Here is a 54,272-nt window from a genome sequence, read left to right as displayed (position 1 = left end):
AGCAGGGTGACCTCGAAGCCGGCCCGGCGGGCGTCGAGCACGGTGGCTCGCACGCAGTAGTCGGTGGCGATGCCGGTGACGTCGAGCTCGCTCACGCCGAGGTCCTTGAGCAGGCTCTCGAGGGTGGCGCCGTCGTCGGTGACGCCCTCGAACGCGCTGTAGGCGGCGACGCCCATGCCCTTGCGCACGTGGTGGGTGACGGCCGAGGTGTCGAGCTCGGGGGCGTAGTCGCTGCCCTCGGTGGTCGAGACGCAGTGCACGGGCCAGGTGGAGACGAAGTCGGGGTCGGCGCCCGGCTCGGCGAAGTGCCCGTCGTTGGTGCCGTGGGCGTCGTGCCAGTCGCGTGAGGCGACGACGGCGGTGTAGTCGCCGGCGTGCGCGGCCAGGTGGGCGGTGATGCGGGTGGCGACGTCGCGCCCGCCGGTGACGGCGAGCGAGCCGCCCTCCACGAAGTCGTTCTGGACGTCGACGATGACGAGGGCCTTGCTCATCGGGCTGCTCCTTCGGTTGCGGGAACGGGTTCGACCTTGAGGTGGGCGGCACCGCCGGTGATCGCCTGGGCCGACTGCGGGAGGGTGGCGAGGGCCGCGGCGCAGTGGTCGCGCACCTGGTCGAGGGTGGGGGAGTGCACGACCTCGCCGGCTCGGACGACGGCGACCTGCATCGGTGTGCCGGAGACCGTGGCGTCGTCGTCGGTGGTGAACCACTCCCGGACGACGAGGCCGTCGGCGTCGTGCTCGCGGAAGGCCCGTTTGCGACCTCCGACGGACACCTTGTCGTGTGATTTCTTGGCGACCGGACGCAGGGGGCCGTCGACGGAGTCGGCGACCGCGACCAGCTTGTAGACCATCTGGGCCGTGGGGTGGCCCGAGCCGGTGGCGACGCGGGTGCCGACGCCGTAGCCGTCGATGGGGGCGTCGGCCAGGGCGGCGATGACGTACTCGTCGAGGTCGCTGGTGACGATGATCCGGGTCGACGTCGCGCCGAGCTCGTCGAGCAGCGCCCGGGCGGCGGCCGACTCGTCGGCGAGGTCGCCGGAGTCGATGCGGATCGCGCCGAGCCCGGGGCCGGCGACCTCGACCGCCGTCCGGATGCCCTGCGCGGTGTCGTAGGTGTCGACCAGCAGCGTCGTGCCGACGCCCTGCGCCTCGACCTGGCTGCGGAACGCCTCGGCCTCGCTGGTGTGCGCGAGCGTGAAGGCGTGCGCCGCCGTGCCGACGGTGGGGACGCCGTGCACCAGGCCGGAGGCGAGGTTGCTGCTCGATGCGAAGCCGGCGACGTAGGCCGCCCGGGCCACGGCGACCGCGGCCTGCTCGTGGGTACGACGGCTGCCCATCTCGACCAGCGGGCGGCCCCGGGCGGCGAGCGTCATCCGGGCGGCGGCCGAGGCGATCGCGCTGTCGTGGTTGAGGACGCTGAGGATCAGCGTCTCGAGCATCACGCACTCGCCGAGCGTGCCGCGCACGGTGAGCACCGGGCTGCCGGGGAAGTAGAGCTCGCCCTCGGGGTAGGCGTCGACGTCGCCGGTGAACCGGAAGTCGCGCAGGTAGTCGGCGGTGGCCTCGTTGACGACGCCCTCGGCGAGCAGCCAGTCGACCTCGTCGGCGTCGAAGCGGAACGCCTCGATCATCGGCAGCAGACGGCCGAGCCCGGCGAGGACGCCGTAGCGACGGCCCTCGGGCAGACGGCGGGCGAACGCCTCGAACACGGCGGGGTGGTGGACGCTGCCGTCGGTGACGAACGAGGTGAGCATGGTCAGCTCGTAGCGGTCGGTCAGCAGGCTGGGTGACACGGTGTGCGTGGCCATCGGGCCCTCCTGATTTGTAGTCAGTCTGACTATAACCAGGTCGGCACCAGGATCAAACCCCTCGGGCGAGGCTTTCGGCGACGAGTCGCGGTGAGCAAGCGCCCACGGTGCCGGCACGGCCTAGGCTCGACGTCGTGGAGGAGCTCCGCGAGGCCGTGCGCACCGCCGGGTGGGACGCCGTCCTGGCCGAGGTCTCCGCGGCCCACGGCTGGGGCGTCCCGGGCGACGACCCCGTCCTCGAGCCGTGGCGCGACCCGGCGGCCGCGTCCCGTCTCGGCGACGTGCACGAGTCGCTGCTCGCCGACCGGGTCGGCAGCGGCTCGTTCTACACGCCCGCGCCGCTCGTCGAGTGGGTGCTCGACCGGGTGCTGGCCGACGCCGGCACCGGAACGACGGTGCTGGACCCGGCCTGCGGCACGGGCAACTTCCTGCTGGCCGTCGTCCGGCGTCTGGGGCCCGACGCCGCCGCGCGCGTGCACGGCACCGATCTCGACCCGGTCGCCGTGGCTATCTCGCGCCTCCTGCTGCGCATCGAGGCACCCGGCGTCGACCCCGCCGTGCTGAGGGCGAACGTCCGGGTCGCCGACGGGCTGGGCGACCACCCCGGCGCGCCGTACGACGCCGTCGTCGGCAACCCGCCCTTCGGTGGTCGCCTGCGGCCCCGCGGCCCGGTCGCCGCCCGGGCTCCTGGCGCCTACACCGACACCAGCGCGGTCTTCTTCCAGCGCGCGCTCGACCTCGTGCGACCCGGCGGGAGCGTCGCCATGGTGCAGCCCCTGTCACTGCTGGCCGCCCGCGACGCCGGACCCGTGCGCGACGCCGTGCGCGCGAGCGGTGCCGTCGTCGACTTCTGGTCGTCGCGGACGCCGGTGTTCACCGGCACGGCCGTGCTCACCTGCGTGCCCGTCGTGAGGATCGGCGTGCCGTCCGACGAGGGGCTCCCGCTGCCGCACGACGAGTGGGGCACGCTGCACGCGCCGGCGCTGGGTGTGCCGTCGGTCGCGCCTCGTGCCGACGGCGTGCTCGGTGACCTCGGGCCGTGCACGGCCGACTTCCGCGACCAGTACTACGGACTCGTACCACACGTAAGAGAGGGCGGACCGGGTGCGCCGCTCGTGACCTCCGGGTTGATCGACCCTGCCCGGTGCCGGTGGGGCGAGACGCCGACCCGGTTCGTCAAGCAGGCCTGGCGTTCGCCGACCGTCGACCTCCAGTCGTTGCGTGCCGAGGGCACGCTTGCGGCGTGGGCCGACGCCCGACTCGTGCCGAAGGTGCTCGTCGCGCCACAGGGCCGCGTGCTCGAGGCCGTCGTCGACGTCGACGGCCGCTGGTTGCCGTCGGTGCCGGTCGTCACCGTCGTCCCGCCGCCCGAGCTGCTGTGGCACGTCCTCGCCGTCCTGCTGGCGCCACCCGTCGTCGCCCTCGCGGCTGCCCGCTACGCCGGCACGGCGCTCGCGGCGACCGCGATCAAGCTGAGCGCCCGGCAGGTCGCCGCCCTGCCGCTGCCCGCCGACCACGGTGCCTGGGACGACGCCGCCCACCTCGCGCGGGTCGCGCAGGCCGTCCCCGACGACGAGCAGCCCGAGGCGCTCCGGGCCGTCGCCGAGCGGATGTGCGAGGCCTACGACGACCGCGCCGCGCTCGGCTGGTGGGAAACCCAGGTGCGGTCGCGCCGCCCTTCGCCGAGAGTTCTCACCGGCGACATCTCGTCGTCATCCGCGTCGACATCGCGGCGGAGAGATTAGGATCTGTCCAGGAAGGAGCAGTCCATGACCACACTGACGGGTTCTGTGCTGCTCTTCAACGCGTCCTTCGAACCGCTCGGCCGGGTCAGCTTCAAGCACGCGGTCAAGATGCTGGTGCGCGAGGTCGCCGTCGTCCACGAAGCCCACGGCGAGCGGATGATCGGCCCGTACCAGTGGCCGCGGGCCCTGCGGCTGGTGCGCTACGTGGCCACCAAGTGGCTCTACCGTCCGGCCGGCTACACGCGGCAGGGCGTGCTGGCGCGCGATCGCCACCGGTGTGCGTTCTGCGGCGGCTGGGCCAACACCATCGACCACCTCCTGCCGCGCTCGCGCGGCGGCGCGTGGACATGGGTCAACACCGTCGCCGCCTGCGGGCCGTGCAACGAGCGCAAGGGCAACCGCACGCCGTCCGAGGCCGGCATGCGCCTGCGGGTCGAGCCGTGGCACCCCACGCGGGCGCAGGTCGCGGCCTGGGGCTGAGGCGCTCCGGTCACCGCGGTGCCAGCACCTCGCGCAGGGGTGCCGGCACCGCGTCGGGGGCGACGGCGGCGGCGAGCAGCCCGGCGTAGGTCCGCTTGTGACCGCTGCGGGCGCCGAGCCAGCGGTGCAGGCGCTGGTGGTCGGAGCGGTCTCGTTGCGCGGGCTGCTGCGCCATGCGCTCGTACGACGTCCGCTCATCCTGCGCATCGACGACGGCGAGCATGCCTGCGACGCCGACGGCGCGGATCATCTCGTCCTCGAGGTCGGCGCGGCACACCGACGTCGTCACCGAAACGGCGGTCTGCTCGAGCACCCGGGCGACGTAGGCCGACTCGCCGGCGTCGTGCAGCAGCCGGACGTCGGCACCGGGCGGCACCCGGCGCAGGTGCGCACGCAGGTTGGTGATGCCGTGCATGACGACGATCGTCGGCTCGGGGACGGCGAGGCGCGGGGCGAGCGTCGCGAGGGCGCGCTGGTCGCTCTCGCCCTCGACGAGCACCACGGGCACCACGGGGTCGGCCACGAGCCGGACCGTAACCCGGTCGAGACTGTCGGCGCCTCCGACTACCGTGGGTGCCCGTGCCCGACCTCTCGACCGAGCCCATGATCCACGCGCGCGGCCTGCGCAAGTCGTTCGGCTCCGGCGACACCGCGTTCGAGGCCGTGAAAGGCATCGACCTCGACGTCCGGCGCGGCGAGGCGTTCGGCTTCCTCGGGCCCAACGGGGCCGGCAAGTCGTCGACCATGCGGATGATCGCCGCCGTCTCGCCGGTCACCGGCGGCGAGCTGCGCATCCTCGGCCGCGACCCGGCGTCCGAGGGCCCGGCCATCCGGGCCCGGCTCGGGGTGTGCCCGCAGGAGGACACCCTCGACTCCGAGCTCAACGTGCGCGACAACCTGGTCATCTACGCCCGCTACTTCGGCATCGGGCGGGCCGATGCCCGGGCCCGCGCCGACGAGCTGCTCGAGCTGGTCAACCTCACCGAGAAGGCCAAGGCGAAGGTCGACGACCTCTCCGGCGGCATGAAGCGCCGGCTCACCATCGCGCGCAGCCTGGTCAACCGGCCCGAGCTGCTGCTGCTCGACGAGCCGACCACCGGCCTCGACCCCCAGGCTCGCCACGTGCTGTGGGACCAGCTGTTCCGGCTCAAGCAGTCCGGGGTCACGCTCGTGATCACCACGCACTACATGGACGAGGCCGAGCAGCTGTGCGACCGGCTCGTCGTCATGGACAAGGGCCTCGTCGCCGCGCTCGGCTCGCCGTCCGAGCTGATCCGTGAGCATTCCTCGCGCGAGGTGGCCGAGCTGCGGTTCTCGCTCGCCGACGTCGCCGACGATTCCTCGGCCAACCCCCACCAGACCCACGCCGAGGCGGTCGCCGACCTCGCCGACCGGGTCGAGGTGCTGCCCGACCGGCTGCTGGTCTACAGCGCCGACGGCGACGCCGTCCTCGAGCAGGTGCATGAGCGTGGTCTGCGCCCGGTCGCGACCCTGGTGCGGCGCAGCACGCTGGAGGACGTCTTCCTCCGCCTGACCGGCCGGACGCTGGTCGACTGATGGCGGTCCTGGTCCCTACCCCGCCCGACGGCGCGCTGAGCCTGCCGACGGCGATCCGTCGCATGGCGCCCTACTGGCTCACGGTCTCGCTGCGCACCTGGCGCGGCTCGGTGGTCTCCGCCTTCCTCTCGCCGGTGTTCTACGTGCTCGCCATGGGCGTGCTGCTCGGCGGGTTCATCGACGGCGGCCCCGCGCAGCTCGAGGGCGCCCCCGACTACCTGGCCTTCATCGTGCCGGGCCTCGTGGCCGGCCACGCCATGCAGACCGCCGTCGGCGACACCTCGTGGCCGGTGTTCAGCAACTTCAAGTGGAACCGCGTCTACGACTCGATGATCGCCACCCCGATCACCGTGCGGCAGGTCGCCGCCGCCCACCTGTTCTTCGTGTGGGTGCGGGTCACCGTGATCTGCGCGATCTTCGACCTCGTCGTCGCACCCTTCGGCGTGTTCGCCACCTGGTGGTCGCCGTTCGCGGCGCTGGGCGCACAGAGCCTGACCGGGCTGGTGTTCGCGACGCTGATGTACGGCTACGCGTGCCGCATCTCCTCCGACGCCGCCTTCGGCGTCGTCTTCCGGGTCGGGGTCTTTCCGCTCTTCCTGTTCAGCGGTGCGTTCTTCCCGATCGCCAACCTCGGCGCGGTCGGCGAGCGCGTCGCGCAGGTGACGCCGCTGTGGCACGGGGTCAACCTGTCGCGCATGGCGAGCCTCGACACGGTCGACGTGAGCACCGCCGTGGTCAACCTGGTCGTGCTGCTCGCGCTCGCGGGCCTCGGGTCCTGGTGGGCGGTCAGCGGGCTCGAGCGGAGGTTGTCGTCGTGAGCGACCCGTCGTCCCGACCCGACCGGTTCGTGGTGCCGCTCACCTCGGTCCAGGCCACGCTGCTGCTCGTCGAGCGCAACGCGATCACCTACCGCGCCGAGTGGAAGCTGTTCCTCACCGGCTTCCTCGAGCCGGTCTTCTACCTGCTCTCCATCGGCATCGGCGTCGGTCAGCTCATCGACACCTTCGAGTTCAACGGTCGTCAGGTGCCCTACGCCGAGTTCGTCGCACCGGGCATGCTCGCGGCCTCGGCGTTCAACGGCGCCCTCATGGACTCCTGCTACAACTTCTTCTTCAAGCTCAAGCACGGCCGGCTCTACGACGCCGTGCTCGCCACGCCCATCGGCACCGGCGACGTCGCCCGCGGCGAGGCGCTGTGGGGCCAGCTGCGCGGCGGCTCCTACTCCGCGGCCTTCCTCGTGGTCATGCTGGTGCTCGGTTACATCGACACCTGGTGGGCGCTGCTCGCGCTGCCGGCGGCACTGCTGATCGGCTTCGCGTTCAGCGCCGTCGCCATGGCGTGCACGACCTGGTTCACCTCGTGGCAGGACTTCGAGAAGGTCACCCTGGTCCAGGTCCCGCTGTTCCTGTTCTCGGCCACCTTCTTCCCGGTCACCGCCTTCGACGGCTGGCTGCGCTGGGTCGTCGAGTGCACCCCGCTCTACCGCGGCGTCGTGCTGTGCCGCGAGCTCACCACCGGTGCCGTCTCGACCGCCTCCCTGGTCTCGGTCGTCTACCTCGTGGTGATGGGCGCGGTCGGCCTGCTCGTCGTCCGACGCCGGCTCGACGCGCTGCTCATCACGTAGCCGTGCGCACGCGGGCCCAGAACGCGGTGTCGATCCACCGGCCGTGCTTGAACCCCACCTCGGGCAGCAGCCCGACCGGCGTGAACCCACAGGCCCGGTGCAGCGCCTCGCTCGCCTCGTTCGGCATCGCGATGACCGCCAGAAGGGTGTGCACGCCCTCGTCGTCGAGGCGGGGGAGCAGCACGTCGTAGAGCGCCCGGCCCACACCGCGGCCCCGGGCTCGAGGGTCGCGGTAGACCGAGACCTCACGGGTCGCGTCGTAGGCCGGGCGTGGTCGGTACGCCGACGACGAGGCGTAGCCGACCACCTCGTCGTCCGCGTCGACCGCGACGAGCAGGTGGTGCGGGGAGCCGAGCCGCTCGCGCCAGACCGACAGAGGTGGGGCAACCGTGTCGAAGGTCGCGATGCCGTGGACGACCTGCTCGTCGTAGATCGCCTTCACGGCCGGCAGGTCGGCGTCCACGGCGTCCCGCACGGTCCAGCTGCTCGACGACATGTCCGCATCCTGACGCACGGTGGCAGGAACCCCGGCGACGTGTTCCCGCCAGGCCGTCAGGATCGTGCCCGTGATCACGCCCGACACCAAGGACTGGACCTGGGTCCTCGACGCGCCCTGCCCCGAGTGCGGCCTCGTCGCCGCCGACGTCGCGGTGGCCGAGGTGGGTCGCCTCGTCCGCGAGAACGCCGCGCGGTGGCCCGGTCTGCTGGCGGCGCCCGGCGCGGCCCGCCGTCCGGACCCGGGGACGTGGTCGCCCACCGAGTACGGCGCCCACGTGCGCGACGTCCACCGGGTCTTCGCCGAGCGGGTGCGGCTGATGCTCGACGAGCACGCTCCGACCTTCGACGACTGGGACCAGGACGCCGCCGCGGTCGCGGGCCGCTACGACGAGGCCGACCCGACCGAGGTCGCCGCGGACCTCGTCGCGGCCGCCGAGGCGGTGGCCGACCTCTACGACGACGTGCCTCCGTCGGCCCACGACCGGCCGGGGTCCCGGTCCAACGGCAGCGTCTTCACCGTCGCCTCGATCGCGCGCTACCACCTGCACGACGTCGTGCACCACCTCCACGACCTGCGCCGCTGAGGGCTCGCCGCCTCGTCTACCGTGGACGGCGTGAGGCACACCGAGTTCTGGCAGCGCATGGAGCACGCCCTCGGCAGCGCCTACGCTCGCAGCTGGGCCTCCTCGGTGGTGATGGCCGACCTCGGACGCCGCACCGCCCAGCAGGCGATCGACGACGGCGTCCCGCCGAAGCAGGTCTGGGCCGCCGTCTGGCGCCAGCTCGAGCTGCCCGACCGCGAGCGCTGAGGGCGGCGGCCGCGATGGTCGCGCCGGCGGCTGGCACGATGACCGGGTGAGCGAGACACCCCGGGCCGACGTCGCCGTCATCGGCGGCACCGGCTTCTACTCCTTCCTCGACGACTACACCGAGCACGCCGTCACGACGCCCTACGGTGACCCGTCGGCCGCGATCGCGATCGGTGAGGTCGGGGGACGCCGGGTGGCGTTCCTGCCCCGGCACGGACCTCACCACGAGTTCCCCCCGCACGCGATCCCGTACCGCGCCAACGCCTGGGCGCTGCGCTCGCTCGGCGTGCGGCAGGTGCTCGCACCGTGCGCCGTCGGCGGGCTGGCCGGCGTGGCGCCCGGCGACGTCGTCGTCCCCGACCAGCTGGTCGACCGCACCCGCCGCCGCATCGACTCCTTCGTCGAGACCGGCGCCTGCCACCTGCCGTTCGCCGACCCCTACTGCGCCGGGGTCGGGGCGGCCCTGGCCGGTGCCGACGCCGACGTCCGGTCGGGCGGCACCATGGTGGTGGTCGAGGGGCCGCGGTTCTCCACCCGCGCCGAGTCGCGCTCCTACGTCGACCAGGGCTTCCACCTCATCAACATGACCGGCGCCCCCGAGGCCGCGCTCGCACGCGAGATGCGCCAGTGCTACGCCTCGGTCGCGCTCGTCACCGACATGGACGCCGGCGCCGAGGCCGGTGAGGGCGTCGGCCAGGAGGAGGTCTTCGCCCTCTTCCGGGCGAACCTCGAGCGTCTGACGACGCTGCTGACGCGGGCCATCGAGGCCTTGCCCGACCCCACGGGGTGCTCCTGCTCGACCTGGGCCGACGACGTCGAGCTCACCTACGACGTCCCGGGCTGAGACGTCGCCACGACGCCGTGCCCGACGGCGGCGTCACCGGGTCGTAATGACTTCGGGCGACACGGGCGGCCCGGCGAGCCTAGGTTGGCAGGACCATGCGCCACCGTGACCTCCTCCCGCCCCGTGCCGCTCGGCGCGACCGCGTCGACCACCCGGTCGTCGAGCGACCCTTCTCGACCGTGTTCTCCTACGCCCTCCAGGGGCGCCCCTGCACCGTCCTCGGCCTCGGCGACACGGTCGAGCCCCTGCCGGTCGAGGCGTGGCGGCGGGCCGCGGACGAGCACGACGACGCCATCCTCGACCACTGCCAGGGCCCGACCCTCGACATCGGCTGCGGCCCGGGTCGCATGACGGCGGCGCTAGCCGGCCGCGGCACCGTCGCCCTCGGCATCGACGTCGTCGACGAGGCCGTCGGGCAGGCGATCGGCCGCGGCGCCACCGCCCTGCGGCGCGACGTCTTCGACGTCCTGCCGGGGGAGGGCCGCTGGGCCACGGCCCTGCTCGCCGACGGCAACGTCGGCATCGGCGGCGACCCCGTCGCGCTGCTGCGCCGGGTGGGCGAGATCGTCGACCCGCGGGGCAGGGCCGTCGTCGAGGTGCGGGGCCCGGGCGTCGCGGCGCGCACGTCGTGGGTCCGCATCGAGTCCGCCGGTCTCCGCTCGCGGCCGTTCCGCTGGGCCGTCGTCGGCATCGACCACGTCGCGGGGGTCGCCTCGCGCGCCGGGTGGCGGGTCGTCGAACGGGCCTGCCACGGCGGCCGCTGGTGCGTCGTCCTGGAGGCGGCGCTGTGAGGATCGTCGACCGCCTGCCCGCTCCCAGCGACCTCCCCGGGCCGACGCCCGAGTCGTTCACCTCGCGGCTGCGCAGCCCGGCCGTCGCGGCCCGGATCGGGCTCTGGCTCGGCATCAGCTTCGCCGTCTGCTTCGTCACCGGCCTGCTGAGCCACTACGCCCAGAACCCCACCCAGCCGATCCCGTTCCCGTCGAGCCCGTCGTGGGGCTACCGCGTCACCCAGGGCCTGCACGTCGTCACCGGGACGGCGTCGGTGCCCCTGCTGATCGTCAAGCTCTGGACGGTGTACCCGAAGCTGTTCGAGCGGCCGCCCTCGCTCCGGCTCCGGGTGCTCGTGCTCACCACGCTCGAGCGGGTCTCGATCGCGGTCCTGGTGGCGGCGTCGATCTTCATGCTCGTGAGCGGCCTGACGAACACGGCGTCCTGGTACGTCTGGAAGTTCGGCTTCCGGCCGGCCCACTACGGGGTCGCGTTCGTGACCATCGGCGCGCTCGTCGTGCACGTCGCGGTCAAGCTCCCCGTCATCCGTGAGGCGCTCGGCGCCCCGGTCGACGCGCGGCACTCCCACGACCGCGACACCGCGGTCGAGCAGGGCGTCATGTCGCGTCGAGCGCTGCTGCGCACCACCTGGCTGGCGGCCGGCACCGCCGTCGTGCTCACCGCCGGGCAGACCGTGCCGTGGCTCCGCCAGGTCTCGGTGTTCGGCATCCGTTCCGGCAACGGCCCTCAGGGCATCCCGGTCAACCGCAGCGCCGAGGCGGCCGGGGTGCTCGAGAGCGCACGCAGCGAGGCGTGGCGCCTGACGGTCACCCACGGCGACCGCACGGTCGAGCTCAGCCGGCCCGACCTGCTCGCGATGCCGCAGCGCACCGAGACCCTGCCGATCGCCTGCGTCGAGGGCTGGAGCGCCAACGGCACCTGGACCGGCGTGCGGCTCAGCGACGTGCTCGCCCTCGTCGGCGCCTCTCCCGACAGCGACGTCACCGTGTCGTCGTTCCAGGAGAACGGCCCGTACTACACGGTCAACACGCTGCAGAAGACCTTCGTCGCCGACGACCGCACCCTGCTGGCGCTCGACCTGGGCGGTGAGCCGCTCGACCTCGACCACGGCTACCCGTGCCGGCTCATCGCGCCCAACCGTCCCGGCGTGCTGCAGACGAAGTGGCTCGGCAGCGTGGAGGTGCAGGCATGAGCGCCGAGACACCGCAGCCGGGGCGTGGCGGCCTGGTCACGCGCCTGCTGCTCGGCGCCGTCGGCGTGGTCGTCGGGGTCTACGGCGCCTGGCTCGTGCTCTCGCGCCAGGACTCGCGCCAGCTGGGCAGCCTGGCGCGCTACCTGGTCGGCGGCATCGTGCTCAACGACGTCGTGATCGCCACGGTCGCGCTCCTCGCCGGCGTGGCGGTGGTGCGCCTGCTGCCGCGGGCCGCCCGAGCCCCCGTGGTCGTCGGCGGGGTCGTCCTCGCGTCCACGACCCTGCTGGCCGTGCCGGTGCTGCTCTCCTACGGACGCAAGCCCGACAACCCGACCCTGCTCGACCGCGACTTCGTCGGGGGCTGGTGGGTCTTCGCCGGCGTCGTCGTGGTCGCCACGGCGGTGGCGGTCGTCGTCCGGCTGCGGCGGGCGCGCGCCGCAGCGGCCGGGAGCGAGACCTGATGGCGCGGGTGCTGGTCGTCGACGACGACGTCACCGTGCGCGAGGTGGTCGTGTCCTACCTGCGCGCCGCCGGGCACGACGTCGACGAGGCCGGCGACGGAGCGGCCGGGCTCGACGCGATGCGCCGCGCACCGGCCGACCTCGTCGTCCTCGACCTGATGATGCCGCGGCTCGACGGCCGCGAGACGTGCCGACGCCTGCGGGCCTCGGGCGACGTGCCGGTGATCATGCTCTCCGCGCTCGCCGGGGAGGAGGCCCGGGTCGACGGGCTCGAGCTCGGTGCCGACGACTACGTCACCAAGCCCTTCAGCCCGCGCGAGCTCGTCCTGCGCGTCGAGGCGCTCCTGCGTCGCTCCCGCCGCGGCGACGTGCTGCCCGACGTCGTCGGCGACGGCGACCTCGTCGTCGACGGCGGCCGCCGCGAGGCGACGCGCGACGGCGTCCGGCTCGCCCTGACCGGGCGTGAGTTCGACCTGCTCCGCCACTTCCTGGCCCATCCCGGCGTCGCCTTCACGCGCGACGACCTGCTCCAGCAGGTCTGGGGTTGGACCGTCGGCGACCACTCGACGGTCACCGTGCACGTGCGCCGGCTGCGCGAGAAGGTCGAGCCCGACCCCGCGTTGCCTCGCCGCCTGGTGACCGTGTGGGGCGTCGGCTACCGGTGGGACGCCGTGACGGGGCAGCGGTGAACGACGTCACCGAGATCCTCCTGGTGGCCGCCGCCGCGGCGACCGTCGTCGGCGCCGCCGGTCTCGGCGCCGGCTACCTCCTGCGCCGCCGGTCGATGCGCTGGCAGCTCGGCCTCGTCGCCGTCGTCGCGGTCGGCTCCGTGCTGGCCGGGGTGCTCGCCGTGTCGGAGCGGATGCTGATCTCCGAGCACGACCTCGGCGTCGTCACGCTCGTCACCGTCGGCGCCGCCGTGATCGCCCTGGTGGTGGCGATGGCGCTGGCCGCGGCCCTCGGGCGCTTCTCCGCCGCGCTGCGGGCCGACGTCCGGCGGGTGGCGGCGGGTGACCCCTCGGCCCCGGACGAGCCCGTGCCGGCATCGTCGCGGGGCCCCGCGGAGTTCCGGGCGCTGGCCGCCGAGCTCGACGACATGCAGGCCAGGCTCGCCGAGTCGCGGGCCCGCGAGGCCCGTGTCGAGAGCGCGCGGCGCGAGCTGGTGGCCTGGGTCTCCCACGACCTCCGCACCCCCCTCGCCGGCCTGCGCGCCATGGTCGAGGCCCTCGAGGACGGCGTCGCGCCCGAGCCCGAGCGCTACCACCACGAGGTCCGCCTGCAGGTCGAGCGCATGTCGCGCATGGTCGACGACCTCTTCGAGCTCTCCCGCATCCACGCCGGCGTCCTGCCGCTGGCCCCCGAGCCGCTGCCGCTCGACGACCTGGTCAGCGGTGCGATCGCCGAGTCGATCTCCGTCGCCCGCTCCCGCGGGGTGACCCTCGGTGGCCGGGTCGAGCCCGGACTCGTCGTGCGGGCCGACCCGGCCGGGCTGACCCGCGTGCTCGGCAACCTCGTCTCGAACGCCGTGCGCCACACGCCCGAGGGCGGCGCCGTGGAGGTCGTCGGCAGTGCGACGCACAGTGCGGTCGAGCTGAGCGTGACCGACGCCTGCGGCGGCATCGCCCAGGACGACCTCGCACGCGTCTTCGACGTCGCCTGGACCGGCTCGGCGGCCCGGACGCCCGAGCCCGGGGGCGACGTCCGGGCGGGCCTCGGCCTGGCGATCGTGAAGGGCATCGTCGAGGCCCACCAGGGCCAGGTGTCGGTGCAAAACCTGGACTCGGCACCCCGCCCGGGCTGCCGGTTCCTGGTGCGCCTGCCGGTGTGAGGGCGCGGCTCGACGCGACGACCGGCGTGTCGGGTGGCTTCGAACACGTGTTCGGCCTAGCGTGGGTGTCGTTGCTCGGCCCGCCTCCGCGGCGGGTCGTCCACAGGGCTCGGGTCGGTCCGGGCGGTTGTGTCGGTGGTCGCCCCTAGCGTCTCCGGCAGACGACGACCTCACATCCCGATCACACGACGTAAGGACACACATCATGGCTGGTGGAGACCGCGACAAGTCCCTCGACGCGGCACTGCTCAACATCGAGAAGCAGTTCGGCAAGGGCTCGGTGATGCGCCTCGGCGACGAGACGCGCGCCCCTCTCGAGATCATCCCGACCGGGTCGATCGCGCTCGACGTGGCGCTCGGCCTCGGCGGCCTGCCCCGCGGGCGCGTCGTCGAGATCTACGGCCCGGAGTCCTCCGGAAAGACGACGGTCGCCCTGCACGCGGTGGCCAACGCCCAGGCCCGTGGCGGCATCGTCGCCTTCATCGACGCCGAGCACGCGCTCGACCCCGACTACGCCAAGGCCCTCGGCGTCGACACCGACGCCCTGCTGGTCTCCCAGCCCGACTCCGGTGAGCAGGCGCTCGAGATCGCCGACATGCTCATCCGCTCCGGTGCGCTCGACCTCATCGTCATCGACTCCGTCGCCGCGCTCGTGCCCCGCGCCGAGATCGAGGGCGAGATGGGCGACAGCCACGTCGGCCTGCAGGCCCGCCTGATGAGCCAGGCGCTGCGCAAGATGACCGGTGCCCTCAACAACTCCGGCACCACGGCCATCTTCATCAACCAGCTGCGCGAGAAGATCGGCGTCATGTTCGGCTCGCCCGAGACCACCACCGGTGGTCGCGCGCTGAAGTTCTACTCCTCGGTCCGCCTCGACGTGCGGCGCATCGAGACCCTCAAGGACGGCACCGACATGGTCGGCAACCGCACCCGGGTCAAGGTCGTCAAGAACAAGGTCGCGCCGCCGTTCAAGCAGGCCGAGTTCGACATCATGTACGGCAAGGGCATCAGTCGCGAGGGTGGCCTGATCGACGTCGGCGTCGAGGCGGGCCTCGTCCGCAAGGCCGGTGCCTGGTACACCTACGAGGGCGACCAGCTCGGTCAGGGCAAGGAGAACGCCCGCACGTTCCTCAAGGACAACCCCGACCTGGCCAACGAGCTGGAGAAGAAGATCCTCGAGAAGCTCGGCGTCGGCCCGAGCGTCGCCGAGCCGGCCGACGAGCTGTCCGACGCCCCGATCGGTGTCGACGACTTCTGAGCCCGGTTCGGGGTCCGGTCCCGGTTGGCGCGGCGACGTCGGTGACGGCGTCGCCGCGTGGACCCGTGGTCGCGAGGGTGGTCGAGGCGCCCGGAGCGCCGGCGGCCAGCAGCGAGAGCGACGCGGGCGCCGTCCCGCAGCCGACAGCCCGCCGGACCCCCGCGACGTCGACGCCGACCCCGAGGCGGTCGCCCGCAAGATCCTGCTCGACCAGCTGACCGGGCGCGCCCGGTCTCGTCAGGAGCTCGCCGACAAGCTGGCCGCCAAGAACGTGCCCGACGACGTCGCGACAGACCTGCTCGACCGGTTCACCGACGTGGGTCTCGTCGACGACGAGGCGTTCGCCCGGATGTGGATCGCCGGGCGTCAGTCCGCCAAGGGCCTGGCGCGGCGCGCGTTGGCGCAGGAGCTGCGACGCAAGGGCATCGACGACGCGGTGGCGCGCGAGGCGCTCGACGAGGTCGACCCCGCCGACGAGGAGGAGGCCGCCCGCTCCCTCGTGCGAAGGAAGCTGCGCACGCTGTCGCGGGTCGACGACACCACCGCCACCCGGCGCCTGGTCGGCATGCTCGCCCGCAAGGGCTACGGCTCGGGCCTGGCCTACGCGGTCGTGCGCGATGAGCTGGCGTCGTCCGGGCGCGAGGCACCCGAGCCCGACTGAGGGCACCCCGCCACGTCAGGCACGGTTCGGGCTTCCCCACGGTCCCTGCGGAGCGGCACACTGCCAGGCGTGGCTACGGAGCGTGAGGTCCTCACCTGGCAGATGTTCGGCTCCGCGGTCGACCACCTGGCCCATCGGGTCGTCGACGACGGGTTCGAGCCCGACATCGTGCTCTCGGTCGCTCGTGGCGGCCTGGCGCTCGGCATGGGGCTCGGCTACGCGCTCGACGTGAAGAACGTCTTCACGGTCAACGTCGAGTTCTACACCGGCATCGACGAGCGCCTCGAGGTGCCGATCATGCTCCCGCCGGTGCCGCACGCCGTCGACCTCGCCGGGCTCAACGTGCTGATCGCCGACGACATCGCCGACACCGGTCTCACGCTGCGCCACGTCCAGCAGTTCTGCGAGGGCCACGTCGCCGACGTCCGCACGGCGGTGGTCTTCGAGAAGTCGCGCTCGGCGGTCAAGCCCGACTACGTCTGGAAGGCCACCGAGGCGTGGGTCGACTTCCCGTGGTCCGACCGCGAGCCGCTGCGCAAGCGCGCTTCGACCGGCTGAGGCTCCGCCGGTGTCGGAGGTCAGGGTCGCGGTGGGCGACGACGTCCGCACGACGACGACGGCGCCGGGGGAGTCGTGGTACGCCGCGGCGTGCCGGCTGGCACCCGGGGGACCCGACCCGGTGGCTGTCGACCTGTCGGGCGAGGCCAAGCAGTTCTGCGTCGACGGCGACACCGTCGCGACGGTGCGCGCCATGACCCGTGGCGACCTGCCCGACGTCGTCGCGTGGCGATCGGCCGCCCACGTCGCGCGCTGGTGGTTCGGCGACGGCCCACCCGGCCTGGCGGCCTACGAGGCGACCTACGGCCCGCGCATCGACGGCCGCGATCCGGTCCGGATGGGCGTGTGGGAGGTCAACGGTCGTTCGATCGGGCTGGTGCAGGACTACCGGGTCGGCGACAAGCCCGACTACGCGCTGCTCGCCCCCGACCCGGAGGCGGTCGGCGTCGACTACCTCGTGGGTCGCGTCGAGTGGGTCGGGCGGGGCGTCGGCACGAGGTGCCTGTGGGCGTGGCTCCTCGACGTCCGGCGGCGTCGTCCGGACGCCGAGCACTGCTTCGCCGCGCCCGACCACCGCAACCGGGCCTCGCTGCGGGTGTTGGCCAAGGTCGGGTTCGTCGAGGGCCTGTGGTTCGACCAGACCCAGTCCGACGGCAGCGTCGAGACGCTGGTCGGCTGCACGCTCGACCTCGCAACCGTGGTCGGCTGACCGGCAAGGAACTACCTGCATAGGGTGGGCTCCATGAGCAGCATCGCCGACGCCCTGCGCCTGACCGGCGGCACCGTCGACCTCGCCTCGATCGACACCGACGCCGCGCCCGGCTACGACGGCGACAAGGCCTCGGGGACGGCGGCCCTCGCCGCCATGGAGCCTGAGCTCGCCGAGCTGCAGGAGCGGCTGTTCGCCGAGGGCCGTTCCGGCGGCGAGCGCTCGGTCCTGCTGGTGCTCCAGGGCATGGACACCTCGGGCAAGGGCGGCACGCTGCGGCACACGGTCGGCCTGGTCGATCCGCAGGGCGTGCGGATCTCCTCCTTCAAGGCCCCGACGGAGGAGGAGCGCAGCCACGACTTCCTGTGGCGCATCGAGAGGGCGCTGCCCGAGCCGGGCTACCTCGGCGTCTTCGACCGCTCGCACTACGAGGACGTCCTCATCGCCCGGGTGCGCGAGCTCGCCCCGCCCGAGGAGATCGAGCGTCGCTACGACGCCATCAACGACTTCGAGCAGCGGCTCGTCGACGGCGGGACGACGATCGTCAAGTGCATGCTGCACGTCTCGGCCGCGGAGCAGCGGGAGCGCCTCCTCGCCCGGCTCGACGACCCGACGAAGTTCTGGAAGTACAACCCCGGTGACCTCGACGAGCGCGCGCTGTGGCCGGCCTACCGCGAGGCCTACCAGGTGGCGCTCGAGCGCACGCACACCGAGGCCGCGCCCTGGCACGTCGTCCCAGCCGACAAGAAGTGGTACCGCAACCTGGCCGTCGGCACCCTGCTGCTCGATGCGCTCCGCGGGCTCGACCCGCAGTGGCCCGCGGCCGACTTCGACGTCGCCGCCGAGCGCCGCCGTCTCGAGCAGGAGGAGCCGGTCGCTTGAGCGAGCAGCTCGCGACGGTCCGGGTCACCCGCTACGTCACCCCGCTCCGTGAGGGCGGCAGCATGCCCGGCGTGGTCGAGGGCGACGACCTCGGCACCTACGTGTGCAAGTTCCGCGGCGCGGGACAGGGCCTGCGGGTCCTGGTCGCCGAGGTCGTCGTCGGTGAGCTGGCCCGACGCATCGGGTTGCGGACGCCGCGGCAGGTCGTGCTCGACCTCGACGCCGACATCGCCCGCTACGAGGCCGACGAGGAGGTGCAGGACCTGCTGACCGCCAGCACCGGCCGCAACCTCGGCATCGACTTCCTGCCCGGCTCGTTCGGCTACGACGGCCAGACCGGCGTCAGCCCCGACGTCGCCGGCCGCGTCGTGTGGCTCGACGCCTTCTGCGCCAACGTCGACCGCTCGTGGCGCAACCCCAACCTCCTGCTGTGGGGTGACGAGCTCTGGGTGATCGACCACGGCGCCGCGCTCTACTTCCACCACGCCTGGCCGGGCGGTGTCGGCGACCCCGCCCGGTTCGCGGCGCAGCGGTGGGACCCCAGCGACCACGTGCTCCTCGGCCGCGCCACCACGCTCGCCGCGATCGACGACGAGCTGACCCAGCGAGTGACGCCCGACCTGCTGTCCGAGGTCGTCGGGCTGGTGCCCGACGCGTTCCTCGACCCCGTGCCCGGCGCCGAGACCCCCGCAGCGCTCCGCGACGCCTACGTCGCGTTCCTGACCGAGCGGCTCACCACACGTCAGTGGCTGCCGGAGCCGCCGTCGTGAGCGCGACCCGGCAGCCCTACCAGTACGTCGCGCTGCGGTACGTGCCGCGCGTCGACCGCGAGGAGTTCGTCAACGTCGGCGTCGTGCTCTACTGCCACGCCACCGACTACCTCGCCGCGGCCTGGCGGATCGACCGGGACCGGCTCGGCGCGCTCGACCCGCTCGTCGACGCCGACCAGCTGCGCAGTGCCCTCGGGTTCGTCGACGCCGTGTGTGCCGGCGACGCCCGGGCCGGCAGCGCGGCGTCGGTGCCGGTGAGCCAGCGCTTCGGCTTCCTCAAGGCGCCGCGCAGCACCGTCCTGCAGCCGGGGCCGGTGCACGGCGGGGTCACCGACGACGCACCGCGCCAGCTCGACCACCTGCTTCACCACCTGGTGGGCTAGTCGGGCCGGGCGGCGAACAGGGGAGCGCCGGTCAGACGGGGACGAGCTCGACGGCGCCGACCGCGTAGCGCGCCAGGACGACGCGCGCGACCTCGGGGTGGGCACCGAGCGGTGCCGAGACGGCGACCGCCCCGGCCTCGACCGCGAGCTCGGCGGCCCGGTCGGTGAGCTCGCCCGGCGTCAGGAACAACGACGCGACGGCGATGTGACGACGTCCCTCGGCGCGGAAGGCGCGCACGGCCTCGCCGGTGGCGGGCGGGGTGCTGGCCGCGTAGGCGGCGCTGACCGGCAGGCGGTGGTGGGTGCCCCAGGTGCGGGCGAGGCGGGCCACCGACTGGTTGGCGATGGGGTCGGCGGAGCCGGCGGCGGCGAGCACGAGCGCGTCGAGCTCGCGGCAGCGCGCCTCGCGCAGGGCCTCGCGCAGGCGCTCGTCGAGCACCTCGAGGAAGCAGGTCTCGAGCCCGAGCGACTCGGTGACGCGCACCTGGACGTCGGCATGGCGCGCGGTCGCCGCGGCGACGGCGTCGGGCAGGCGCTCGAGCGCGCGGTCGACCTCGGAGAGCACCAGCGGGACGACGACGATCTCGTCGTGGCCGGCCTTCACGAGCCGGTCGACGACGGACTGGAGCTCGGGCCGCGTCCAGCGGGCCTGCGGGCCCGAGTCGAAGGTCGGGTCGAGGAAGGCGCGCTCGACGCGGAGGTCGGGGCGCTGGGCCTTCACCTCGTCGACGAGGGCCGTGATGGTCTTGGTGGTGCGGGAGTCGCGGCTCGCGGGAGCCAGGGCCACCAGGGCGGGAGCAGTCATCGGACTGCCTCCTCTCTCAGCGTCGAGCGGCGGGTCACTGGTGGATGCCGCACTCGGTCTTGTTGGTGCCGGCCCAGCGCCCGCTGCGCGGGTCGTCGCCAGGCGCGACGCGGCGGGTGCAGGGGGCGCACCCGATCGAGGGGTACCCGTCGTAGGCGAGCGGGTTGACCAGGACGCCGTTGTCCTGGATGTAGCGCTCCACCTGCTCGTCGCTCCAGCGGGCGAGCGGGGAGACCTTGACCTTGCCCTTCTTGGCGTCCCAGCCGATGACCGGCGCGATGACGCGGTTGTGGGTCTCGGCGCGGCGCAGGCCGGTGGCCCAGGCGTCGTACTCGGCCAGGGAGTCCTTGAGCGGGGCGAGCTTGCGCAGGGCGCAGCAGCGGTCGGGGTCGGTACGGAAGAGGTCCTTGCCCTCGGTCGCGTCCTGCTCGGCCACGGTCTGCTTCGGCGTGATGGTGATGAGATTGACGTTCATCGTGTGCTTGACCGCGTCGGCGGTGCCGAGCGTCTCGACGAAGTGGTAGCCGGTGTCGAGGAACACCACGTCGACGCCGGGCACCACCGTCGAGGCGAGGTGGGCCAGCACGGCGTCGCCCATCGACGACGTCACGCAGAACCGCTCGCCGAACGTCGCGGCGGCCCACTCGACGATGGTCTCGGCCGGGGCGAGCTCGAGCTCGGCTCCCCAGTGGGAGACGAGGTCGCGCAACTCCTCCGGCGAGCGGCCCTCGGTGGCGATGCCGCGGTTGTCGCGAGCGGTCTGGGTGAGGGTGGTGGTCATCGGACCACGCCCTCGGGGCGCAGCTGGCCGATCATCTTCACCGAGAAGATCCGCTGGCAGTCGCGGCACTCCCAGGCACCGTGCTGGGCCTCGTGCGGCCACAGGTTGGTGTCGCCGCAGTAGGCGCAGTGGAAGGGGACGGCGCGTTCGCTCATAGTGAGGTCAACACCTTCTCGCCCCTGAGTAGTTCCTCCTCGGCCCGGGCCACCCACGCCGCGAAGTTCTCCTCGATCGAGGTCCGGTCGGCGAGGTAGTTGGTCACGACCGCGGTGATGTAGTCGTCGAGGCCGGCGCTGGTGACCTTGTGGGCGCGCAGCTTGCGGCCGAAGTTGGCCTGCAGCCCGGTGGCGCCGCCGAGGTGCACCTGGAAGCCCTCGACCTGCGCGCCGTCCTGCATCACCAGCTGGCCCTTGAGGCCGATGTCGGCGACCTGGGTGCGGGCGCAGGCGTTCGGGCAGCCGTTGACGTTGACCGTGATCGGCACGTCGAGCTCGGGGAAGCGCTGCTCAAGCTCGCCGACCAGCCGGCGGGCGCGCTCCTTGGTGTCGACGATCGCCAGCTTGCAGAACTCGATGCCGGTGCAGGCCATCGTGTTGCGGCGCCAGTTCGACGGACGTGCCGACAGCCCGATCGCGTCGAGCTCGTCGACGAGCTCGTCGACGGCGTCCGGCGGCACGCCGATGAGCACGATCTTCTGGTACGGCGTCAGCCGGGCCCCGGCGACTCCGTGCTTCTCGATCAGGTCGGCGAGCTGGACCAGGATGGTGCCGGAGACCCGGCCCGCGGTGGGCGCGACGCCGACGTACCTCAGTCCGTCCTTCTGCTCGTGGACGCCGATGTGGTCGCGGTGGCCGAGGGGCGAGGCGGGGGAGTCGCAGCTGACGAGCTCGTGGCCGAGGTACTCCTTCTCGAGCACCTCGCGGAACTTCTCGATGCCCCAGTCGGCGACGAGGAACTTGAGACGGGCGCGCGAGCGGAGGCGCCGGTAGCCGTAGTCGCGGAAGATGCCGGCGACGCCGGCCCAGACTTCGGCGACCTGGTCGAGCGGGATCCAGACGCCCATCTTGGCGGCGAGCATCGGGTTGGTCGACAGGCCGCCGCCCACCCAGACGTCGAAGCCGGGGCCGTGCTCGGGGTGCACGGTGCCGACGAAGGAGATGTCGTTGGTCTCGGGCGAGACGTCGTGCGAGGGGTGGCCGGTGAGGGCGGTCTTGAACTTGCGCGGGAAGTTCGAGAAGTCCTTGTCGCCGATGAACCGGTCGAAGATCTCCTCCAGCGCCGAGGTGCCGTCGATGATCTCGTCGGCGGCGACGCCGGCGACCGGCGAGCCCAGGAACGGTCGCGGCGAGTCGCCGCACGCCTCGAGGCTGCTCAGCCCGGCGGCGTCGAGGCGCTCCCAGATCTCGGGGACGTCCTCGATCTGGATCCAGTGGTACTGGATGTTCTCGCGGTCGGTGACGTCGGCGGTGTCACGCGCGAAGTCGACGCCGATCTGCCCGAGCGCACGGACGGCCTCGTGCGACAGCAGGCGGCCGTCGGAGCGCACCCGCAGCATGAAGTAGCGGTCGTCGAGCTCCTCTTCCTCGAGCTGGGCGGTCTTGCCGCCGTCGAAGCCCGGGGCGCGCTGGGTGTAGAGGCCCATCCAGCGGAAGCGACCGCGCAGGTCGGCGGGGTCGATCGAGTCGAAGCCGCGCTTGGAGTAGATGTGGAGGATGCGGTCGCGGACGTTGAGCGGGTCGTCGTCCTTCTTGGACTGCTCGTTCTTGTTGAGCGGCTCGGTGAAGCCGAGCGACCACTGACCCTCGGCGCGCTTGGGGCGCGGGATCTCGGTGAACTGGGCCTTCTTGCTCTGGAAGCGCAGGTCGGGCATGCCTCGGAGGTTCCTTACTTCGGCTGAGAGAGGAGCGCCGCTGGGGACGGGGCGCCGGGGAGGTGGGTCTCGGTCAGCAGAAGCGACACATCATGCTGCGCGTGCGCCCGAGGTCCACGTGGCGGCGTACCACGAGGAAGGCGCTCGTCTCAGCAGTGACCATGGGATGGAGTCTCACGGTCCGGACGCGCCTCCCACAAACGTTCATCTCGTGATGTGAGATGCGCGTCCACGATGTGGATACGTGGCCGGGGGCCAGCACGGGCGCGCCGTCGCCCGTGCGAGGTAGGTCACACCCCGGTGGCCGCCGCGGCGGGCTCCGGCGATGCCGCACCGCGACGCCGACGTCATTAGTCTGCACGTCATGGCCGACATCGACGCCCTCACCAGCTCCGCCTACTCGCAGGCCCTCGAGGTCATCGCCTCGGTCGAGCCGCGCATCGCCGAGGCCACCCGGCAGGAGCTCGCCGACCAGCGAGGCTCGCTCAAGCTCATCGCGAGCGAGAACTACGCCTCGCCCGCCGTGCTGCTCACCATGGGCACCTGGTTCAGTGACAAGTACGCCGAGGGCACCGTCGGCCACCGGTTCTACGCCGGCTGCCAGAACGTCGACACCGTCGAGGCGCTCGCGGCCGAGCACGCCCGCGAGCTGTTCGGGGCCGAGTACGCCTACGTGCAGCCGCACTCGGGCATCGACGCCAACCTGGTCGCCTTCTGGTCGATCCTGGCCCACCGCGTCGAGGGACCCTGGCTGGAGAAGGCCGGGAAGAAGAACGTCAACGACCTCACCGACGACGACTGGGAGGCCTTGCGCCGCGAGCTCGGCAACCAGCGCCTGCTCGGCATGAGCCTCGACACCGGCGGGCACCTGACGCACGGGTTCCGCCCCAACATCAGCGGCAAGATGTTCCACCAGCAGCAGTACGGCACCGACCCCGAGACGGGTCTGCTCGACTACGACGCCCTGGCCGCCAAGGCTCGCGAGTTCAAGCCCCTCGTGCTGGTCGCCGGCTACTCGGCCTACCCGCGCCGGGTGAACTTCGCGAAGATGCGCGAGATCGCCGACGAGGTCGGGGCCACGCTGATGGTCGACATGGCCCACTTCGCCGGGCTCGTGGCGGGCAAGGTGTTCACCGGCGACGAGGACCCGATCCCGCACGCGCACGTCGTCACCACGACCACGCACAAGAGCCTGCGCGGCCCGCGCGGCGGCATGGTGCTGGCCACGGAGGAGTACGCGCCGTCCGTCGACCGCGGTTGCCCGATGGTGCTCGGCGGTCCCCTGTCGCACGTCATGGCCGCGAAGGCCGTCGCCTTCGCCGAGGCGCGCCAGCCCGCGTTCCGCACCTACGCCCAGCAGGTCGCCGACAACGCCCAGTCGCTCGCCGCCGGGCTGCAGTCGCGCGGCACGAACTTGGTCACCGACGGCACCGACAACCACATCGTGCTCCTCGACGTCTCGTCGTACGGGCTCACCGGCCGCCAGGCCGAGTCGGCCCTGCTCGAGGCGGGCATCGTGACCAACCGCAACTCCGTGCCGGCCGACGCCAACGGCGCCTGGTACACCTCCGGCATCCGGGTCGGCACCCCCGCGCTCACCACCCGCGGCTTCGGGCACGACGAGTTCGACAACGTCGCCGAGCTGATCGTCCAGGTGCTGCAGAACACCGAGGCCGGCACGACCAAGGCCGGCACGCCGTCCAAGGCCTCGTTCGTGCTCGCCGAGGGCGTGGCCGACAAGGTCAAGGACGCCTCGGCCGAGATGCTCGACAAGCACCCGCTCTACCCGGGTCTCGACCTCGCCTGAGGGCGGGGGCGGCCTCAGGCCCGCCGGTACTCCACCTCGGGCCGGCCGCCGCCGCCGTAGCGCTGGCCGCGCTCGAGCACGCCGGTGTCGGCGAGGTGCTCGAGGTAGCGCCGCACGGTGACCCGCGAGGCACCGACGAGCCCGGCGACCTCCGAGGCCGACAGCGCCTCGTCGGTGCCCCGGACGGCGGCCACGACCGAGCGCAGCGTCTCGGCGCTCATGCCCTTCGGCAGCTCGGGCGCCGCCGGGCGCAGCGTGCCGAGCATCCGGTCGACCTCGTCCTGGGCCACGTCGCCGGCGGCCGACGACAGGCGCGCACGGTAGTCGGCGTACTGCTCGAGCCGGGAGCGGAAGGTCGCGTAGGTGAACGGCTTGATCAGGTAGAGCACGACACCGTGCGCGACCGCGTGCCGCACGACGTCGGCGTCGCGCGCCGCGGTGACGGCGATGACGTCGACCAGGTCGCCGGCCGCCCGCAGGCGCTGCAACAGGCCCAGGCCGTGGCCGTCGGGCAGGTGCATGTCGAGCAGCACGAGGTCGACGTCGCGGTCGCGCTCGAGGAAGCGCGCGGCGTCACCGGCCGAACGGGCGACGCCGGCGAGCCCGAAGCCCGGCGTGCGCTCGACGTAGGTGGCGTGCGCCTCGGCGGCGAGCTCCTCGTCCTCGACGACGAGCACCCGGACGACGTCGGGCCCGGTCATGGCGTGCCTCCCAGGGTGACGGTGAACGCGGCTCCGCCGAGGTCGGAGCGCTCGATGACGACGTCGCCGCCGTGGCGACGCGCCGTCTGCCCGACGAGGGCCAGTCCGACGCCGCGGCCCTCGGCCTTCGTCGTCCAGCCGCGCTCGAGCACGTGGGCGGCCTCGTCGTCGCCGAGGCCGGGCCCGCTGTCGTCGACGCGGACGACGGCCCGCCCGGCGGCGTCGTCGCCGAGCCGCACCCGCACCCGCCGCACCGCGGCGTCGGCGACGGCGTCGAAGGCGTTGTCGACGAGGTTGCCGAGCACGGTGACGAGGTCGCGCCCGGAGGCGGTGGTCTCGGGCAGCTCGCCGTCGACGTCGAGCTCGACGCCGCGCTCGCGCGCCTCGGCGCTCTTGCCGAGCAGGAGCGCGGCGACGACGGGGTCGCCGACCGCCTCGACGACGTCGTCGGCGAGGCGCTGGGTGACCTCGAGCTCCTCGGTCGCGAACGCCACCGCCTGCTCGGGGCGACCCATCTCCACGAGCGAGACGACCGTGTGCAGCCGGTTGGCCGCCTCGTGGGTCTGCGCGCGCAACGAGTCGGTGAGCCCGCGGACGACGTCGAGCTCACCGGTCACCGAGCGCAGCTCGGTGTGGTCGCGCAGGCTGACGACGGCGCCGACGTCGCGACCGTCCCAGGCCGCCGGGGACGAGCTGACCACGAGGACGCGGTCGCCCATCACGTAGAGGTCATCGGACTCCGCCGTCCGGCCGAGGGCGGCCTCGACGAGCCCGGGCGGCAGGCCGAGGTCGTCGAGGCGTCGTCCGTCGACGTCGTCGGGCAGGTCGAGCAGGCGGCGGGCCTCGTCGTTGACCAGCTGCACGCAGCCGTCGGGGTCGACGAGCAGCAGCCCCTCGCGGACGGCGTGCAGGACGGCGTTGTAGTACTCGTACATCCGGGTCATCTCCAGCTCGCCCATGCCGTGGGTCTGGCGCCGCAGGCGCCGGCTGACGAGCCAGGCGCCGGCCAGGCCGACGACGAGCACCACCGTGGCGGCGATGCCGATCACCACGAGGTCGCTGCGCAGCCGCTGCTCGATCGAGCTGACCCTGATGCCGACCGCGACGTAGGCGACCGGGTCGCCGCCGCCGACGGGCACCGCCGGGACGACGGCGCGCACCGACGGGCCCAGCGTGCCGGCGTACTCCTGGGTGAACGTGCGACCCTGCGGCGCGTCGCCGAGGTCGCCGATGAACGGCTTGCCGATGTTGGCCGGGTCGGGGTGCGTGAACCGCGTGCGGTCGGGCGCCATGATGGTCACGAAGTCGACGTCGGTGTCGACGCGCACGCGCTCGGCGTAGGGCTGCAGCGACGACGACGGGTCGATCGACCCGACGGCCGCCGCGACGGCGGGGGAGTCGGCGACCGACCGCGCCACCGCCACGGCCTTGTCGGTCGCCTCCGTGCGGGTGTCGCGTCGTGCGTCGTAGGCCGCGAGCGCGATCGAGGCCACGACCAGCACCACGACGACCAGGACCTGGAGCAGCAGCACCTGGCGGGCGACGGGCAGAGGACGGGGCACGCCGCCATCATCCCCCAGCCACGTCGGGTGGTCCGGCCCCTCGACGACGCACCTGTGATCGCGACCACTACGACCACAAGGGTGACCCGCCTCACAGGGCACGCCATGGTTCAGGACGTCGGGACAGGCCCGACCGCACCGACACCCGGGAGGCTCCCCGATGAGCAGCAGCACCCAGGTCCGCAACCGGACCCACTACCTCTACATCGCGGTGATCATCGCGGTGGCCGCGGGCATCGCCGTCGGCATCATCTGGCCGTCCTTCGGCATCGAGCTCAAGCCGCTCGGCACCGGCTTCGTCGAGCTGATCAAGATGATGATCCAGCCCGTCATCTTCTGCACGATCGTGCTCGGCGTCGGCTCCGTGGCCAACGCGGCCCGGGTCGGCAAGGTCGGCGGGCTCGCGCTGCTGTACTTCATCACGATGTCGACGTTCGCGCTGGGCATCGGCATGGTCGTCGGCAATCTGCTGCACCCGGGCGACGGCCTCACCCTCACCGAGGCGGTCGCGAGCTCGGGCCAGGAGCAGGCCTCCGAGGGCCACGGCAGCACCACCGACTTCCTGCTGGGCATCATCCCCGACTCGATGCTGTCGTCGCTCACCTCGGGCGAGGTCCTCCAGACGCTCCTCGTCGCGCTGCTCGTCGGCTTCGCCCTGCAGCAGATGGGCCGTGCCGGCGAGCCGATCCTCAAGGGCATCGGACACATCCAGAAGGTCGTCTTCCGGGTCCTGTCGATGATCATGTGGGCCGCGCCGGTCGGCGCCTTCGGTGCCATCGCCGCCGTCGTCGGCGCGACCGGCGCCGACGCGCTCAAGAGCCTCGCGGTGCTGATGATCGGCTTCTACATCACCTGCGCACTGTTCGTCTTCCTGGTCCTCGGCACGCTGCTCAAGGTCGCCACCGGCGTCAACGTCTTCGCGCTGCTGAAGTACCTGGGCCGTGAGTTCCTGCTGATCGTGTCGACGTCGTCGTCCGAGTCGGCCCTGCCGCGCCTGATCGCCAAGATGGAGCACGCCGGCGTCGACAAGCCGACCGTGGGCGTCGTCGTCCCGACCGGCTACTCGTTCAACCTCGACGGCACCGCGATCTACCTGACCATGGCCTCGATCTTCATCGCCGAGGCGATGGGCAGCCCCCTCGCCATCAGCGAGCAGATCTCGCTGTTGCTGTTCATGATGATCGCCTCGAAGGGCGCCGCGGGCGTCACCGGCGCTGGCATGGCCACCCTGGCCGGCGGCCTGTCGTCGCACCGCCCGGAGCTCGTCGACGGCGTCGGCCTCATCGTCGGCATCGACCGGTTCATGTCGGAGGCCCGCGCGGTGACCAACTTCGCCGGCAACGCCATCGCGACCGTGCTCATCGGTCACTGGACCGGCGGCCTCGACCGCGAGAAGCTCGACACCGTGCTCGCCGGCAACGACCCGTTCGACGAGACCACCATGCTCGACGACCACGGCTCGTCGGCCGAGGCGACCTACGACAACGAGAAGCCGGGCCAGCCGACCCAGCCGGCGGCGTACCCGCCGCTCGACAAGCAGACCACCTCGGTCTGAGCCGTCTGCTCCACGCTCCACTCCGGCGGGTGGGCCCGGGATCCGCGATCCCGGGCCCACCCGCCGTTAGCGTGAAGGCATGACCTCGGAGCCCACCGACGCACCGGCCGACCCGCCGGCCGCCGGGCTCACCGACCGGCGGGCAGAACGACTCGCCGATCGTGGACGACGGGCCGCGGAGACCCTGTGGCGGCTGGTCGTCACGACGGTGTCGTCGTGCCTGCGCTACCGCGTCACGGGTCTCGCCGCCGAGGGCGCGTTCTTCGCCGTCGTCTCGGTGCCGCCGCTGATCTTCGCCCTCGCCGGGGCCATCGGCTACGTCTCCGAGCGGTTCAGCGCCGACCAGGTCGACGACGTCCGCGCGGCCATCATCGACCTGTGCAGCCAGTTCCTCACCGACCGCGCCGTCGAGCAGGTGATCACCCCGACGATGGACGAGGTGCTCGACGGCGGTCGCCTCGACGTCATCTCGCTCGGCTTCGTGCTCTCGCTGTGGTCGGGCTCGCGGGCGCTCAACGTGTTCGTCGACACCATCACGATCATGCACGGGCTCGGCGGCCACCGCGGGATCGTCAAGACCCGCGCGCTGGCCTTCGTGCTCTACATCCTCGCCATGGTCACCGGCGCGATCTCGCTGCCGCTGGTGGTCGCCGGCCCGCGTCTCGTGGGCGACGCGCTGCCCGACCGGGCTGCGTTCCTGATGTCGTTCTACTGGCCGACCGTGATCGTGGTCTGCATCTGCTTCCTGGCCACGCTCTACCACGTGGCCGTGCCCGTGCGGACCAACTGGAGCTTCAACCTGCCCGGAGCGGTGTTCTCCCTCGTGGCGTGGATCCTCGGGTCCTACGCACTCCGCTGGGTCCTCACGGTCACCGCCGCCGACTCCAAGTCGATCTACGGCCCGCTCGCAGCCCCGATCGCCGTCCTGCTGTGGCTCTACCTCGTGGCGCTCGCCGTCCTCATCGGCGCCGCGGTCAACGCCGCCTTCGACGAGGTGTTCCCGCAGAAGAACACCACCCGAGCACGCCGCGAGCTCCTCGCGCGGCTGCGTGCCCTAGGTTCTCAGCGTGGATGAGCACCTGGCCGAGACCTCGGCCACGCGAGGACGCGGCACGGTCGAGCTGCCCGAGCGGGTGCGTTCTCCCTGGTTCGTGCTCGGACGTCGGCTGTTGCTCGCGCTCGCCATCCTGGCCGGCACCGTGCTGCTGGTCTACCTCGACGGCGAGGGCTACCGCGACGGCAACGACCCGGACAACGAGATCAGTCTCATCGACGCGATCTACTACACGACCGTCACGCTCAGCACGACCGGCTACGGCGACATCGCCCCGGTCACCGACACGGCGCGGCTCGTCAACGCGCTCGTCATCACCCCCGCTCGCATCGCCTTCCTGGTGCTGTTGATCGGCACCACCTTGGAGGTGCTCGCCTCGCAGGGGCGCGAGCTGCTCCGCATCGCCCGCTGGAGGAAGAACATGGGCCACCACGTCGTCGTCATCGGCTACGGGACCAAGGGCCGCAGCGCCGTCGAGACCCTCGTCGGCAACGGCCTCGACCGCGAGCACGTCGTCGTCGTCGACCCGTCGTCGACCGCGCTCGCCGACGCCCACGCCGACGGTCTCGCCGTCGTCACGGGCGATGCCACCCGGCGCGACGTGCTGCGCCGCGCCGGCGTCGGTGACGCCGACCAGGTGATCATCGCGACGGGTCGCGACGACTCCAACGTGCTCGCTGCGCTGACCGTGCGTCAGCTCAACCCCGAGACCTGGATCGTCGCCTCGGTCTCGGAGCAGGAGAACGCGCCGCTCATGCGCCAGTCGGGCGCCGACTCCGTGATCACCTCCTCCGACGCCGTCGGGCGCCTCATCGGCCTGTCGACGCTCTCGCCGACGCTCGGCGTGGTGATGGAGGACCTGCTCACCTACGGCGAGGGCCTCGAGGTCGCCGAGCGCGAGCTTCTCGTCGCCGAGGTCGGCAAGCAGCCGCAGACGCTGCCCGACCAGGTGATCGCCGTCGTCCGCGACGAGAAGGTCTACCGCTACTTCGACCCCGTGGTCGCGCTGCTCGCACGCGGCGACCGGCTGATCGTCGTCCGGCCCGCCAAGGAGCTGCCGTGGGCGCCGCGGCCCGGCACCCACAACGAGGACTTCGCCTCCGACGAGGACTGATCCGGCGCGGCGGAAAAATGGAACCGAGCCGCTGGAGTCTCGGGTCAACAGCGGCTCGGTGAGAAGGACGCTACGCACCCGCGCGCGCTCGCGCAGCAGAACCGGGAAACCTCGCTGGGCCAGCCGGAAAAAAGAACCGAGCCGCTGACGTCTCGGGTCATCAGCGGCTCGGTAGGAAGAACAGTACCCGGTCGAGCACTGCTTGGCGAGGGAAAACCCTCACTTCCTCGAAAAAGTTCTGAGGGGATCCCTCAGGGGCGCTCGACGTCGTCCGCGACGGCCCACCAGGCCTCCGGCTGCGGGGCACGCCGGGGGAGCGGCAGCCGCTCGGGGAGGGTGAGGACGCGGGTGAGGTAGCGGCGGATCACGGCGGCTCCAGTCTCGTCGGGCTCGGTGGGCATCGACCTTGCCCGCCGACGAGGTGACGCGGCTCACCCGCGCGAGTGGGGTGCGGCAGGCCGTCGCCGTCGCGCCGAGGAGCACCTGGCCCGATGACGTCATTCGGGGCGCCGATCGGCCACGATGACGCCGAGGATGCACGACAGACGCCGTTGATGGCGCACAGTCGACCCCGTGCCCCCTTCCGACGCGCCCGACCTGCCCTCGGACGCCCGGCCCGCCGCGTGCGCCCTCGGCGTCGTCCTGCGGCAGGTCGCGGTCAGCATCGCGGTCGCCTGCGCCGTGCCGGCCGCGCTGTTCTACGTCACCCTGGTGACCTTCAGCATCACGACCGCCGTGCTGGCCGCGCTCGCGTGGGCCTACGGCGCGGTCGCGTGGCGTTGGGCGACCGACAGGCCGATGTCGGGCCTGCTCGCGCTGACGGTCACGATCCTCACGGTGCGCACGGTCTTCACGCTCGCGACGGGCAACACGTTCGTCTACTTCCTGCAGCCGATGGTCAGCGACAGCCTGGTCGCCGTGCTGTTCCTGGTCTCGTTGGCCACGGCCCGCCCGCTCGTGGCCCGGCTGGCGGCCGACTTCTACCCGATGAGCCCGGCCCTGGCCGACCAGCCGTGCGTACGGCGCCTGTTCTGGCGCCTCACGCTGATGTGGGGCGGGGTGTGCCTGGCCAAGGGGGCGCTGGGCTACTGGCTGCTGACGTCGTTGTCGACGGCCGACTTCGTGCTGGTCAAGAACGGCGTCATGATCGCGGTGACGGCGCTCGCCGTCGCGGTCACGATCCGCGCCGCCCTCTGCGTGCTGCAGCAGGCCGAGCGGGCCGTCCCGGTCTGACCGGTCAGGACCGCGAGGCGGCGATCATGTCCTCGCGCGGCACGACCTTGACCCGCAGGCGGCCGGCGGCCTCGCCGAGGGCCTGCTCGTGGGCGTCGAGGCGCTCCCAGTCGGCCCAGGTCGTGACCGTGACGCCGCGCTCGGCCAGGTGGGCCAGGATCGCGTCGGGGTCACGCTCCTCGCGACCGGGCAGGTCCTCGAGGTCGGCGACCAGGCTGGCGACCACCTGTGAGGCGTCGGACTTGGTGTGGCCGATGAGGCCCACCGGGCCACGACGGATCCACCCCGTCACGTAGGTGCCCTCGAGCGCGGTGCCGTCGAGGTCGACCACGCGTCCGGCCTCGTTGGGCACCAGGCCCGCGCTGGCGTCGTACGGCAGGTCGAGCACGGGGCTCGGCTGGTAGCCGACGGCTCGGTAGACGGCCTGCACGGGCGTGTCGACGTACTCGCCAATGCCGCGCACGGTGGCGTCGCCCTGCAGCTCCATCGTCTCGGTGCGGATGCCCTCGACGCGCTCCTCGCCCAGGATCTCGACCGGCGCCTGGCACAGGTGCACGTGGATGCGGCGCTCGGCCCCGGTGGGCTCGGCCTCGAGGTACTTCAGCAGCGTGTCGACCACGAGGCGGGTGCCCTTGTTGCCCGAGATGGCGGCCTGGCTGGCCTCGTCGATCTCGAAGCCCTCGGGGTGCACGATGACGTCGACCTCGGGGGAGTGGGAGAGCTCGCGCAGCTCCATGGGCGTGAACTTCACCTGGGCCGGTCCGCGCCGGGCGAAGACGTGCACGTCGCGGATCGTGCTGGCCGCCAGGCCGGCGTGCACGTTGGCGGCGATCTCGGTGACCAGCTGCTCGTCGGCGGGCTTGGCGAGCATCCGGGCGACGTCGAGGGCGACGTTGCCGGCGCCGATGACGGCGACCGACGTCGGGCCCTCGAGCGGCCACTCGCGGGCGCCGTCCGGGTGGCCGGCGTACCAGGAGACGAAGTCGGCGGCACCGTGGCTGCCGGGCAGGTCGATGCCCGGGATGTCGAGCGGACGGTCGACGGAGGCACCGGTCGAGAACACGACGGCGTCGTAGAGACGGCGCAGGTCGTCGAGCTTGAGGTCGGTGCCGTAGGAGACGTTGCCGAGGAAGCGGATGCGGTCCTTGGCGAGCACGCGGCCCAGGGCCTTGATGATCTCCTTGATGCGCGGGTGGTCGGGTGCGACGCCGTAGCGGACCAGGCCGTAGGGGGCCGGCAGCTGCTCGAGCACGTCGACGTGGACGTCGTCGCGCTCCTGGGTCAGGTAGTCGGCGGCGTAGATGCCTGCGGGTCCAGCCCCGACGACGGCGACGCGGTAGGTGCTCATGCTTCCAGGGTGCTGACCGGACGACGCCGCCAGTAGCCACCGCGTTCCTGTGGGGTCACAGGTTCAACCTGTGAGGAGTGTGGCGCGGGTCACCCGAGGGTGACCGGCAGCGTCTCCCAGCCGCGCAGGATGCGGGTCGTACGACGGCGTCCGCCCGGTATGACGGCGAGGTCGGGGAACCGCTCGTGCAGTACCTGGAGCGCGACGACGCCCTCCATGCGGGCCAGGGCCGCGCCCAGGCAGTAGTGGCGCCCGCCCGAGAAGCTGAGGTGGTCGCCCGCGTTGTCGCGTCGCACGTCGAAGGCGTCGGGGGCGGTGAAGACCTCGGGGTCGCGGTTGGCGGCGGCGAGCAGCGTCGTCACGATGCGGCCGCGTCGCAGCGGGTGCCCGGCGACCTCGGTGTCGCGGGTGACGGTGCGCCCGGTCAGCAGCACCGGCGGGTCGAACCGCAGCACCTCGTCGACGGCCGTCGTCCAGGCGGCGTCGCCGGCGACCAGCGCGGCCCGCTGCTCGGGGTGCTGGGCGAGCAGGCTGACGCCGTTGCCGATCAGGTTGACCGTCGTCTCGAAGCCGGCCGCGAGCACCAGGCCCGACGTCGAGATGAGCTCGGCGTCGCTCAGCGCTCCGCCGTCGTCGTCGCGGACGGCGACCAGTTGGCTGAGCAGGTCGTCTCCCGGACGGCGGCGCACGCGGTCGACGTGCCGCTGCAGCCAGCCGTCGAACTCCCGCAGAGCGTCCTCGACCTCGCGGAACCGCGCCGACGGCAGGCCCATGTCGAGGCTCGGCGCCGCGAGCGTCCCGAAGCGCCGGACGACGTCGCGCTCCTCGAGCGGCACGCCGAGGATCTCGCAGATCACGGTGACCGGCAGCAGGGCGGCGTAGGCGTCGACCAGGTCGACCGGAGTGGTGCGCGCCGTCCGGGAGAGGTCGTCGAGCAGCTCGTGGGCGACCTCCTCGGTGCGCGTGCGCAGGCGCTCGACGGCCCGCACCGTGAACACGCGCGTCACGAGCCGGCGCATGCGGGTGTGGTCGGGCGGCTCGGTGGCCAGCAGCGACGGGGGAGCGAGCGGACCCAGTGGCGACGAGCTCCCGGCCCAGCGCGCCAGCCGCGCGACGGGTCCGGAGCCGTCGATGCCCAGGCCCGCCTGCACGTCAGGGCTCGTGAGGGTCTCGCGGACGACGGCGTGCCGCGCCGTCACCGACGAGAACCGTCCGTCGTAGAAGGTGCCGGCCGCACGGATCTGCGCGAACAGGTCGAGCGGCAGGTCCTGCGAGGTGCTGCTGTGCTTGATCGCCATCCCCTGCAGGTCACCCCGGCGCGCCTGGCGGCTGATCGCGACGGTGGGCAGGGCGTGGCCGAGCACCCAGCGGGTGCGCGCCTGGGCCGTGGTCGTGAGCGACATACCGTCAGTCTGCCGTGACGGCGGCAGCAGAACGAGAACAGGAGCGGCCCGACGGGCCGCTCCTGCTCGGTGGTGGACGATACTGGGTTTGAACCAGTGACCTCTTCCGTGTCAAGGAAGCGCGCTACCGCTGCGCCAATCGTCCGTGTTGAGTTGTCGTGCTCGAGGTGGGTACGGGATTTGAACCCGTGTACACGGATTTGCAGTCCGTTGCCTCGCCTCTCGGCCAACCCACCGTGCTACTGGCTGGAGGTCCGGCCGTGACACTTGACCTCTCAGAGCGGACAACGAGACTCGAACTCGCGACCTCAACCTTGGCAAGGTTGCGCTCTACCAACTGAGCTATGTCCGCATGCGCTCCGGTGTTCTGGAGTGCGTGAGAACAGTAGCCCACGTGGTCGGCGACGCCAAAACCGGTACCGACGTCGACGTGTCGAGCAGGTGTCGTCACTAGGTTGGGAGCCATGCGAGCGTGGATCGACGGGGCCCTGCTGGACGACGCGACCGGGCCGGCGGTGAGCGTCGTCGACCACGGGTTCACGGTCGGCGACGGCGTCTTCGAGGCGGTCAAGGTCGTCGACGGTCGACCCTTCGCGCTGGGGCTGCACCTCGCCCGCCTGGCCCGCTCCGCCGCCGGCCTCGGGCTGGGGGAGGTCGACGTCGACCACGTGCGTGCCGGCATCGAGGCGACGCTCGCCGGCCAGGACCTCCCGCTCGGCCGCATCCGGATCACCCTGACCGGCGGACCCGCGCCGCTGGGCTCGGGCCGCGGCGACCACCCGATGACGGTCGTCGTCGTCACGGCGCCGATGGACCCCACGGCCGCGACGACGAGCATCGTCACCGTGCCGTGGCCGCGCAACGAGCGCGGCGCCCTGGCCGGGCTCAAGACGACGTCGTACGCCGAGAACGTCGTCGCCCTGGCCGAGGCGCAGCGGCTCGGGGCCTCCGAGGCGGTGTTCGCCAACCTCGCCGGCCACCTGTGCGAAGGCACGGGCACCAACGTCTTCTACGTGGTCGACGGCGAGCTGCGCACCCCGACGCTTGCCAGCGGCTGCCTCGCCGGCGTGACCCGGGCGCTGCTGCTCGAGTGGCACGGCGGACGCGAGGTCGACGAGCCGATCGCGGTGGCCGAGGCCGCCGACGAGGTGCTCCTGGTCTCGACGACGCGCGACGTGCAGCCCGTCGTCCGGTGGGGCGAGCGGACGCTCGAGGTCGGGCCCGTCACGCAGGCCGCCGCCGCGACCTGGCGGGCACGCGAGCCGGAGCTGCTCGGGCAGTAGGCGGGCGGGTTCAGCGCAGCACGTCGGCGAGAAACCTGTCGACGTCGGCCGACTCCTCGCCCGGACGCACGGCGAGCCACGTGCGGCCCAGGAAGGCCAGCAGCTCGGCGGCGCGGACGTCGACGCGCAGCCGACCCTCGCGGGCGTGGAAGACGATGTGCACGAGCGCACGACCCTCCTCGTCGACCCCGGGCCGCAGCCGCACCGTGCCCTCGCCGACGGGTTCGCCCAGCCCGCGCACCAGCAGCGAGCGCGCCACGACCCACGGGACGTCGACGCCCGGCAGGTGCAACGTGACCTGGACCGCCCACGGATCGAGGGGCTCGTAGGCGAAGGTGGCCATGAAGGCCATGGGCCGGCCCTGCTCGTCGTCGCAGTGCAGGGCGATGTCGGCGGTGACTGCCGAGGCGAGCGGCCGGTACGTCATGTGGGGCGTCCCTTGGATCCGAGGATGAGGGGACGGAGCGAGCCCCTCACACCAGTGGACGCCTTCCGGACCGATCTGGTTGCACCTCCTGGGGGTGTTTTCTGCTGCCGTTACCAAACGGTGACCAAGTGGGAGCCTGGCGAGCCGATGCGTTAGAGTCCCGATCGCAGTCCAGGGGGCGATTGGCGCAGTGGTAGCGCGCTTCGTTCACACCGAAGAGGTCACTGGTTCGAACCCAGTATCGCCCACCCGAAGCACCGCAAGTCAGAGGCTGGATTCCCACAGGGAAGCCGGCCTCTCGTCGTCCCAGCCTTAGGTGTCCGCACCCTGCCGCAGCCGGTAGGCGCCGCACCGGCAGCGCTCGTAGACGACCGGTCCGTCGCTGGTGAAGTGCGAGGAGGCGACGGACCACAGGTGCAGGTGCTCGACAGTCATGCGCCCAGCGTGCTGTCATGGTCTTGTGCATCTCAACCCTTACGGCGAGGATCCGGTCCGGATGGCCGTGAACCTCGCGACCGACTGGCCGGCCACGGCCGCCGCGCTCGAGCGCCGGCTGGACGACGCGGGGCTCGTCGTCATGGGGCGGGTGACGAGTCACGACCACGAGTCCGTGCGGGCCTTCCTCGACGACTGGGTCGACGTCGTCGACGAGACCGACCCCGCCGCGCGGGCGGCGAGGGTCAACGCGTTGCTGGCGGCGTCGTCGTCGCACCCGCGCATCACCGACCACGCCGGGTCGGGCTGGCACCTGCACTACCGCGCCGACGACCTCACCATGGGACAGGTGGTGGCCGCGCTCGTCTCGGTCGGCACGGCGCTGCACCTCACCGGACGCGGCATGCACCGGCTCGGCCGCTGCGCCGTCGACGGCTGCGACCGGGTCTACGCTGACTTCTCGCGCACGGGGCGCCAGCGCTACTGCGGCAGGGCCTGCGCCAACCGCGACGCCGTCCGCCGGCACCGAGCCCGCGCCACCGCCTGACTCGTCAGTCACGGAATAGGACCGCGGCCGCGGGCGATGTGCCTGGTATGACCACCACCCCGCAGTCCCCGCTCACCGTCGGTCTCATCGGCGCCGGCAACATCGGTGGCACGCTCGCCCGTCTGGCCGTCGCGGCCGGTCACGACGTCGTCGTCAGCAACCGGCGCGGACCCGACACGCTCGCGGACCTCGTCGCCGAGCTCGGTCCTCGAGCCCGGGCGGCCACGCCCGCCGAGGCCGCCGAGGCGGGTGACCTCGTCATCGTCACCGTGCCGCTGAAGTCCTACCGCGACGTTCCGGTCGAGCCGCTGGCCGGCAAGGTCGTGATCGACACCAACAACTACTACCCCGAGCGCGACGGGCAGATCGCCGAGCTCGACGACGAGTCGACGACCACGTCGGAGCTGCTGCAGGCCCACCTGCCGACCTCGCACGTCGTCAAGGGCTTCAACAACATCTACTTCGGCCACCTCGCCATCCTTGGCCGCCCGAGCGGCAGCCCCGAGCGCAGTGTCATCACCATCGCCGGCGACGACGACGCTGCGAAGCGCACCGTGACCGCCTTCGTCGACTCGATCGGCTACGACACCTACGACCTCGGCCCGCTCGCCGAGGGCTGGCGCGTGCAGCGTGACACCGCTGCCTACGCCGGCCTCTACGTCGACGGCGACGACTGGGCGAATCCGCGTCCGGCGAAGCCCGAGCTGGTCGCCGCGAAGCTCGCCGAGGCGAAGCGCTACCGCGACATGTGACGCCACGGGCAAACCGGCGCGCGGCGTCGGTCACGGCGTCGATACGATCGGCGAGGCCCGCCGACCAGCGGCGGGCACAGCCGAGAGGAACCCTCGTGTCCGACATCCAGGTCGTCCGCATCCACGCCGGTGAGCGTGAGGAGCGGGCCACCACGACGGGCACCAAGGCCTGGGAGCTCTTCGCCGACGAGGCCGACGTCGTCGCGGTCCGGGTGGGCGGTGAGCTCAAGGACCTCTCCTACGAGCTCCAGGACGGCGACGAGGTCGCCTCGGTCGCGATCGACAGCGCCGACGGCCACGACATCCTGCGCCACTCGACTGCGCACGTCATGGCGCAGGCCGTGCAGGACCTCTTCCCCGAGGCCAAGCTCGGCATCGGCCCGCCGATCACCGACGGCTTCTACTACGACTTCGACGTGCCCACGCCGTTCGTGCCGGAGGATCTCGCCAAGATCGAGACCCGCATGCGCAAGATCATCAAGGAGGGGCAGCGCTTCGAGCGCCGCGTCACCACCGACGGCGACGCCCTCGACGAGCTGCAGGACGAGCCGTACAAGATCGAGCTCATCGGCCTCAAGGGTGGCGCCGGCGTCGAGGACGCCGCCGAGGGCGCGAGCGTCGAGGTCGGCGCCGGCGAGCTCACCATCTACGACAACGTCAATCCGCGGTCGAAGGAGACCGTGTGGAGCGACCTGTGCCGCGGCCCGCACCTGCCGACCACCAAGCGCATCCCGGCGTTCAAGCTGATGCGCAGCGCGGCCGCCTACTGGCGCGGCGACGAGAAGAACAAGCAGCTGCAGCGCATCTACGGCACCGCGTGGGAGTCGAAGGAGGCGCTCGACGCCCACCTCGAGCGCATCGCCGAGGCGGAGAAGCGCGACCACCGCAAGCTCGGGCGCGACCTCGACCTGTTCAGCTTCCCCGACGAGATCGGCTCCGGCCTGCCGGTCTTCCACCCCAAGGGCGGCGTGATCAAGCGCGAGATGGAGGACTACGTCCGCCAGCGCCACATCGAGGAGGGCTTCGACTACGTCGGCACGCCGCACATCTCGAAGGAGCACACCTTCCACCTGAGCGGGCACCTGCCCTACTACGCCGACGGCATGTTCCCGCCCATGGAGTTCGAGGGCGCGAACTACTACCTCAAGGCCATGAACTGCCCGATGCACAACCTGATCTACCGCTCGCGCGGTCGGTCCTACCGTGAGCTGCCGCTGCGGCTGTTCGAGTTCGGGCACGTCTACCGCTACGAGAAGTCCGGCGTCATCCACGGCCTGACCCGGGTGCGCGGCTTCGCCCAGGACGACTCGCACTCCTACGTCACCGAGGAGCAGGCGCCCGGGGAGATCAAGCACCTCCTCGACTTCGTGCTCGGCCTGCTGCGTGACTTCGGCCTCGACGACTTCTACCTCGAGCTCTCCACCCGCGACGACTCCAAGCCCGACAAGTTCGTCGGTTCGCAGGAGCAGTGGGACACCGCCACCGAGGTGCTCCGGGTCGCCTGCGAGGAGTCCGGCCTCGAGCTCGTGCCCGACCCGGGCGGCGCGGCGTTCTACGGCCCGAAGGTCTCGGTGCAGGCCAAGGACGCCATCGGGCGCACCTGGCAGATGTCGACCATCCAGTACGACTTCAACCAGCCGCAGGGCTTCGACCTGACCTACCAGGCCTCCGACGGCACCCGCAAGCAGCCGGTGATGATCCACTCGGCCAAGTTCGGCTCGATCGAGCGGTTCCTCGGCGTGCTCGTCGAGCACTACGCCGGTGCGTTCCCCCCGTGGCTCGCCCCCGTGCAGGTGCAGGGCATCCCGGTGGCCGAGTTCGCCAACGACTACCTCCAGGACGTCGCGCGCCGCATGCGGTCGCAGGGCCTGCGGGTCGAGGTCGACTACTCCGACGACCGCTTCCAGAAGAAGATCCGCAACGCCCAACTCCAGAAGGTGCCCTTCATGCTCATCGCCGGCAACGACGACATCGAGGCGGGCGCGGTCTCCTTCCGCTACCGCGACGGACGCCAGGACAACGGCGTCCCGATCGACGAGGCGATCGCGCGCGTCGCGTCCGCCGTGAACTCGCGGGAGCAGGTGTGAGCGGCGAGGTCCCGGCCCCGACCACCTCCGAGAAGGTCGACGGCGTGCAGATCCGGCTGGCCGTCACCGCCGAGGACGTCGAGGCCGCCGCGCACCTGTTCGAGCACGACCTGCGCCCCGACGCCGTGCGTCGCTTCCTCGGCGACTCCGCCCACCACCTGATCCTCGCCTACGACGGGGACAAGCCGGTCGGCATGGTCACCGTGATCGAGATGCACTACCCCGACCGCGGCACGGAGATGTTCATCTACGACATGCGCGTCGACGAGTCGCAGCGCGGCCGCCGCATCGGCCACGCGATGCTCGACGCGCTCGAGTCGCTCGCCTTCGACACGCAGAGCCGGGGCGTCTGGGTCGTCACCGGCACCGGCGAGCGCAACGCCGGCGCCCGGGCCACGTTCAAGAGCCGCGGCGCCACCGAGGACGTCGACCGGGTCCGCTACTCCTGGCGCACCGACGGCTGACCACCCCTGCGGGGCGGTGGCGCTGGCTAGGGTCGGCGTCATGCCTCGGACCATCGCCACCGCCACGCAGGTCTCGCGCGACGAGCTGCTCGACTTCGTCCGCCCGCGTCACCACTTCGTGCTGATCACGCGCCGCAAGGACGGTTCGCCGCAGGCGAGCCCGGTCAGCGGGGGAGTCGACGACGAGGGCCGCCTGGTGATCTCGACCTACCCCGAGCGGGCCAAGACCGCCAACGCGCGGCGCGACCCGCAGGTGAGCGTCGTCGTGCTCGGCGACGAGTTCGACGACGCCTACGTGCAGGTCGACGGCACCTGCGAGGTGCTCGACGGCGAGGACGCCGTGGAGCCGCTCGTCGACTACTTCCGCTGCATCGCCGGCGAGCACCCCGACTGGGACGAGTACCGCCAGGCCATGCGCGACCAGGGCAAGTCGCTGCTGCGCATCACGCCGACCCGGTGGGGCCCGGTCGCGACGGGCGGGTTCCCCGAGCGCCTCGCCGACTGAGGGCTGCCCCGCCGGCCCGCTCACGGACGCCGGCCAGCACCGTCTCGAGCACGGCCAGCTCGTCGTCGTCGAGATCGTCGAAGACAAGCTGTCCGACCAACCGCGCGTGCGCCGGCGCGGCCTCGCGGATGGCGGTGGTGCCCCGCGACGTCATGGTGATCCAGGCTCCGCGCCCGTCGTCGGCGCACTCCTCGCGCTCGACCAGCCCGCGCCCGGCCATGCGCCGCACGTGGTGCGACAGGCGGCTGCGCTCCCACCCGACGGCGGCGGCGAGGTCGCTGACGCGCAGGCGGCCGTCGGTGGTCTCGCTCAGGGCGACCAGCACGTCGTAGTCGCTGAGCGAGAGCCCGGAGTCCTCCTGCAGCTGCCGGTTGAGGACGGCGGGCAGCGCCGTGCTGAGGGCGATCCAGTGTCGCCAGGCCTGCTGCTGCTCGGGGCTCAGCCACGGCTCGTCGACGGTCACGGGTTCAGCTTAGAGGAATAGTTGACGTGTCACCTACCTTGGAGCAGCATGACGTCGACGGTGCCCCGCCCCGCGTCGACGTCCACCGCGTCGTCGACCACCACCTGACCGCACTGCCTGGAGGAGAGTCATGACCACGCCCGACCTGAGCGCCATCGAGTCCGAACGCGCCCGCCTGCGCGAGCAGCACCTGCGACCGGCGGGGGAGCGGCCCGCGTCATCGGCGCGGGGCCTGCACCACACCGCGCTGATCAGCAGCGACGTCGAGCGCACGATCCGCTTCTACCAGGACCTGCTGGAGTTCCCGCTCACCGAGCTGATCGAGAACCGCGACTACCCGGGCAGCTCGCACTTCTTCTTCGACATCGGCCACGACAACCTGCTCGCGTTCTTCGACTTCCCCGGGCTCGACGTCGGGCCGTACGCCGAGGTGCTCGGCGGGCTGCACCACTGTGCGATCTCGGTCGACCCGGCGCACTGGGACCGCCTCGTCGCCAAGCTCGAGGCCGCCGGCGTCGACCACGTCGTGCACAGCGGGGTGTCGGTCTACTTCACCGACCCCGACGGGGCCCGCATCGAGCTCATCGCCGACCCGCTGGGGGAGATGTACGGCGAGCACGTCCTGTGATCTCAGGCCGCTGACCTGCGGCTATCTATGTTACCGAGACGTAATGTCGCAGACACTCTTTACTTGCAACATGGCGTCGCACTAACCTCGGGGCCGTTGACCCATCAACGGTGAGAGGTGACCCCCCATGACCGCGACCATGGACCCGAAGGCCGACGACGTCGTCCACGAGGCGCCGTTCCAGACCTACGAGGAGCGCCTCAGGACGCTCAGCGAGGCCTCCGTCGAGCAGCACTTCGACGCGTTCACCGACATCGCGTGGGACGACCCCGACCTCGCCATCGACCCGACCGACGAGCGGTGGATCCTGCCCGAGGTCGACGTCCTCGGGCGTCACCCGTGGTACCAGGGGCTCCCGAAGGACGAGCGGATCCGCATCGGGCTCTACCGCCAGGCCAACGTGACCAAGGTCGGGCTGCAGTTCGAGCAGATCCTCGTCGCCGGGCTGATGAACTACGTCTACTCGCTGCCCAACGGCTCGGCGGAGTTCCGCTACGCCACGCACGAGGCGACCGAGGAGACCCACCACACGCAGATGTTCCAGGAGTTCGTGAACCGCTCGGGGCAGGACGTCCCGGGTGGCTCGCGCCTGTTCCACCTGCTCAGCCCGGTCCTGCCGCTGGCCGCACGCCTCGCGCCCTACGGCTTCTACTACGGGGTGCTGGCCGGCGAGGAGCCCATCGACCACGTGCAGAAGTCGATCCTGCGGGCCGGCGACGACATGCACCCGCTGCTGCAGCGCATCATGCAGATCCACGTGGCCGAAGAGGCCCGTCACATCGGCTTCGCGCACCAGTACCTCGTGCACAACGCGCCCCGGCTCAGCAAGCCCGAGCGGGCCGTGCTGTCGATCGTCGTGCCGGTCATCATGAAGTGGCTCTGCAACGAGATCCTGGTGCCGAGCAAGCAGGCCCAGAAGGACATGGGCATCCCGCGCTCGGTCATGAAGGACCTCTACTGGGAGGGCGAGGAGTCGCAGAAGTTCCTGCGCGACCTCTTCGGCGACGTCCGCATGCTCGCCGAGCAGACCGGCATGATGAACCCGGTCTCCCGACGCGTGTGGCGCCTGATGAGGATCGACGGCCGCAGCTCGCGCTTCCGCAGCGCGCCCGCGTCCGCGGCGTCCTGACGCCCGGACGACGAGAGGCCGAGCCGTCATGGCGTACGTCGTCACGCAGTCGTGCTGCGCCGATGCCTCGTGCGTCGTCGCGTGCCCGGTCAACTGCATCCACCCCGCGCCGGGCGAGCCCGGCTTCGCCACCGCCGAGATGCTCTTCGTCGACGCCACCGCGTGCGTCGGCTGCGGCGCCTGCGCCACGGCGTGCCCGGTCGACGCCATCAAGCCGGCCTCGACCCTGACCCGCGAGGAGCAGCCGTTCGTCGCGATCAACGCCGACTACTACGACTGCTTCCCGCACCACGACCGCACCCCGCTGTCGGTCGTGGTCGCGCAGCGCCGCCTGGTCGAGCGGCGGGTGCGCCGCGTCGCGGTGGTCGGCGCCGGCCCGGCCGGCCTCTACGCCGCCGACGAGCTGCTCAAGCACCCCGAGGTCGAGGTCGACGTCTACGACCGGCTGCCCACGCCCTACGGACTGGTGCGCGCGGGTGTCGCCCCCGACCACCCACACACCAAGCGCGTCGAGAAGCTCTTCCGCGCCGTCGAGGACCAGCCCGGCTTCCGCTACCTGCTCGGCGTCGAGGTCGGCACCGACCTCGACCTCGCCGACCTGCGGCAGCACTACGACGCCGTCGTCTACGCGGTCGGCGCGAGCAGTGATCGCAGCCTCGGCATCGACGGGGAGCAGCTGCCCGGCTCGCTGTCGGCCACCGACGTCGTCGGCTGGTACAACGGCCACCCCGGCCAGCAGGACCTCGAGGTGCCGCTCGACCACCCGTCGGGCCGCGCCGTCGTCGTCGGCAACGGCAACGTCGCCCTCGACGTCGCGCGCATCCTGACCCGCGACCCCGCCGTCCTCGAGCGCACCGACATGGCCGCGCTGCCGTGGGCCGCCCTGTCGCGCAGCGGCGTGCGCGAGGTCGTCGTGCTCGGACGACGCGGGCCGGCCGAGGCCGCGTTCACGCTCCCCGAGCTCGTCGGGCTCGTCGGGCTGGTCGACGACGGGGTGCTCGACGTCGTCGTCGACACCGGGGGAGCGGCGATCCCCGCAGGCGGGCGCAAGCTCCAGATCCTGGCCGACCTCGCCTCCCGCGCGCCGCGCGCCGGCGTCGCCCGCATCGTGCTGCGCTTCCACACTCGGCCGATCGAGATCGAGGGCGACCACGAGACCGGCGTGCGCGGCGTCGTCGTCGAGCGCGACGGCGTCCGCGAGACCCTCGAGACCGGCCTGGTCCTGCGCGCGATCGGCTACCGCGGCCGGCCGGTGGCCGACCTGCCCTTCGACGAGGCCACGGGCACCGTGCCCCACGAGGCGGGCCGCGTGCGGCCCGGCCTCTACGTCGCCGGCTGGGTCAAGCGCGGCCCCTCGGGCTTCATCGGCACGAACAAGACGTGCGCCGAGCAGACCGTGAGCTCGCTGCTCGACGACCTCGACGCCGGCCTGCCCGCGCCGTCCGGCACCCGCGCCGAGCTCGACGCCCTCGTCGCCGCCCGCTGCCCGGACGCCGTCGACCTCGCCGCCTGGCGCCGCCTCGACGCCGAGGAGCGCCGTCGGGGCGCGACGCGGTCGCGGCCCCGCGCCAAGATCGTCGACGTCGCGGAGATGCTGCGCGTCGCGCACGCCGCCCCTGCGCCGGCTCGGCGTCGCCGTTACCCTTCGAAGGTGCGGGAGGTTCTCGCGGGCCGGTAGAGCGGCAGGCACGGACGAGGTGGCATGGGCCAGCAGGACGGGCGTCAGGCCCGGTGGGACAAGCACAACGAGGAACGCCGGGCCACCATCCTCGACGCCGCCCTCGCGGTCATCGGCGCCGGTGAGCCCGGCGACGACTTCCACGTGCAGCAGATCGCGCAGCGCGCCGGTCTCAACCGCACGGTGGTCTACCGCCACTTCGACGACCGTGCCGACCTCGACCGAGCCATCCGGGCGCACATCCTCGACGACCTCACGGCCGGGCTGATCCCGGAGGTCACCCTCGACGGCACCGTGGCCCAGATCATCCGCCGGATCATCTCCTCCTACGTCGACTGGGTCGTCGAGCACCCCGCCGCGCACGCCTTCGCCGCCCAGGAGATGTCGGGCCCGGTCGCGCAGGGCACCGACCGCATCGCCAGTGCCGTCACCGAGCTGCTGCAGCTCGCGATCGCCCTGCTCGGGGCCGAGCTCGACGACGACGAGCGGGCGCTCGTCGACCCGCTGTCGCACGGCCTCGTCGGCGCCGTGTTCGGCGCCGTCCGCCGATGGGTCTCCCGCGACCCGCGCCAGCCCTCGGCCACGGTGCTGGTCGATCTGCTCTCCGAGTCGGTGTGGAACCTGCTCGACGGCCACGCACGGCGCCTGGGGCTCAGGATCGACCCCGACCTGCCGCTCGTCGACCTGCTGCCCACCGGCGACGGCCCCGCCTCGTGACGACCTCCGACGACGGGCCCGTCCGGCAGGACGGCGTCGGCGACGCCGACGAGCTCGACCGGCTCTGGACGCCGCACCGGCTCGCCTACATCCGTGGCGAGAACAAGCCGGCCGACGACACCGCGCCCCAGTGCCCGTTCTGCCGCATCCCGGGCCTCGACGACGCCGCCGGGCTCGTCGTGCGGCGCGGCGAGCTGTCGTTCGCCGTCCTCAACCTCTACCCCTACGCGCCCGGGCACCTCATGGTCTGCCCCTACCGCCACATCGCCGACTACACCGAGACCACCGACGCCGAGGCGGCCGAGATCGCCGACCTCACGCGCGAGGCAATGCGCACGATCCGGGCGGTGTCCGGAGCCGGCGGATTCAACGTCGGCATGAACCAGGGCCACGTGGCCGGCGCCGGCATCGCCGCCCACCTGCACCAGCACGTCGTCCCGCGGTGGCCCGGCGACCAGAACTTCATGCCGGTCATCGGGCGCACCAAGACCCTGCCCGAGCTGCTCACCGACACCCGCGCGCTGCTCGCCGACCACTGGGTCTGAGCCCGCCGGTCGACCCGCCGGACCCCGGTCGCGGGGTCCCGAGGTGCGCCGTCATGCCCGTTCGTTTGGGTGAACAACAAAATGTCGGCCGAAGTGCTTGTGGTGGAGGTCTCAGACCACCTATGTTGTCCCGTGCAACATATCCCGTGACCGCGGTCACACCGCGGAATCGCGGCATCCAAACTGATGGAGGACGGACGATGGGTTGGAACAGGGGAGCGCGGCTCGCCGCTCTGGTGGGCGTCGGCGTGCTGGCGTTCGGCTCGCTCGCGGCGTGTGGCGAGGACGACGGCGGCTCCGGCACCGGCAGCGGTTCCGGCGGTAGCAGCAGCGGTGGCGACGGCGGCGAGAGCGCCGGCAAGGTCGGCGTGATCCTGCCCGACGTCACGACGTCGCCGCGGTGGGAGGCCAACGACCGGCCGAGCCTGCAGAAGGCGTTCGACGACGCCGGCATCGACTCGATCATCGACAACGCGCAGGGCCAGACCGACACCTTCGGCAAGATCTGCGACAGCATGCTCAACCAGAACGTCAACGTGCTGATGATCGTCAACCTCGACCCGGCCTCGGGCGCGGCCTGCCTCAAGAAGGCAGCCGACGCCGGCGTGCTCGGCATCGACTACGACCGGCTGACCCCGGGCGGCGGCGCGGAGTACTACGTCTCCTTCGACAACGTGAAGGTCGGCGAGCTGATGGGCGAGGGCCTGACCTCGTGCCTCGACGCCGAGAACAAGACGAAGGCCAACATCGTCTACGTCAACGGTGACCCGAAGGACAACAACGCCGCGCTGTTCAAGCAGGGCTACGAGCAGGCGCTCGCGCCGAAGATCGACTCCGGCGACTACACCCTGGTCGGCGACCAGACCGGTGAGTGGGACGCGACCAAGGCCGGCACCGTGTTCGAGCAGATGTACAACGAGAACGACGGCGAGATCGACGGCGTCGTCTCGGCCAACGACACCATGGCCGGCGGCATCATCGCCCGGCTCAAGGCCAACGGCGCTGCGGGCAAGATCCCCGTCACCGGCCAGGACGCCTCCATCGAGGGCCTGCAGAACATCCTCGACGGCAACCAGTGCATGACCGTCTACAAGAACACCAACCTCGAGGCCGAGACGGCCGCGAAGCTGGCCATCGCCCTGAGCCAGGGCGACAAGGAGGCCGCGGACGCACTCGCCACGAGCTCCGTCCCCGACCCCGAGACGGGCGAGGACGTCCCGTCGGCCCTGGCCACGCCGGAGATCATCACCATCGACTCGGTCAAGAAGGTCGTCTCCGACGGCTTCGCCGACAAGGCCGAGCTGTGCAAGGGCGCCTACGCCCAGCTCTGCACCGCCAACGGCGTCGAGTAGTCGACCCACGCTGACCCGGGACCGGCGGCGACCCCGCCGGTCCCGGGTCGACCCACCCTGCCACCGATCACCTGCTGTCGAGCCCTACCCCGTGGAGGTCCCATGACCGTCGACGCCGCCCTCGAGAAATCCCCACCATCGCCCGCCGCACCGCCGCTGCTCAGCCTGCGCGGCGTGGAGAAGAGCTTCGGCGCGGTCCACGTGCTCCGCGGCGTCGACCTCGACGTCCGCCCGGGCCAGGTCACCGCCCTCGTCGGCGACAACGGCGCCGGCAAGAGCACCCTGATCAAGGGCATCGCCGGCATCCACGCCTTCGACGCGGGTGAGTACACCTTCGACGGCAAGGCCGTCTCGGTGACCGGGCCCCGCGACGCCAACGCGCTCGGCATCGAGGTCGTCTACCAGGACCTCGCGCTGTGCGACAACCTCGACGTGGTCGACAACATGTTCCTCGGACGTGAGCTGAGGAAGGGCGTGATGCTCGACGACAGCACGATGGAGGAGCGCGCCCGCGAGACCCTCGACGGTCTGTCGGTGCGCACGCTGCAGTCGGTGCGCACCCCCGTCGCCGCGCTCTCCGGCGGACAGCGCCAGACGGTCGCGATCGCCCGTGCGGTGCTGTGGAACTCCCGCGTGGTGATCCTCGACGAGCCCACCGCCGCCCTCGGCGTCGCGCAGACCGAGCAGGTGCTGCTGCTGGTGCGCCGTCTGGCCGACAAGGGCCTCGGCGTGGTCCTCATCAGCCACAACCTCAACGACGTCTTCCAGGTCGCCGACGACATCGCGGTGCTCTACCTCGGCCAGATGGTCGCGCAGGTGCGCACCGACCAGGTCAAGCACGGCGAGGTGGTCGAGCTGATCACGCTCGGCCGCTCGGGCGACATCGGTCTTCCCCCGACCGCTGTAGGAGTGGCGTGATGAGCACCATGACCAAGACCACCCCGCAGCCCGCTGCGGACGACCAGACGTCGGCAGCGACGACCCTCAAGTCGGCGTTCAACGACTACGTGGCCCGGATCCGAGGAGGCGACGTCGGCTCGCTGCCGGCGGTGTTCGGGCTCATCGTGCTGGTGACGGTCTTCTCGATCCTGAAGCCGCAGTCGTTCACCAACTCCTTCAACTTCGCCAACCTGCTCAACCAGTCGGCCGGCGTGATCGTCCTGGCCATGGGCCTGGTTTTCGTGCTGCTGCTCGGCGAGATCGACCTCTCCGCGGGCTACACGGCCGCCACCGGCGCCGCCATCCTCGGCTACCTCATGGTCGACAAGGACTGGCCCGTGGTCCCCGCGGTGCTCGCGTGCCTGGCTTCCGGTGCCGTGATCGGGCTCGGCATCGGGTTGCTGGTCTCCCGACTGGGCATACCGTCGTTCGTGGTGACGCTGGCCGCGTTCCTCGCGCTGCAGGGCGTGGTCATCAAGATCCTCGGCGAGGGCGGCAGCTTCAGCTACAGCAACGAGTTCCTCGTCAACCTGAACACCGCGCCGCTCTCGGTGACGACGGGGTGGGTGCTCACCGTCATCGGCCTGGCCGCCTACGCCGCGGTCACCTACCTCAAGAACGCGCGTCGCCGAGCCCGGGGCCTCGTGCACCAGCCGGTGCTGCTGTGGGCGATCAAGACCGGCGCACTGGCTGTGCTGGTCGTCGCCGCCGTCGCCTACCTCTCGGTCGAGCGCAGCCGCAACCCCGCCTTCACCTCGCTCAAGGGCGTCCCGCAGGTCCTCCTGCTCATCGTCGCGCTGCTGGTCGTGCTCAGCTTCCTGCTGAGCAGCACTCCCTGGGGTCGCCACGTGTACGCCGTCGGCGGCAACAGCGAGGCCGCGCGCCGTGCCGGCATCAACGTGGCCTGGATCAAGCTCAGCTGCTTCCTCATGTGCTCGACGCTCGCCGCCGTCGCCGGCATCCTCATCGCCAGTCGCGACAACGGCGTCTCCGGCGACACCGGCGGCTCGCAGACCCTGCTCTTCGCCGTGGGCGCTGCCGTCATCGGCGGCACCAGCCTGTTCGGTGGCAAGGGCAAGGTGTCCGACGCGGTGATCGGCGGGCTGGTGATCAGCGTGATCGCCAACGGCATGCCGCTGCTGCAGGCCACCCCGGCAACCGTGCTGATCGTCACCGGGTTCGTGCTCCTGATCGCCGCCTCGGTCGACGCCATCAGCCGTCAGCGCAGCGCCGCCACAGGGCGGGCCTGAGCGATGCCCACGCCGACTGGGGTCGGCACCGACGAGCTGCGTCGCGCGAACCTGCGCACGATCGTGCAGACCGTCCACACTCGGGGTCCCACTACCCGGGCGGTGCTCACCCAGCAGCTCGGGCTCAACCGCAGCACGATCGGCGGCCTGACCTCCGAGCTCCAGGGTCTCGGCCTGGTCTCGGAGGAGGTCGCCGCCGTCGCCGGCCGCTCCGGGCGACCCTCGCACCTGGTCGTGCCGCGCGCCGACAACGTCGTCGTGGCCGTCGACCTGGGCGTCGACCGGCTCTCGGCCGCCGTCGTCGCCCTCGGCGGCGCGGTGCTCGAGCGGCGTGCCCGGCTGCACCAGCGCGGTGAGCACGACGTCGCCCACGTCGTCGACTCCGTCGCCCAGATGGTCGACGACCTGCTCGCCTGGGCCGCGCCCGCGCGCTGCCTCGGCATCGGGGTCGCCGTGGCCGGCGCCGTGCGGGCCGAGGACGGGCTCGTGCAGTTCGCCCCCAACCTCGGCTGGATCGGCGAGCCCTTCACCGAGCTGCTCGCGGCGCGGCTCGGGCGTCCGGTGCTCACCGGCAACGACGCCAACCTCGGCGTCCTGGCCGAGCACCTGCGCGGCGCCGCCGTCGGCTACCGCCACGCGGCCTACGTCGCCGGCTCGGTCGGCATCGGTGGGGGCTTCCTCGTCGACGGCGTGCCGTTGGCCGGTTCGCGGGGCTACGCCGGCGAGGTCGGGCACATGCAGATCGACAGCACCGGACCCGTCTGTCGCTGCGGCGCCACCGGGTGCTGGGAGATGCGGGTCGGCGAGAACCAGCTGCTCCAGCTCGCCGGACGCCTGCCCGGCGGCGGCCCCGACGCGGTCGCCGAGGTCATCGAGGCCGCGCGCGCCGGGGAGACCCGCGCCGCCGAGGCCCTCGACGACGTCGCCGACTGGCTCGGGCTGGGCCTGCGCGGGCTGATCAACATGTTCAACCCCGACGTCATCGTGCTCGGCGGCAACCTGGCCCAGGTCTGGAGCGTCGCGTCGAGCCGGGTCACCGCGGCCGTCGAGCGCACGGCGCTGCTGGCGCCGTTCACCGAGGTGACCATCGCCCCCGCCCAGCTGCAGGGGGAGTCGCCGCTGATCGGGGCCGCCGAGCTCGCCTTCGCCGCGGCCCTCGACGACCCGCAGGCGGTCGCCGAGCTACCGGCCACCACCCACGCCTGACCGCACGACCTCGAGGCCCACGGGAGCCATGGCCTAGCCTGCTCCGCGTGCTGCAGACGAGTGCCCTCGACCGGTTCAAGGACTTCTGGCAGGGCGTCGTGCTCCTGCCGTTCGTCCGGCTCTTCATCAAGATGGGCATCAGCCCCGACACGGTCACCTTCGTCGGCACCGTCGGCGTCTGTGCCGGCGCGCTGGTGTTCTTCCCGATGGGCGAGCTGCTCACCGGCGTCCTGTTCATCACCGCGTTCGTCTTCAGCGACCTCATCGACGGCAAGATGGCGCGCGAGCTCGGCCGCAAGTCCAAGTTCGGGGCCTTCTGGGACTCGACCCTCGACCGGTTCGGCGACGGCGCCATCTTCGGTGGTCTCGCCCTCTACTTCGCCGGTCCCGGCGACTCCTACGTCTACCTGTGCGTCTCGCTGTACTGCCTGGTGCTCGGCTCGGTCACCTCCTACGCCCGGGCCCGCGCCGAGTCGCTCGGGATGGACGCGAAGGGCGGCATCGCCGAGCGGGCCGACCGCCTCGTCTCGATCCTGGTGATGACCGGCCTCGGGGCCCTGTTCGACCTGCCGATCCTGATGTTCGTGACGCTGTGGGTCCTGGCCTTCGCCAACACCTACACCGTCGTGTTCCGCATCCGGAAGGTGCACGCCCAGGCGGTCGTGCTCGACCGCGAGGCCGCCGCGCAGACGGACGCGCAGCCGGACGCCGTGGTGGCGGCCCCCGCTCCGCCGTCCGCCGAATCGGCCCCCACCGACTGACCCGCCTACGATCTGGCCATGACCAGCGAGACCACCGGCACCGGCACGACGCGCGTCAAGCGGGGCATGGCCGAGATGCTCAAGGGCGGCGTCATCATGGACGTCGTCACGCCCGACCAGGCCAAGATCGCCGAGGACGCCGGCGCGGTCGCCGTCATGGCGCTCGAGCGCGTGCCGGCCGACATCCGCGCCCAGGGCGGCGTGTCGCGCATGAGCGACCCCGACATGATCGACGGCATCATCGAGGCCGTCTCGATCCCGGTGATGGCCAAGGCCCGCATCGGTCACTTCGCCGAGGCGCAGGTGCTGCAGAGCCTCGGCGTCGACTACATCGACGAGTCCGAGGTCCTCACCCCGGCCGACTACGCCAACCACATCGACAAGTGGGCCTTCACCGTGCCGTTCGTGTGCGGGGCGACCAACCTCGGCGAGGCGCTGCGCCGCATCACCGAGGGCGCGGCGATGATCCGCTCCAAGGGCGAGGCCGGCACCGGCGACGTGTCCAACGCCGTCACCCACATGCGCACCATCCGCGGCGAGCTGCGCCGCCTGGCCGCGCTCGAGGGCGACGAGCTCTACGTCGCCGCCAAGGAGCTGCAGGCCCCCTACGACCTCGTCAAGGAGGTCGCCACCACCGGCGCGCTGCCCGTCGTGCTCTTCACCGCCGGCGGCATCGCCACCCCGGCCGACGCCGCGATGATGATGCAGCTCGGCGCCCAGGGCGTTTTCGTGGGCTCGGGCATCTTCAAGTCCGGCAACCCCGCGCAGCGGGCCGAGGCCATCGTCAAGGCCACCACGTTCCACGACGACCCCGACATGGTCGCCAAGGTCTCGCGCGGCCTCGGCGAGGCTATGGTCGGCCTCAACGTCGACGAGATCCCCCAGCCGCACCGGCTCGCCGAGCGCGGCTGGTAGCCCTGATCGTCACCGCCCCGGCCCGGGGCGTCGTCGGCGCCACCGTGGCCGCGGTCGCGGTGACGGTGGCGTTCGCCGTCACGGTGCTGGCCGGGGCGGGCCCCAGCGACGACCCGGACGGCGCGGGGCCCGACGGGTCGCGGACCGAGGCCCTGGCCGGCGTCGTCACGACGACGTCCGGACCGGTGCGCGGGCTCGCTGACGGCCGCGTCCGCACCTGGCTCGGACTGCCCTACGCGGCCCCGCCGACCGGCGACCTGCGGTGGCGGCCTCCCGAGCCGGTCGAGCCGTGGAGCCGGGTGCGCGACGCCGACCGGTACGGAGCCGACTGCGTGCAGCCCGACCGGTACCGGTTCGGCCAGGCCGTGCTCACCCAGCGCACGGGGTCCTCGGAGGACTGCCTCTACCTGAACGTCTCCCGCCCCGACGACGACAGCCGCGACCTGCCCGTCGTGGTGTGGCTGCACGGCGGTGGCTTCTTCGGCGGCAGCGGGGTGTCGGCCATCGCCGCCAGCGGTGCGCTCGTCGAGCGGGGGATCGTGCTCGTCAGCGTCAACTACCGACTGGGTCGGCTCGGGTTCTTCGCCCACCCCGCCCTCGAGCAGGACGTCGGCAACTTCGGTCTGCTCGACCAGGTCGCCGCACTCGAGTGGGTGCGCGCCAACGCCGCGGGCTTCGGTGGCGACGCGCGCAACGTCACGCTCGTCGGCAGCTCGGCGGGCGCGATGTCGGTCAACGCGCTGATGGCCTCGCCGGCCGCCGAGGGCCTGTTCGAACGGGCCATCTCGCAGTCGGCACCGAGCGACGTCCAGGCGCGCCCGATCGCCGAGATCGCCCGTCGCGAGGCCCGCCTGCTCCCGGCCGGGTCGGTCGAGGAGCTCCGGTCGCTCCCCGCCGATCGGCTGCTGTCGTCGACCTTCAACACGCTGGGGGGCGACGCGCCCGTCCTCGACCGGGTGCTGCCGCAGTCCTCGGTCGATGCGTTCCGGGCCGGTCGAGAGCAGCGCGTGCCCTACCTGGTCGGCACGACCAGCGAGGAGTTCAACGACATCGCCTTCCGCAGCTTCGGGGTCGATGCCGGCGCGCTGCGCGACAGCCTGGGGGAGACGGCCGCCGGCCACGAGGCGCTGGTCGACGCCTACGGCGACGACTACGACAGCTCGGTGCTCAACGACCTCGTCTTCGCGCTGCCCAGCGTCGAGCGGGCGATGAACCACGCCGGACGCGCCCCGACCTACCGCTACGTCTTCCGAGGCAGCACCTACTCCGGCCACGGTGCCGAGCTGCCCTACGTGTTCGACCAGCCGGGCGCCCGCTACGACGCCCGGCTCGCCGACGAGGTCGCCGACTACTGGGTCGCCTTCGCCCGCACGGGTCGGCCCGAGGTCGATGGCGCGACGCCGTGGCCGCGCGCGACGAGCCAGCAGCCGTCGGCCTTCCTGCTCCTCAAGCCCGGGCAGCTCGTGCCGGAGACCGAGGAGCCGCACCTCGAGCGACTCAGCCTGCTCCGTGTCGCCCTCGACCTGCGACGTGGGTCCGCCGGCGGCGGCTGACTAGTCATCAGTGACTACTCCGCGCACCCGTCTGGACATTCCTCAAACGGGGTACTCCTGACTTGAGGTCATCTTGAGGTGACGTCGGATCTGCCCTGAGCGTGCCTTGACGCTCGTCGAATTGAATAGCACCACCAACGAACACGAGGACGAAGTCCTCGTCGGCCGCCGGTCGTCCGACCGGGTGGCGTCCCCCCGAGTGTTTCCAGTACGTCGACGGTTCCCCCCACCTCGACGAGCCGGCTGAGCCGGTCCGTCGCCCGTCGTGGAGGGCCCGCGCGCGCCGGTGCCTCGCTCCCTCCACAAGGAACCGACATGAACAAGACCACCAAGGGTGCTCTCGCCGCCTCCGCCGCCGCCGTCCTGCTCGCCGGTGGTGCGGGCACGCTGGCGTTCTGGACCGACACCGCCACCGTGCAGGGCGGTTCGATCAACTCCGGCACGCTCGGCATCACGCCGCTCGTCGTCGCGCCCAACACCCAGGCCTGCGACACCAACTGGGTCTACGCCACGGGCTCGGCCAAGGCCGGCCAGACCGTCGTCCT

60 protein-coding genes and 4 tRNA genes (2 of these 64 running past the window's edge) are annotated in these 54,272 nt (G+C 72.1%); 45 read left to right on the top strand and 19 right to left on the bottom strand.

The window, feature by feature from the left end:
- Together ABFT23_RS17185 and ABFT23_RS17180 are read right to left on the bottom strand one after the other, a co-directional pair.
- A protein-coding gene (locus ABFT23_RS17185; protein ID WP_347897361.1) for an isochorismatase family protein crosses the window boundary here: on the bottom strand, positions 1–491 show its 5' portion. It extends 82 nt beyond the left edge of the window; the window shows 491 of its 573 coding nt (coding positions 1–491); it begins with the start codon at positions 489–491; its stop codon lies beyond the left edge, outside the window.
- The gene (locus ABFT23_RS17180) at positions 488–1,807 is read right to left on the bottom strand and encodes a nicotinate phosphoribosyltransferase (RefSeq protein ID WP_347897359.1); all 1,320 of its coding nucleotides are present in this window, start codon (positions 1,805–1,807) and stop codon (positions 488–490) included. Before ABFT23_RS17180 ends, ABFT23_RS17185 begins: the two co-directional genes overlap by 4 nt.
- 134 nt (positions 1,808–1,941) lie before the next feature.
- Between ABFT23_RS17180 and ABFT23_RS17175 the strand changes: the two genes are divergently transcribed.
- Both ABFT23_RS17175 and ABFT23_RS17170 read left to right on the top strand, forming a co-directional pair.
- Positions 1,942–3,552 (top strand): HsdM family class I SAM-dependent methyltransferase, encoded by a 1,611-nt coding sequence (locus tag ABFT23_RS17175; protein ID WP_347897357.1) that lies wholly within the window; start codon positions 1,942–1,944, stop codon positions 3,550–3,552.
- A gap of 24 nt (positions 3,553–3,576) precedes the next feature.
- On the top strand, positions 3,577–4,032 hold the full coding sequence (locus ABFT23_RS17170; protein WP_347897356.1) for an HNH endonuclease: 456 nt from the start codon (positions 3,577–3,579) through the stop codon (positions 4,030–4,032).
- Positions 4,033–4,042: 10 nt separating this feature from the next.
- Here ABFT23_RS17170 and ABFT23_RS17165 read toward each other — a convergent pair whose 3' ends face one another.
- Positions 4,043–4,555, bottom strand: a complete 513-nt coding sequence (locus ABFT23_RS17165) for a hypothetical protein (RefSeq protein ID WP_347897354.1) — start codon at positions 4,553–4,555, stop codon at positions 4,043–4,045.
- Positions 4,556–4,611: 56 nt separating this feature from the next.
- Here ABFT23_RS17165 and ABFT23_RS17160 point away from each other — a divergent pair, with 56 nt between their 5' ends.
- The 3 genes from ABFT23_RS17160 to ABFT23_RS17150 are packed head-to-tail and all read left to right on the top strand — an operon-like array spanning position 4,612 to position 7,213.
- The gene (locus ABFT23_RS17160; protein WP_457623634.1) at positions 4,612–5,589 is read left to right on the top strand and encodes an ABC transporter ATP-binding protein; all 978 of its coding nucleotides are present in this window, start codon (positions 4,612–4,614) and stop codon (positions 5,587–5,589) included.
- Positions 5,589–6,407 (top strand): ABC transporter permease, encoded by an 819-nt coding sequence (locus tag ABFT23_RS17155; RefSeq protein ID WP_347897352.1) that lies wholly within the window; start codon positions 5,589–5,591, stop codon positions 6,405–6,407. The genes ABFT23_RS17160 and ABFT23_RS17155 overlap by 1 nt, the downstream gene beginning before the upstream one ends.
- Entirely contained in the window at positions 6,404–7,213 is an 810-nt protein-coding gene (locus tag ABFT23_RS17150; RefSeq protein ID WP_347897350.1) for an ABC transporter permease, read from the top strand. The genes ABFT23_RS17155 and ABFT23_RS17150 overlap by 4 nt, the downstream gene beginning before the upstream one ends.
- Here ABFT23_RS17150 and ABFT23_RS17145 read toward each other — a convergent pair.
- Positions 7,206–7,709, bottom strand: a complete 504-nt coding sequence (locus tag ABFT23_RS17145; RefSeq protein WP_347897348.1) for a GNAT family N-acetyltransferase — start codon at positions 7,707–7,709, stop codon at positions 7,206–7,208. The genes ABFT23_RS17150 and ABFT23_RS17145 overlap by 8 nt on opposite strands.
- Positions 7,710–7,779: 70 nt before the next feature.
- Here ABFT23_RS17145 and ABFT23_RS17140 point away from each other — a divergent pair, with 70 nt between their 5' ends.
- The 15 genes from ABFT23_RS17140 to ABFT23_RS17070 all read left to right on the top strand — a co-directional run bounded on the left by ABFT23_RS17140 (position 7,780) and on the right by ABFT23_RS17070 (position 18,858).
- Positions 7,780–8,295, top strand: a complete 516-nt coding sequence (locus ABFT23_RS17140; RefSeq protein WP_347897346.1) for a DinB family protein — start codon at positions 7,780–7,782, stop codon at positions 8,293–8,295.
- 30 nt (positions 8,296–8,325) lie between these two features.
- The gene (locus ABFT23_RS17135; RefSeq protein ID WP_347897344.1) at positions 8,326–8,520 is read left to right on the top strand and encodes a DUF3046 domain-containing protein; all 195 of its coding nucleotides are present in this window, start codon (positions 8,326–8,328) and stop codon (positions 8,518–8,520) included.
- A 46-nt stretch (positions 8,521–8,566) separates the two neighbouring features.
- A complete protein-coding gene (locus ABFT23_RS17130) occupies positions 8,567–9,364 on the top strand; it encodes an S-methyl-5'-thioadenosine phosphorylase (RefSeq protein WP_347897342.1) in 798 nt (265 codons plus the stop codon).
- 95 nt (positions 9,365–9,459) lie between these two features.
- A complete protein-coding gene (locus tag ABFT23_RS17125) occupies positions 9,460–10,155 on the top strand; it encodes a methyltransferase domain-containing protein (RefSeq protein ID WP_347897340.1) in 696 nt (231 codons plus the stop codon).
- The gene (locus ABFT23_RS17120; protein WP_347897338.1) at positions 10,152–11,348 is read left to right on the top strand and encodes a molybdopterin-dependent oxidoreductase; all 1,197 of its coding nucleotides are present in this window, start codon (positions 10,152–10,154) and stop codon (positions 11,346–11,348) included. Before ABFT23_RS17125 ends, ABFT23_RS17120 begins: the two co-directional genes overlap by 4 nt.
- Positions 11,345–11,809 carry a hypothetical protein gene (locus ABFT23_RS17115; RefSeq protein WP_347897336.1) on the top strand — a complete coding sequence of 155 codons (465 nt, stop codon included), beginning with the start codon at positions 11,345–11,347 and terminating at the stop codon, positions 11,807–11,809. Before ABFT23_RS17120 ends, ABFT23_RS17115 begins: the two co-directional genes overlap by 4 nt.
- The gene (locus ABFT23_RS17110; protein ID WP_347897334.1) at positions 11,809–12,498 is read left to right on the top strand and encodes a response regulator transcription factor; all 690 of its coding nucleotides are present in this window, start codon (positions 11,809–11,811) and stop codon (positions 12,496–12,498) included. The genes ABFT23_RS17115 and ABFT23_RS17110 overlap by 1 nt, the downstream gene beginning before the upstream one ends.
- Positions 12,495–13,637 carry a sensor histidine kinase gene (locus ABFT23_RS17105; RefSeq protein WP_347897332.1) on the top strand — a complete coding sequence of 381 codons (1,143 nt, stop codon included), beginning with the start codon at positions 12,495–12,497 and terminating at the stop codon, positions 13,635–13,637. Before ABFT23_RS17110 ends, ABFT23_RS17105 begins: the two co-directional genes overlap by 4 nt.
- 205 nt (positions 13,638–13,842) lie before the next feature.
- Complete coding sequence (recA, locus tag ABFT23_RS17100) at positions 13,843–14,895, top strand: recombinase RecA (RefSeq protein WP_457623631.1); 1,053 nt, start codon at positions 13,843–13,845, stop codon at positions 14,893–14,895.
- Entirely contained in the window at positions 14,879–15,556 is a 678-nt protein-coding gene (locus tag ABFT23_RS17095; protein ID WP_347897330.1) for a regulatory protein RecX, read from the top strand. Before recA ends, ABFT23_RS17095 begins: the two co-directional genes overlap by 17 nt.
- Before the next feature lie 69 nt (positions 15,557–15,625).
- A complete protein-coding gene (locus ABFT23_RS17090; RefSeq protein ID WP_347897328.1) occupies positions 15,626–16,114 on the top strand; it encodes a phosphoribosyltransferase in 489 nt (162 codons plus the stop codon).
- 10 nt (positions 16,115–16,124) lie between these two features.
- A complete protein-coding gene (locus ABFT23_RS17085) occupies positions 16,125–16,823 on the top strand; it encodes a GNAT family N-acetyltransferase (protein ID WP_347897327.1) in 699 nt (232 codons plus the stop codon).
- A 33-nt stretch (positions 16,824–16,856) separates the two neighbouring features.
- Positions 16,857–17,705, top strand: a complete 849-nt coding sequence (locus tag ABFT23_RS17080) for a polyphosphate kinase 2 family protein (protein ID WP_347897325.1) — start codon at positions 16,857–16,859, stop codon at positions 17,703–17,705.
- Positions 17,702–18,475, top strand: coding sequence for a HipA family kinase (locus ABFT23_RS17075; RefSeq protein ID WP_347897323.1), 774 nt, complete (start codon positions 17,702–17,704; stop codon positions 18,473–18,475). The genes ABFT23_RS17080 and ABFT23_RS17075 overlap by 4 nt, the downstream gene beginning before the upstream one ends.
- Positions 18,472–18,858, top strand: a complete 387-nt coding sequence (locus ABFT23_RS17070; protein WP_347897321.1) for a DUF3037 domain-containing protein — start codon at positions 18,472–18,474, stop codon at positions 18,856–18,858. The genes ABFT23_RS17075 and ABFT23_RS17070 overlap by 4 nt, the downstream gene beginning before the upstream one ends.
- A 31-nt stretch (positions 18,859–18,889) precedes the next feature.
- On the opposite strand, the gene ABFT23_RS17065 is transcribed toward ABFT23_RS17070, so the two are convergent.
- Genes ABFT23_RS17065 through ABFT23_RS17050 form a run of 4 tightly spaced genes read right to left on the bottom strand, consistent with a single transcriptional unit; the run spans position 18,890 to position 22,314 of the window.
- The gene (locus tag ABFT23_RS17065) at positions 18,890–19,663 is read right to left on the bottom strand and encodes a sirohydrochlorin chelatase (RefSeq protein WP_347897320.1); all 774 of its coding nucleotides are present in this window, start codon (positions 19,661–19,663) and stop codon (positions 18,890–18,892) included.
- Between the two features lie 34 nt (positions 19,664–19,697).
- On the bottom strand, positions 19,698–20,444 hold the full coding sequence (locus tag ABFT23_RS17060; RefSeq protein ID WP_347897318.1) for a phosphoadenylyl-sulfate reductase: 747 nt from the start codon (positions 20,442–20,444) through the stop codon (positions 19,698–19,700).
- On the bottom strand, positions 20,441–20,599 hold the full coding sequence (locus ABFT23_RS17055; protein WP_347897316.1) for a hypothetical protein: 159 nt from the start codon (positions 20,597–20,599) through the stop codon (positions 20,441–20,443). Before ABFT23_RS17055 ends, ABFT23_RS17060 begins: the two co-directional genes overlap by 4 nt.
- Positions 20,596–22,314 (bottom strand): nitrite/sulfite reductase, encoded by a 1,719-nt coding sequence (locus ABFT23_RS17050; RefSeq protein ID WP_347897314.1) that lies wholly within the window; start codon positions 22,312–22,314, stop codon positions 20,596–20,598. The genes ABFT23_RS17055 and ABFT23_RS17050 overlap by 4 nt, the downstream gene beginning before the upstream one ends.
- 364 nt (positions 22,315–22,678) lie before the next feature.
- Here ABFT23_RS17050 and ABFT23_RS17045 point away from each other — a divergent pair, with 364 nt between their 5' ends.
- Entirely contained in the window at positions 22,679–24,121 is a 1,443-nt protein-coding gene (locus tag ABFT23_RS17045; protein ID WP_347897312.1) for a glycine hydroxymethyltransferase, read from the top strand.
- A 14-nt stretch (positions 24,122–24,135) separates the two neighbouring features.
- Here ABFT23_RS17045 and ABFT23_RS17040 read toward each other — a convergent pair whose 3' ends face one another.
- Positions 24,136–24,822 (bottom strand): response regulator, encoded by a 687-nt coding sequence (locus ABFT23_RS17040; RefSeq protein WP_347897310.1) that lies wholly within the window; start codon positions 24,820–24,822, stop codon positions 24,136–24,138.
- Positions 24,819–26,384, bottom strand: coding sequence for a sensor histidine kinase (locus tag ABFT23_RS17035; RefSeq protein WP_347897308.1), 1,566 nt, complete (start codon positions 26,382–26,384; stop codon positions 24,819–24,821). The genes ABFT23_RS17040 and ABFT23_RS17035 overlap by 4 nt, the downstream gene beginning before the upstream one ends.
- Positions 26,385–26,544: 160 nt before the next feature.
- On the opposite strand from ABFT23_RS17035, the gene ABFT23_RS17030 reads away from it, so the two are divergent.
- The 3 genes from ABFT23_RS17030 to ABFT23_RS17020 all read left to right on the top strand — a co-directional run bounded on the left by ABFT23_RS17030 (position 26,545) and on the right by ABFT23_RS17020 (position 30,107).
- On the top strand, positions 26,545–27,939 hold the full coding sequence (locus ABFT23_RS17030; RefSeq protein ID WP_347897306.1) for a cation:dicarboxylate symporter family transporter: 1,395 nt from the start codon (positions 26,545–26,547) through the stop codon (positions 27,937–27,939).
- A gap of 79 nt (positions 27,940–28,018) precedes the next feature.
- Positions 28,019–29,014 carry a YihY/virulence factor BrkB family protein gene (locus ABFT23_RS17025; RefSeq protein WP_347897304.1) on the top strand — a complete coding sequence of 332 codons (996 nt, stop codon included), beginning with the start codon at positions 28,019–28,021 and terminating at the stop codon, positions 29,012–29,014.
- Complete coding sequence (locus tag ABFT23_RS17020; RefSeq protein WP_347897302.1) at positions 29,007–30,107, top strand: potassium channel family protein; 1,101 nt, start codon at positions 29,007–29,009, stop codon at positions 30,105–30,107. Before ABFT23_RS17025 ends, ABFT23_RS17020 begins: the two co-directional genes overlap by 8 nt.
- 251 nt (positions 30,108–30,358) lie before the next feature.
- Here ABFT23_RS17020 and ABFT23_RS17015 read toward each other — a convergent pair whose 3' ends face one another.
- A complete protein-coding gene (locus tag ABFT23_RS17015) occupies positions 30,359–30,508 on the bottom strand; it encodes a hypothetical protein (RefSeq protein WP_347897300.1) in 150 nt (49 codons plus the stop codon).
- 172 nt (positions 30,509–30,680) lie between these two features.
- Here ABFT23_RS17015 and ABFT23_RS17010 point away from each other — a divergent pair, with 172 nt between their 5' ends.
- On the top strand, positions 30,681–31,340 hold the full coding sequence (locus tag ABFT23_RS17010; protein ID WP_347897298.1) for a VC0807 family protein: 660 nt from the start codon (positions 30,681–30,683) through the stop codon (positions 31,338–31,340).
- 4 nt (positions 31,341–31,344) lie between these two features.
- On the opposite strand, the gene ABFT23_RS17005 is transcribed toward ABFT23_RS17010, so the two are convergent.
- The 5 genes from ABFT23_RS17005 to ABFT23_RS16985 all read right to left on the bottom strand — a co-directional run bounded on the left by ABFT23_RS17005 (position 31,345) and on the right by ABFT23_RS16985 (position 34,443).
- Positions 31,345–32,688: an FAD-dependent oxidoreductase gene (locus ABFT23_RS17005; protein ID WP_347897296.1), complete on the bottom strand. Its 1,344-nt coding sequence runs from the start codon at positions 32,686–32,688 to the stop codon at positions 31,345–31,347.
- An 89-nt stretch (positions 32,689–32,777) separates the two neighbouring features.
- Complete coding sequence (locus tag ABFT23_RS17000; protein ID WP_347897294.1) at positions 32,778–34,091, bottom strand: cytochrome P450; 1,314 nt, start codon at positions 34,089–34,091, stop codon at positions 32,778–32,780.
- A gap of 70 nt (positions 34,092–34,161) precedes the next feature.
- Positions 34,162–34,236: transfer RNA gene (locus ABFT23_RS16995), tRNA-Val, on the bottom strand.
- 20 nt (positions 34,237–34,256) lie between these two features.
- Positions 34,257–34,327: transfer RNA gene (locus ABFT23_RS16990), tRNA-Cys, on the bottom strand.
- A 43-nt stretch (positions 34,328–34,370) separates the two neighbouring features.
- A tRNA-Gly gene (locus ABFT23_RS16985) sits at positions 34,371–34,443 on the bottom strand.
- A 112-nt stretch (positions 34,444–34,555) separates the two neighbouring features.
- On the opposite strand from ABFT23_RS16985, the gene ABFT23_RS16980 reads away from it, so the two are divergent.
- A complete protein-coding gene (locus tag ABFT23_RS16980; RefSeq protein ID WP_347897293.1) occupies positions 34,556–35,374 on the top strand; it encodes an aminotransferase class IV in 819 nt (272 codons plus the stop codon).
- Positions 35,375–35,384: 10 nt separating this feature from the next.
- On the opposite strand, the gene ABFT23_RS16975 is transcribed toward ABFT23_RS16980, so the two are convergent.
- Positions 35,385–35,801, bottom strand: a complete 417-nt coding sequence (locus ABFT23_RS16975) for an SsgA family sporulation/cell division regulator (protein WP_347897291.1) — start codon at positions 35,799–35,801, stop codon at positions 35,385–35,387.
- Between the two features lie 176 nt (positions 35,802–35,977).
- Here ABFT23_RS16975 and ABFT23_RS16970 point away from each other — a divergent pair.
- Positions 35,978–36,049: transfer RNA gene (locus ABFT23_RS16970), tRNA-Val, on the top strand.
- 64 nt (positions 36,050–36,113) lie between these two features.
- On the opposite strand, the gene ABFT23_RS16965 is transcribed toward ABFT23_RS16970, so the two are convergent.
- Positions 36,114–36,236, bottom strand: a complete 123-nt coding sequence (locus ABFT23_RS16965; protein ID WP_347897289.1) for a hypothetical protein — start codon at positions 36,234–36,236, stop codon at positions 36,114–36,116.
- 61 nt (positions 36,237–36,297) lie between these two features.
- On the opposite strand from ABFT23_RS16965, the gene ABFT23_RS16960 reads away from it, so the two are divergent.
- From ABFT23_RS16960 to ABFT23_RS16940, 5 genes are all read left to right on the top strand, one after another.
- Positions 36,298–36,783 carry a CGNR zinc finger domain-containing protein gene (locus tag ABFT23_RS16960; RefSeq protein ID WP_347897288.1) on the top strand — a complete coding sequence of 162 codons (486 nt, stop codon included), beginning with the start codon at positions 36,298–36,300 and terminating at the stop codon, positions 36,781–36,783.
- Positions 36,784–36,830: 47 nt separating this feature from the next.
- Positions 36,831–37,535, top strand: coding sequence for an NADPH-dependent F420 reductase (locus tag ABFT23_RS16955; protein WP_347897286.1), 705 nt, complete (start codon positions 36,831–36,833; stop codon positions 37,533–37,535).
- A gap of 95 nt (positions 37,536–37,630) precedes the next feature.
- Complete coding sequence (thrS, locus tag ABFT23_RS16950) at positions 37,631–39,622, top strand: threonine--tRNA ligase (protein WP_457623622.1); 1,992 nt, start codon at positions 37,631–37,633, stop codon at positions 39,620–39,622.
- A complete protein-coding gene (locus ABFT23_RS16945; RefSeq protein ID WP_347897284.1) occupies positions 39,619–40,086 on the top strand; it encodes a GNAT family N-acetyltransferase in 468 nt (155 codons plus the stop codon). The genes thrS and ABFT23_RS16945 overlap by 4 nt, the downstream gene beginning before the upstream one ends.
- Positions 40,087–40,126: 40 nt before the next feature.
- Positions 40,127–40,591: a PPOX class F420-dependent oxidoreductase gene (locus ABFT23_RS16940; protein WP_347897282.1), complete on the top strand. Its 465-nt coding sequence runs from the start codon at positions 40,127–40,129 to the stop codon at positions 40,589–40,591.
- Here ABFT23_RS16940 and ABFT23_RS16935 read toward each other — a convergent pair.
- Complete coding sequence (locus tag ABFT23_RS16935; protein WP_347897280.1) at positions 40,530–41,054, bottom strand: MarR family winged helix-turn-helix transcriptional regulator; 525 nt, start codon at positions 41,052–41,054, stop codon at positions 40,530–40,532. The genes ABFT23_RS16940 and ABFT23_RS16935 overlap by 62 nt on opposite strands.
- Positions 41,055–41,184: 130 nt before the next feature.
- Between ABFT23_RS16935 and ABFT23_RS16930 the strand changes: the two genes are divergently transcribed.
- The 13 genes from ABFT23_RS16930 to ABFT23_RS16870 all read left to right on the top strand — a co-directional run.
- Positions 41,185–41,682, top strand: a complete 498-nt coding sequence (locus ABFT23_RS16930) for a VOC family protein (protein ID WP_347897278.1) — start codon at positions 41,185–41,187, stop codon at positions 41,680–41,682.
- A gap of 127 nt (positions 41,683–41,809) precedes the next feature.
- Entirely contained in the window at positions 41,810–42,811 is a 1,002-nt protein-coding gene (locus ABFT23_RS16925; RefSeq protein ID WP_347897276.1) for an AurF N-oxygenase family protein, read from the top strand.
- Positions 42,812–42,839: 28 nt separating this feature from the next.
- Positions 42,840–44,489, top strand: a complete 1,650-nt coding sequence (locus tag ABFT23_RS16920) for an FAD-dependent oxidoreductase (protein ID WP_347897274.1) — start codon at positions 42,840–42,842, stop codon at positions 44,487–44,489.
- Between the two features lie 24 nt (positions 44,490–44,513).
- The gene (locus ABFT23_RS16915) at positions 44,514–45,206 is read left to right on the top strand and encodes a TetR/AcrR family transcriptional regulator (RefSeq protein ID WP_347897272.1); all 693 of its coding nucleotides are present in this window, start codon (positions 44,514–44,516) and stop codon (positions 45,204–45,206) included.
- Positions 45,203–45,751 (top strand): HIT family protein, encoded by a 549-nt coding sequence (locus ABFT23_RS16910; RefSeq protein ID WP_347897270.1) that lies wholly within the window; start codon positions 45,203–45,205, stop codon positions 45,749–45,751. The genes ABFT23_RS16915 and ABFT23_RS16910 overlap by 4 nt, the downstream gene beginning before the upstream one ends.
- A gap of 200 nt (positions 45,752–45,951) precedes the next feature.
- On the top strand, positions 45,952–47,103 hold the full coding sequence (locus ABFT23_RS16905) for a sugar ABC transporter substrate-binding protein (protein WP_347897268.1): 1,152 nt from the start codon (positions 45,952–45,954) through the stop codon (positions 47,101–47,103).
- A gap of 102 nt (positions 47,104–47,205) precedes the next feature.
- Positions 47,206–48,021 carry an ATP-binding cassette domain-containing protein gene (locus tag ABFT23_RS16900; protein ID WP_347897266.1) on the top strand — a complete coding sequence of 272 codons (816 nt, stop codon included), beginning with the start codon at positions 47,206–47,208 and terminating at the stop codon, positions 48,019–48,021.
- Positions 48,021–49,292, top strand: a complete 1,272-nt coding sequence (locus ABFT23_RS16895) for a sugar ABC transporter permease (RefSeq protein ID WP_347897263.1) — start codon at positions 48,021–48,023, stop codon at positions 49,290–49,292. The genes ABFT23_RS16900 and ABFT23_RS16895 overlap by 1 nt, the downstream gene beginning before the upstream one ends.
- A 3-nt stretch (positions 49,293–49,295) precedes the next feature.
- On the top strand, positions 49,296–50,498 hold the full coding sequence (locus ABFT23_RS16890) for an ROK family transcriptional regulator (RefSeq protein WP_347897261.1): 1,203 nt from the start codon (positions 49,296–49,298) through the stop codon (positions 50,496–50,498).
- Between the two features lie 47 nt (positions 50,499–50,545).
- On the top strand, positions 50,546–51,259 hold the full coding sequence (gene pgsA, locus ABFT23_RS16885) for a phosphatidylinositol phosphate synthase (RefSeq protein WP_347897259.1): 714 nt from the start codon (positions 50,546–50,548) through the stop codon (positions 51,257–51,259).
- An 18-nt stretch (positions 51,260–51,277) separates the two neighbouring features.
- Complete coding sequence (pdxS, locus tag ABFT23_RS16880) at positions 51,278–52,174, top strand: pyridoxal 5'-phosphate synthase lyase subunit PdxS (protein WP_347897257.1); 897 nt, start codon at positions 51,278–51,280, stop codon at positions 52,172–52,174.
- A 44-nt stretch (positions 52,175–52,218) separates the two neighbouring features.
- On the top strand, positions 52,219–53,727 hold the full coding sequence (locus ABFT23_RS16875; protein WP_347897255.1) for a carboxylesterase/lipase family protein: 1,509 nt from the start codon (positions 52,219–52,221) through the stop codon (positions 53,725–53,727).
- 315 nt (positions 53,728–54,042) lie between these two features.
- A protein-coding gene (locus tag ABFT23_RS16870; protein WP_347897253.1) for an alternate-type signal peptide domain-containing protein crosses the window boundary here: on the top strand, positions 54,043–54,272 show its 5' end (the start). The gene runs 373 nt beyond the window's last position; 230 of the gene's 603 nt are visible here — the first part of the coding sequence; it begins with the start codon at positions 54,043–54,045; the stop codon falls past the right edge of the window.

The organism is Nocardioides secundeburneus (assembly GCF_039939255.1).
In the GTDB taxonomy this organism is placed as follows: Bacteria; Actinomycetota; Actinomycetes; order Propionibacteriales; family Nocardioidaceae; genus Nocardioides.
Note: the sequence above shows the minus strand (reverse complement) of the source record. Positions and strands in the feature narration are given on the sequence as shown.

Excerpts from the sequence above, each read along its gene's own strand:
- ABFT23_RS17005 (WP_347897296.1), bottom strand. The coding sequence starts at position 32,688 with ATGAGCACCTACCGCGTCGCCGTCGTCGGGGCTGGACCCGCAGGCATC.
- ABFT23_RS16895 (WP_347897263.1), top strand. The coding sequence starts at position 48,021 with ATGAGCACCATGACCAAGACCACCCCGCAGCCCGCTGCGGACGACCAG.
- ABFT23_RS16900 (WP_347897266.1), top strand. The coding sequence starts at position 47,206 with ATGACCGTCGACGCCGCCCTCGAGAAATCCCCACCATCGCCCGCCGCA.
- ABFT23_RS16920 (WP_347897274.1), top strand. The coding sequence starts at position 42,840 with ATGGCGTACGTCGTCACGCAGTCGTGCTGCGCCGATGCCTCGTGCGTC.
- ABFT23_RS17125 (WP_347897340.1), top strand. The coding sequence starts at position 9,460 with ATGCGCCACCGTGACCTCCTCCCGCCCCGTGCCGCTCGGCGCGACCGC.
- ABFT23_RS17030 (WP_347897306.1), top strand. The coding sequence starts at position 26,545 with ATGAGCAGCAGCACCCAGGTCCGCAACCGGACCCACTACCTCTACATC.
- ABFT23_RS17145 (WP_347897348.1), bottom strand. The coding sequence starts at position 7,709 with ATGTCGTCGAGCAGCTGGACCGTGCGGGACGCCGTGGACGCCGACCTG.
- ABFT23_RS16940 (WP_347897282.1), top strand. The coding sequence starts at position 40,127 with ATGCCTCGGACCATCGCCACCGCCACGCAGGTCTCGCGCGACGAGCTG.
- ABFT23_RS17180 (WP_347897359.1), bottom strand. The coding sequence starts at position 1,807 with ATGGCCACGCACACCGTGTCACCCAGCCTGCTGACCGACCGCTACGAG.
- ABFT23_RS17110 (WP_347897334.1), top strand. The coding sequence starts at position 11,809 with ATGGCGCGGGTGCTGGTCGTCGACGACGACGTCACCGTGCGCGAGGTG.
- ABFT23_RS17045 (WP_347897312.1), top strand. The coding sequence starts at position 22,679 with ATGGCCGACATCGACGCCCTCACCAGCTCCGCCTACTCGCAGGCCCTC.
- ABFT23_RS17080 (WP_347897325.1), top strand. The coding sequence starts at position 16,857 with ATGAGCAGCATCGCCGACGCCCTGCGCCTGACCGGCGGCACCGTCGAC.
- ABFT23_RS16955 (WP_347897286.1), top strand. The coding sequence starts at position 36,831 with ATGACCACCACCCCGCAGTCCCCGCTCACCGTCGGTCTCATCGGCGCC.
- ABFT23_RS17060 (WP_347897318.1), bottom strand. The coding sequence starts at position 20,444 with ATGACCACCACCCTCACCCAGACCGCTCGCGACAACCGCGGCATCGCC.
- ABFT23_RS16915 (WP_347897272.1), top strand. The coding sequence starts at position 44,514 with ATGGGCCAGCAGGACGGGCGTCAGGCCCGGTGGGACAAGCACAACGAG.
- ABFT23_RS17155 (WP_347897352.1), top strand. The coding sequence starts at position 5,589 with ATGGCGGTCCTGGTCCCTACCCCGCCCGACGGCGCGCTGAGCCTGCCG.
- ABFT23_RS16960 (WP_347897288.1), top strand. The coding sequence starts at position 36,298 with ATGGCCGTGAACCTCGCGACCGACTGGCCGGCCACGGCCGCCGCGCTC.
- ABFT23_RS17055 (WP_347897316.1), bottom strand. The coding sequence starts at position 20,599 with ATGAGCGAACGCGCCGTCCCCTTCCACTGCGCCTACTGCGGCGACACC.
- ABFT23_RS17025 (WP_347897304.1), top strand. The coding sequence starts at position 28,019 with ATGACCTCGGAGCCCACCGACGCACCGGCCGACCCGCCGGCCGCCGGG.
- ABFT23_RS16925 (WP_347897276.1), top strand. The coding sequence starts at position 41,810 with ATGACCGCGACCATGGACCCGAAGGCCGACGACGTCGTCCACGAGGCG.
- ABFT23_RS17065 (WP_347897320.1), bottom strand. The coding sequence starts at position 19,663 with ATGACTGCTCCCGCCCTGGTGGCCCTGGCTCCCGCGAGCCGCGACTCC.
- ABFT23_RS17115 (WP_347897336.1), top strand. The coding sequence starts at position 11,345 with ATGAGCGCCGAGACACCGCAGCCGGGGCGTGGCGGCCTGGTCACGCGC.
- ABFT23_RS17015 (WP_347897300.1), bottom strand. The coding sequence starts at position 30,508 with ATGCCCACCGAGCCCGACGAGACTGGAGCCGCCGTGATCCGCCGCTAC.
- ABFT23_RS17170 (WP_347897356.1), top strand. The coding sequence starts at position 3,577 with ATGACCACACTGACGGGTTCTGTGCTGCTCTTCAACGCGTCCTTCGAA.
- ABFT23_RS16965 (WP_347897289.1), bottom strand. The coding sequence starts at position 36,236 with ATGACTGTCGAGCACCTGCACCTGTGGTCCGTCGCCTCCTCGCACTTC.
- pdxS (WP_347897257.1), top strand. The coding sequence starts at position 51,278 with ATGACCAGCGAGACCACCGGCACCGGCACGACGCGCGTCAAGCGGGGC.
- ABFT23_RS17000 (WP_347897294.1), bottom strand. The coding sequence starts at position 34,091 with ATGTCGCTCACGACCACGGCCCAGGCGCGCACCCGCTGGGTGCTCGGC.
- ABFT23_RS16890 (WP_347897261.1), top strand. The coding sequence starts at position 49,296 with ATGCCCACGCCGACTGGGGTCGGCACCGACGAGCTGCGTCGCGCGAAC.
- ABFT23_RS16975 (WP_347897291.1), bottom strand. The coding sequence starts at position 35,801 with ATGACGTACCGGCCGCTCGCCTCGGCAGTCACCGCCGACATCGCCCTG.
- recA (WP_457623631.1), top strand. The coding sequence starts at position 13,843 with ATGGCTGGTGGAGACCGCGACAAGTCCCTCGACGCGGCACTGCTCAAC.
- ABFT23_RS16930 (WP_347897278.1), top strand. The coding sequence starts at position 41,185 with ATGACCACGCCCGACCTGAGCGCCATCGAGTCCGAACGCGCCCGCCTG.
- ABFT23_RS16980 (WP_347897293.1), top strand. The coding sequence starts at position 34,556 with ATGCGAGCGTGGATCGACGGGGCCCTGCTGGACGACGCGACCGGGCCG.
- ABFT23_RS17040 (WP_347897310.1), bottom strand. The coding sequence starts at position 24,822 with ATGACCGGGCCCGACGTCGTCCGGGTGCTCGTCGTCGAGGACGAGGAG.
- ABFT23_RS16905 (WP_347897268.1), top strand. The coding sequence starts at position 45,952 with ATGGGTTGGAACAGGGGAGCGCGGCTCGCCGCTCTGGTGGGCGTCGGC.
- ABFT23_RS17050 (WP_347897314.1), bottom strand. The coding sequence starts at position 22,314 with ATGCCCGACCTGCGCTTCCAGAGCAAGAAGGCCCAGTTCACCGAGATC.